Origin of the sequence: Burkholderia sp. 572, from assembly GCF_040545135.1 — a bacterium.
Taxonomy (GTDB): Bacteria; Pseudomonadota; Gammaproteobacteria; order Burkholderiales; family Burkholderiaceae; genus Burkholderia; species Burkholderia cepacia.
The window spans coordinates 224,003-274,579 of record NZ_JBEPLH010000004.1; the positions used below are offsets into that span (position 1 = coordinate 224,003).

General features: G+C 63.5%; 71 protein-coding genes (2 of these 71 only partly in view). 22 read left to right on the forward strand and 49 right to left on the reverse strand.

The annotated features are described in order from the left end of the window. Positions 1 to 207, reverse strand: the beginning of a protein-coding gene (locus ABIC51_RS09550; RefSeq protein WP_081080075.1) for a COX15/CtaA family protein. Its footprint begins 1,116 nt before the window's first position; 207 of the gene's 1,323 nt are visible here — the first part of the coding sequence; the start codon lies at positions 205 to 207; its stop codon lies off the left edge, out of view. Positions 208 to 268: 61 nt separating this feature from the next. Then, entirely contained in the window at positions 269 to 940 is a 672-nt protein-coding gene (locus ABIC51_RS09555) for an SOS response-associated peptidase family protein (protein WP_354006420.1), read from the reverse strand. 81 nt (positions 941 to 1,021) lie between these two features. Here ABIC51_RS09555 and ABIC51_RS09560 point away from each other — a divergent pair, with 81 nt between their 5' ends. Further along, positions 1,022 to 1,486, forward strand: coding sequence for a hypothetical protein (locus tag ABIC51_RS09560; protein ID WP_354006478.1), 465 nt, complete (start codon positions 1,022 to 1,024; stop codon positions 1,484 to 1,486). A gap of 43 nt (positions 1,487 to 1,529) precedes the next feature. On the opposite strand, the gene ABIC51_RS09565 is transcribed toward ABIC51_RS09560, so the two are convergent. From ABIC51_RS09565 to ABIC51_RS09580, 4 genes are read right to left on the reverse strand one after another with little or no spacing between them, the layout of a single operon-like run. After that, a complete protein-coding gene (locus ABIC51_RS09565) occupies positions 1,530 to 2,009 on the reverse strand; it encodes a DUF2514 family protein (protein WP_354006421.1) in 480 nt (159 codons plus the stop codon). Then, on the reverse strand, positions 2,006 to 2,554 hold the full coding sequence (locus ABIC51_RS09570) for a hypothetical protein (RefSeq protein ID WP_226190046.1): 549 nt from the start codon (positions 2,552 to 2,554) through the stop codon (positions 2,006 to 2,008). The genes ABIC51_RS09565 and ABIC51_RS09570 overlap by 4 nt, the downstream gene beginning before the upstream one ends. Further along, positions 2,551 to 3,048, reverse strand: a complete 498-nt coding sequence (locus ABIC51_RS09575; RefSeq protein ID WP_175899895.1) for a lysozyme — start codon at positions 3,046 to 3,048, stop codon at positions 2,551 to 2,553. The genes ABIC51_RS09570 and ABIC51_RS09575 overlap by 4 nt, the downstream gene beginning before the upstream one ends. After that, positions 3,041 to 3,223, reverse strand: coding sequence for a hypothetical protein (locus ABIC51_RS09580; protein WP_027791743.1), 183 nt, complete (start codon positions 3,221 to 3,223; stop codon positions 3,041 to 3,043). Before ABIC51_RS09580 ends, ABIC51_RS09575 begins: the two co-directional genes overlap by 8 nt. A gap of 96 nt (positions 3,224 to 3,319) precedes the next feature. On the opposite strand from ABIC51_RS09580, the gene ABIC51_RS09585 reads away from it, so the two are divergent. Both ABIC51_RS09585 and ABIC51_RS09590 read left to right on the forward strand, forming a co-directional pair. After that, the gene (locus tag ABIC51_RS09585) at positions 3,320 to 4,087 is read left to right on the forward strand and encodes an SGNH/GDSL hydrolase family protein (protein WP_354006422.1); all 768 of its coding nucleotides are present in this window, start codon (positions 3,320 to 3,322) and stop codon (positions 4,085 to 4,087) included. 8 nt (positions 4,088 to 4,095) lie between these two features. Continuing rightward, a complete protein-coding gene (locus ABIC51_RS09590; protein WP_196481668.1) occupies positions 4,096 to 5,109 on the forward strand; it encodes an acyltransferase family protein in 1,014 nt (337 codons plus the stop codon). A 139-nt stretch (positions 5,110 to 5,248) separates the two neighbouring features. Here ABIC51_RS09590 and ABIC51_RS09595 read toward each other — a convergent pair whose 3' ends face one another. The 5 genes from ABIC51_RS09595 to ABIC51_RS09615 are packed head-to-tail and all read right to left on the reverse strand — an operon-like array spanning position 5,249 to position 10,494. Next, positions 5,249 to 7,483 carry a hypothetical protein gene (locus ABIC51_RS09595; RefSeq protein WP_354006423.1) on the reverse strand — a complete coding sequence of 745 codons (2,235 nt, stop codon included), beginning with the start codon at positions 7,481 to 7,483 and terminating at the stop codon, positions 5,249 to 5,251. A gap of 60 nt (positions 7,484 to 7,543) precedes the next feature. Further along, positions 7,544 to 8,206 carry a DUF2612 domain-containing protein gene (locus ABIC51_RS09600; protein WP_136470487.1) on the reverse strand — a complete coding sequence of 221 codons (663 nt, stop codon included), beginning with the start codon at positions 8,204 to 8,206 and terminating at the stop codon, positions 7,544 to 7,546. After that, positions 8,206 to 9,387, reverse strand: coding sequence for a baseplate J/gp47 family protein (locus tag ABIC51_RS09605; RefSeq protein ID WP_334054174.1), 1,182 nt, complete (start codon positions 9,385 to 9,387; stop codon positions 8,206 to 8,208). Before ABIC51_RS09605 ends, ABIC51_RS09600 begins: the two co-directional genes overlap by 1 nt. Further along, a complete protein-coding gene (locus ABIC51_RS09610; RefSeq protein WP_334054175.1) occupies positions 9,384 to 9,737 on the reverse strand; it encodes a contractile injection system sheath initiator in 354 nt (117 codons plus the stop codon). Before ABIC51_RS09610 ends, ABIC51_RS09605 begins: the two co-directional genes overlap by 4 nt. 7 nt (positions 9,738 to 9,744) lie before the next feature. After that, positions 9,745 to 10,494 (reverse strand): Gp138 family membrane-puncturing spike protein, encoded by a 750-nt coding sequence (locus ABIC51_RS09615; RefSeq protein WP_354006424.1) that lies wholly within the window; start codon positions 10,492 to 10,494, stop codon positions 9,745 to 9,747. Positions 10,495 to 10,503: 9 nt separating this feature from the next. Between ABIC51_RS09615 and ABIC51_RS09620 the strand changes: the two genes are divergently transcribed. Continuing rightward, on the forward strand, positions 10,504 to 10,875 hold the full coding sequence (locus ABIC51_RS09620) for a hypothetical protein (protein WP_354006425.1): 372 nt from the start codon (positions 10,504 to 10,506) through the stop codon (positions 10,873 to 10,875). Here ABIC51_RS09620 and ABIC51_RS09625 read toward each other — a convergent pair. Genes ABIC51_RS09625 through ABIC51_RS09640 form a run of 4 tightly spaced genes read right to left on the reverse strand, consistent with a single transcriptional unit; the run spans position 10,872 to position 14,942 of the window. Continuing rightward, on the reverse strand, positions 10,872 to 11,843 hold the full coding sequence (locus ABIC51_RS09625; protein WP_175899914.1) for a phage protein: 972 nt from the start codon (positions 11,841 to 11,843) through the stop codon (positions 10,872 to 10,874). The two genes, ABIC51_RS09620 and ABIC51_RS09625, sit on opposite strands and share 4 nt — an antisense overlap. Continuing rightward, a complete protein-coding gene (locus tag ABIC51_RS09630; protein WP_175899916.1) occupies positions 11,840 to 12,157 on the reverse strand; it encodes a phage baseplate plug family protein in 318 nt (105 codons plus the stop codon). The genes ABIC51_RS09625 and ABIC51_RS09630 overlap by 4 nt, the downstream gene beginning before the upstream one ends. Then, entirely contained in the window at positions 12,157 to 12,732 is a 576-nt protein-coding gene (locus ABIC51_RS09635) for a phage baseplate protein (RefSeq protein ID WP_060276468.1), read from the reverse strand. The genes ABIC51_RS09630 and ABIC51_RS09635 overlap by 1 nt, the downstream gene beginning before the upstream one ends. Then, positions 12,729 to 14,942, reverse strand: a complete 2,214-nt coding sequence (locus ABIC51_RS09640; RefSeq protein WP_354006426.1) for a mannosyl-glycoprotein endo-beta-N-acetylglucosamidase — start codon at positions 14,940 to 14,942, stop codon at positions 12,729 to 12,731. Before ABIC51_RS09640 ends, ABIC51_RS09635 begins: the two co-directional genes overlap by 4 nt. A gap of 224 nt (positions 14,943 to 15,166) precedes the next feature. On the opposite strand from ABIC51_RS09640, the gene ABIC51_RS09645 reads away from it, so the two are divergent. Beyond that, positions 15,167 to 15,529, forward strand: a complete 363-nt coding sequence (locus ABIC51_RS09645) for an HNH endonuclease signature motif containing protein (protein ID WP_354006479.1) — start codon at positions 15,167 to 15,169, stop codon at positions 15,527 to 15,529. Here the strand turns inward: ABIC51_RS09645 and ABIC51_RS40845 are convergent. The 4 genes from ABIC51_RS40845 to ABIC51_RS09660 are packed head-to-tail and all read right to left on the reverse strand — an operon-like array spanning position 15,486 to position 18,156. Further along, positions 15,486 to 15,635 (reverse strand): DUF6889 family protein, encoded by a 150-nt coding sequence (locus ABIC51_RS40845; RefSeq protein WP_416360338.1) that lies wholly within the window; start codon positions 15,633 to 15,635, stop codon positions 15,486 to 15,488. The two genes, ABIC51_RS09645 and ABIC51_RS40845, sit on opposite strands and share 44 nt — an antisense overlap. Before the next feature lie 47 nt (positions 15,636 to 15,682). Beyond that, complete coding sequence (locus ABIC51_RS09650) at positions 15,683 to 16,222, reverse strand: phage tail assembly chaperone (protein WP_175899923.1); 540 nt, start codon at positions 16,220 to 16,222, stop codon at positions 15,683 to 15,685. 2 nt (positions 16,223 to 16,224) lie between these two features. Continuing rightward, positions 16,225 to 16,665, reverse strand: coding sequence for a phage structural protein (locus ABIC51_RS09655; RefSeq protein ID WP_060276460.1), 441 nt, complete (start codon positions 16,663 to 16,665; stop codon positions 16,225 to 16,227). 15 nt (positions 16,666 to 16,680) lie between these two features. Next, a complete protein-coding gene (locus ABIC51_RS09660; RefSeq protein WP_354006427.1) occupies positions 16,681 to 18,156 on the reverse strand; it encodes a DUF3383 domain-containing protein in 1,476 nt (491 codons plus the stop codon). A gap of 94 nt (positions 18,157 to 18,250) precedes the next feature. Between ABIC51_RS09660 and ABIC51_RS09665 the strand changes: the two genes are divergently transcribed. Next, complete coding sequence (locus ABIC51_RS09665) at positions 18,251 to 18,940, forward strand: hypothetical protein (RefSeq protein WP_354006428.1); 690 nt, start codon at positions 18,251 to 18,253, stop codon at positions 18,938 to 18,940. 1 nt (position 18,941) lies between these two features. Here ABIC51_RS09665 and ABIC51_RS09670 read toward each other — a convergent pair whose 3' ends face one another. The 15 genes from ABIC51_RS09670 to ABIC51_RS09740 form a co-directional block, all read right to left on the reverse strand. Then, positions 18,942 to 19,487, reverse strand: coding sequence for a phage neck terminator protein (locus tag ABIC51_RS09670; protein WP_354006429.1), 546 nt, complete (start codon positions 19,485 to 19,487; stop codon positions 18,942 to 18,944). A gap of 4 nt (positions 19,488 to 19,491) precedes the next feature. Then, positions 19,492 to 19,863, reverse strand: coding sequence for a hypothetical protein (locus tag ABIC51_RS09675; protein ID WP_354006430.1), 372 nt, complete (start codon positions 19,861 to 19,863; stop codon positions 19,492 to 19,494). Between the two features lie 61 nt (positions 19,864 to 19,924). Then, complete coding sequence (locus tag ABIC51_RS09680; RefSeq protein ID WP_354006431.1) at positions 19,925 to 20,404, reverse strand: hypothetical protein; 480 nt, start codon at positions 20,402 to 20,404, stop codon at positions 19,925 to 19,927. A gap of 28 nt (positions 20,405 to 20,432) precedes the next feature. After that, on the reverse strand, positions 20,433 to 20,816 hold the full coding sequence (locus ABIC51_RS09685) for a DUF4054 domain-containing protein (protein WP_124838950.1): 384 nt from the start codon (positions 20,814 to 20,816) through the stop codon (positions 20,433 to 20,435). Positions 20,817 to 20,879: 63 nt separating this feature from the next. Next, complete coding sequence (locus ABIC51_RS09690; RefSeq protein WP_354006432.1) at positions 20,880 to 21,347, reverse strand: STY1053 family phage-associated protein; 468 nt, start codon at positions 21,345 to 21,347, stop codon at positions 20,880 to 20,882. Position 21,348: 1 nt separating this feature from the next. Then, a complete protein-coding gene (locus ABIC51_RS09695) occupies positions 21,349 to 22,440 on the reverse strand; it encodes a DUF2184 domain-containing protein (RefSeq protein WP_322073338.1) in 1,092 nt (363 codons plus the stop codon). A gap of 69 nt (positions 22,441 to 22,509) precedes the next feature. Continuing rightward, entirely contained in the window at positions 22,510 to 23,016 is a 507-nt protein-coding gene (locus ABIC51_RS09700) for a structural cement protein Gp24 (RefSeq protein WP_354006433.1), read from the reverse strand. A gap of 10 nt (positions 23,017 to 23,026) precedes the next feature. After that, a complete protein-coding gene (locus ABIC51_RS09705) occupies positions 23,027 to 24,496 on the reverse strand; it encodes a DUF2213 domain-containing protein (protein WP_354006434.1) in 1,470 nt (489 codons plus the stop codon). Between the two features lie 145 nt (positions 24,497 to 24,641). Beyond that, positions 24,642 to 25,163: an LPD3 domain-containing protein gene (locus ABIC51_RS09710; RefSeq protein WP_354006435.1), complete on the reverse strand. Its 522-nt coding sequence runs from the start codon at positions 25,161 to 25,163 to the stop codon at positions 24,642 to 24,644. A 228-nt stretch (positions 25,164 to 25,391) separates the two neighbouring features. Then, on the reverse strand, positions 25,392 to 26,147 hold the full coding sequence (locus ABIC51_RS09715) for a phage head morphogenesis protein (RefSeq protein ID WP_354006436.1): 756 nt from the start codon (positions 26,145 to 26,147) through the stop codon (positions 25,392 to 25,394). Further along, positions 26,144 to 27,610, reverse strand: a complete 1,467-nt coding sequence (locus ABIC51_RS09720) for a DUF1073 domain-containing protein (RefSeq protein ID WP_354006437.1) — start codon at positions 27,608 to 27,610, stop codon at positions 26,144 to 26,146. The genes ABIC51_RS09715 and ABIC51_RS09720 overlap by 4 nt, the downstream gene beginning before the upstream one ends. Positions 27,611 to 27,630: 20 nt before the next feature. After that, positions 27,631 to 29,184 (reverse strand): phage terminase large subunit, encoded by a 1,554-nt coding sequence (gene terL, locus ABIC51_RS09725; protein ID WP_354006438.1) that lies wholly within the window; start codon positions 29,182 to 29,184, stop codon positions 27,631 to 27,633. Further along, positions 29,135 to 29,614, reverse strand: coding sequence for a DUF2280 domain-containing protein (locus ABIC51_RS09730; protein WP_334004304.1), 480 nt, complete (start codon positions 29,612 to 29,614; stop codon positions 29,135 to 29,137). Before ABIC51_RS09730 ends, terL begins: the two co-directional genes overlap by 50 nt. Before the next feature lie 38 nt (positions 29,615 to 29,652). Beyond that, complete coding sequence (locus ABIC51_RS09735; RefSeq protein WP_354006439.1) at positions 29,653 to 30,153, reverse strand: HNH endonuclease; 501 nt, start codon at positions 30,151 to 30,153, stop codon at positions 29,653 to 29,655. Next, on the reverse strand, positions 30,150 to 30,782 hold the full coding sequence (locus ABIC51_RS09740; protein WP_481192965.1) for a putative metallopeptidase: 633 nt from the start codon (positions 30,780 to 30,782) through the stop codon (positions 30,150 to 30,152). Before ABIC51_RS09740 ends, ABIC51_RS09735 begins: the two co-directional genes overlap by 4 nt. A gap of 214 nt (positions 30,783 to 30,996) precedes the next feature. Between ABIC51_RS09740 and ABIC51_RS09745 the strand changes: the two genes are divergently transcribed. Next, entirely contained in the window at positions 30,997 to 31,179 is a 183-nt protein-coding gene (locus ABIC51_RS09745; RefSeq protein ID WP_354006441.1) for a hypothetical protein, read from the forward strand. 289 nt (positions 31,180 to 31,468) lie between these two features. On the opposite strand, the gene ABIC51_RS09750 is transcribed toward ABIC51_RS09745, so the two are convergent. From ABIC51_RS09750 to ABIC51_RS09805, 12 genes are all read right to left on the reverse strand, one after another. Then, positions 31,469 to 32,062 (reverse strand): DNA-binding protein, encoded by a 594-nt coding sequence (locus ABIC51_RS09750; RefSeq protein WP_175899968.1) that lies wholly within the window; start codon positions 32,060 to 32,062, stop codon positions 31,469 to 31,471. Beyond that, entirely contained in the window at positions 32,059 to 32,385 is a 327-nt protein-coding gene (locus ABIC51_RS09755; protein ID WP_175899971.1) for a hypothetical protein, read from the reverse strand. The genes ABIC51_RS09750 and ABIC51_RS09755 overlap by 4 nt, the downstream gene beginning before the upstream one ends. 11 nt (positions 32,386 to 32,396) lie before the next feature. Then, on the reverse strand, positions 32,397 to 32,867 hold the full coding sequence (locus tag ABIC51_RS09760; protein ID WP_354006442.1) for a RusA family crossover junction endodeoxyribonuclease: 471 nt from the start codon (positions 32,865 to 32,867) through the stop codon (positions 32,397 to 32,399). Beyond that, positions 32,864 to 33,124, reverse strand: a complete 261-nt coding sequence (locus ABIC51_RS09765) for a hypothetical protein (protein WP_136470458.1) — start codon at positions 33,122 to 33,124, stop codon at positions 32,864 to 32,866. Before ABIC51_RS09765 ends, ABIC51_RS09760 begins: the two co-directional genes overlap by 4 nt. Beyond that, positions 33,121 to 34,230, reverse strand: coding sequence for a DUF1376 domain-containing protein (locus ABIC51_RS09770; protein ID WP_354006443.1), 1,110 nt, complete (start codon positions 34,228 to 34,230; stop codon positions 33,121 to 33,123). The genes ABIC51_RS09765 and ABIC51_RS09770 overlap by 4 nt, the downstream gene beginning before the upstream one ends. Continuing rightward, complete coding sequence (locus ABIC51_RS09775) at positions 34,230 to 35,090, reverse strand: DNA adenine methylase (protein WP_354006444.1); 861 nt, start codon at positions 35,088 to 35,090, stop codon at positions 34,230 to 34,232. Before ABIC51_RS09775 ends, ABIC51_RS09770 begins: the two co-directional genes overlap by 1 nt. Next, positions 35,087 to 35,956: a hypothetical protein gene (locus ABIC51_RS09780; protein ID WP_354006445.1), complete on the reverse strand. Its 870-nt coding sequence runs from the start codon at positions 35,954 to 35,956 to the stop codon at positions 35,087 to 35,089. Before ABIC51_RS09780 ends, ABIC51_RS09775 begins: the two co-directional genes overlap by 4 nt. Then, positions 35,953 to 36,243 (reverse strand): hypothetical protein, encoded by a 291-nt coding sequence (locus ABIC51_RS09785; RefSeq protein WP_059584255.1) that lies wholly within the window; start codon positions 36,241 to 36,243, stop codon positions 35,953 to 35,955. The genes ABIC51_RS09780 and ABIC51_RS09785 overlap by 4 nt, the downstream gene beginning before the upstream one ends. Continuing rightward, the gene (locus tag ABIC51_RS09790) at positions 36,240 to 36,467 is read right to left on the reverse strand and encodes a hypothetical protein (RefSeq protein WP_354006446.1); all 228 of its coding nucleotides are present in this window, start codon (positions 36,465 to 36,467) and stop codon (positions 36,240 to 36,242) included. The genes ABIC51_RS09785 and ABIC51_RS09790 overlap by 4 nt, the downstream gene beginning before the upstream one ends. Continuing rightward, complete coding sequence (locus ABIC51_RS09795; protein ID WP_175899987.1) at positions 36,461 to 36,682, reverse strand: hypothetical protein; 222 nt, start codon at positions 36,680 to 36,682, stop codon at positions 36,461 to 36,463. Before ABIC51_RS09795 ends, ABIC51_RS09790 begins: the two co-directional genes overlap by 7 nt. Then, a complete protein-coding gene (locus ABIC51_RS09800; protein WP_021161594.1) occupies positions 36,679 to 37,053 on the reverse strand; it encodes a hypothetical protein in 375 nt (124 codons plus the stop codon). The genes ABIC51_RS09795 and ABIC51_RS09800 overlap by 4 nt, the downstream gene beginning before the upstream one ends. A gap of 116 nt (positions 37,054 to 37,169) precedes the next feature. Then, positions 37,170 to 37,481, reverse strand: coding sequence for a transcriptional regulator (locus ABIC51_RS09805; RefSeq protein WP_081080722.1), 312 nt, complete (start codon positions 37,479 to 37,481; stop codon positions 37,170 to 37,172). An 84-nt stretch (positions 37,482 to 37,565) separates the two neighbouring features. Here ABIC51_RS09805 and ABIC51_RS09810 point away from each other — a divergent pair, with 84 nt between their 5' ends. The 13 genes from ABIC51_RS09810 to ABIC51_RS09870 all read left to right on the forward strand — a co-directional run bounded on the left by ABIC51_RS09810 (position 37,566) and on the right by ABIC51_RS09870 (position 46,511). Next, positions 37,566 to 37,910 carry a helix-turn-helix transcriptional regulator gene (locus ABIC51_RS09810; RefSeq protein WP_060318105.1) on the forward strand — a complete coding sequence of 115 codons (345 nt, stop codon included), beginning with the start codon at positions 37,566 to 37,568 and terminating at the stop codon, positions 37,908 to 37,910. An 824-nt stretch (positions 37,911 to 38,734) separates the two neighbouring features. Further along, on the forward strand, positions 38,735 to 39,166 hold the full coding sequence (locus ABIC51_RS09815) for a hypothetical protein (RefSeq protein ID WP_354006447.1): 432 nt from the start codon (positions 38,735 to 38,737) through the stop codon (positions 39,164 to 39,166). A gap of 164 nt (positions 39,167 to 39,330) precedes the next feature. After that, positions 39,331 to 39,678: an XkdD/Y8K6 family phage-associated protein gene (locus ABIC51_RS09820; RefSeq protein WP_230951844.1), complete on the forward strand. Its 348-nt coding sequence runs from the start codon at positions 39,331 to 39,333 to the stop codon at positions 39,676 to 39,678. Further along, the gene (locus ABIC51_RS09825; protein WP_059863083.1) at positions 39,675 to 40,169 is read left to right on the forward strand and encodes an HNH endonuclease; all 495 of its coding nucleotides are present in this window, start codon (positions 39,675 to 39,677) and stop codon (positions 40,167 to 40,169) included. The genes ABIC51_RS09820 and ABIC51_RS09825 overlap by 4 nt, the downstream gene beginning before the upstream one ends. After that, positions 40,166 to 40,345, forward strand: coding sequence for a hypothetical protein (locus ABIC51_RS09830; protein WP_060051569.1), 180 nt, complete (start codon positions 40,166 to 40,168; stop codon positions 40,343 to 40,345). Before ABIC51_RS09825 ends, ABIC51_RS09830 begins: the two co-directional genes overlap by 4 nt. Then, positions 40,342 to 40,509 (forward strand): hypothetical protein, encoded by a 168-nt coding sequence (locus ABIC51_RS09835; RefSeq protein ID WP_354006448.1) that lies wholly within the window; start codon positions 40,342 to 40,344, stop codon positions 40,507 to 40,509. The genes ABIC51_RS09830 and ABIC51_RS09835 overlap by 4 nt, the downstream gene beginning before the upstream one ends. Next, positions 40,506 to 40,649: a hypothetical protein gene (locus tag ABIC51_RS09840; RefSeq protein ID WP_272545674.1), complete on the forward strand. Its 144-nt coding sequence runs from the start codon at positions 40,506 to 40,508 to the stop codon at positions 40,647 to 40,649. Before ABIC51_RS09835 ends, ABIC51_RS09840 begins: the two co-directional genes overlap by 4 nt. 96 nt (positions 40,650 to 40,745) lie before the next feature. Continuing rightward, a complete protein-coding gene (locus tag ABIC51_RS09845; RefSeq protein ID WP_234743029.1) occupies positions 40,746 to 41,045 on the forward strand; it encodes a KTSC domain-containing protein in 300 nt (99 codons plus the stop codon). Next, complete coding sequence (locus ABIC51_RS09850; RefSeq protein ID WP_354006449.1) at positions 41,042 to 41,851, forward strand: RecB family exonuclease; 810 nt, start codon at positions 41,042 to 41,044, stop codon at positions 41,849 to 41,851. Before ABIC51_RS09845 ends, ABIC51_RS09850 begins: the two co-directional genes overlap by 4 nt. 10 nt (positions 41,852 to 41,861) lie before the next feature. Then, the gene (locus tag ABIC51_RS09855) at positions 41,862 to 43,148 is read left to right on the forward strand and encodes a hypothetical protein (RefSeq protein ID WP_301825935.1); all 1,287 of its coding nucleotides are present in this window, start codon (positions 41,862 to 41,864) and stop codon (positions 43,146 to 43,148) included. 29 nt (positions 43,149 to 43,177) lie between these two features. After that, positions 43,178 to 44,059, forward strand: coding sequence for a DNA translocase FtsK (locus tag ABIC51_RS09860; RefSeq protein ID WP_354006450.1), 882 nt, complete (start codon positions 43,178 to 43,180; stop codon positions 44,057 to 44,059). Next, positions 44,056 to 45,828, forward strand: a complete 1,773-nt coding sequence (locus tag ABIC51_RS09865; RefSeq protein ID WP_354006451.1) for an AAA family ATPase — start codon at positions 44,056 to 44,058, stop codon at positions 45,826 to 45,828. The genes ABIC51_RS09860 and ABIC51_RS09865 overlap by 4 nt, the downstream gene beginning before the upstream one ends. Further along, positions 45,825 to 46,511: a 1-pyrroline-5-carboxylate dehydrogenase gene (locus ABIC51_RS09870; protein WP_354006452.1), complete on the forward strand. Its 687-nt coding sequence runs from the start codon at positions 45,825 to 45,827 to the stop codon at positions 46,509 to 46,511. Before ABIC51_RS09865 ends, ABIC51_RS09870 begins: the two co-directional genes overlap by 4 nt. An 89-nt stretch (positions 46,512 to 46,600) precedes the next feature. Here the strand turns inward: ABIC51_RS09870 and ABIC51_RS09875 are convergent, their stop codons facing one another. The 3 genes from ABIC51_RS09875 to ABIC51_RS09885 form a co-directional block, all read right to left on the reverse strand. Further along, positions 46,601 to 47,089, reverse strand: a complete 489-nt coding sequence (locus ABIC51_RS09875) for a hypothetical protein (RefSeq protein WP_354006453.1) — start codon at positions 47,087 to 47,089, stop codon at positions 46,601 to 46,603. 67 nt (positions 47,090 to 47,156) lie between these two features. Beyond that, positions 47,157 to 47,426, reverse strand: coding sequence for a hypothetical protein (locus ABIC51_RS09880; RefSeq protein ID WP_354006454.1), 270 nt, complete (start codon positions 47,424 to 47,426; stop codon positions 47,157 to 47,159). A 174-nt stretch (positions 47,427 to 47,600) separates the two neighbouring features. Further along, positions 47,601 to 48,233 (reverse strand): hypothetical protein, encoded by a 633-nt coding sequence (locus ABIC51_RS09885; RefSeq protein ID WP_354006455.1) that lies wholly within the window; start codon positions 48,231 to 48,233, stop codon positions 47,601 to 47,603. Between the two features lie 133 nt (positions 48,234 to 48,366). On the opposite strand from ABIC51_RS09885, the gene ABIC51_RS09890 reads away from it, so the two are divergent. Next, complete coding sequence (locus ABIC51_RS09890) at positions 48,367 to 50,163, forward strand: DNA cytosine methyltransferase (RefSeq protein WP_354006456.1); 1,797 nt, start codon at positions 48,367 to 48,369, stop codon at positions 50,161 to 50,163. 292 nt (positions 50,164 to 50,455) lie between these two features. Continuing rightward, on the forward strand, positions 50,456 to 50,577 hold the 5' portion of the coding sequence (locus tag ABIC51_RS09895) for a hypothetical protein (protein WP_354006457.1). 427 nt of this gene lie beyond the right edge of the window; only the first 122 of its 549 coding nucleotides appear in the window; the start codon lies at positions 50,456 to 50,458; its stop codon lies off the right edge, out of view.

Consider the following 50,577-nt stretch of genomic DNA (forward strand, 5'->3'; position numbering starts at 1 on the left):
TGCTTCCTCAAGCGGAACCTGGTCACCCCGCTCGTTAATTAAGGAAATAATACTATCAACCTCTTCTTTAAGCTCAATCCGAGTAAGCCCGGGAAAACTCCAGTTTGATGCTGCAATGCTAAATGGTTCGTCGTTTGGAATCCTAGTCTGAAGTTCACTCGCAATTTGGTTCAGTTCAGTCTTTATACTTTCCAGCGTTGGATGCATCGCGTTCCCCCGATCGATATTTTTACTATGGATCGAATGCTACCAAACTCGACCTCCATGGTCACTTCGGCAAAACTACCATCTCGCCAGCAGGATAAAGCTGTAGCATCGCTCGTGCGGCCTCGACGTTCGACGTCGTCAGCCATTCCTCCCAGTCGTCCGGCCGCAGGATCACGACCGCGCGCTTCTCGTCCTCCGGCTTGTGCATGCGGGAGAAGATCGGGTGCCCCTCGCCGCTCACCGTGATCATCGACATCGTGTGATGCTCAGTCCCGTCCGGGCTCATCAGCGTCCGCCAGATCCCAGCGACGCACATCGTTCGCCAGTCGATCAACCCGATCCGGTGCCACACGTTCTTCCCCGTCTCGTAGCACGGCTCGTAGATCCAGTCGGCCGGGATCAGGCAGCGGCGCCCGGCGCGCCAGGCCGGCCCGTACAACGGCGACTTCCCGAGGTTGTCGTCACGCACGTTCATGGTGCTGCGCATGATCGGCGGTTTCCGGCCCTGCTCCTTCGCTTTTTCGATGTTGGCCTTCTGCAGCGCGCGCGGCCAGAAGCCAAAGCCGGCCGCCAATGGTCTGAGCTTTCCGTCGACATTCGCGACGATCGGCGCGAGGTAGTCCTGGTAGATCTCCGGCTTCCACGGGAAGTCGCGGTACAGGTCGCTGAACGGCTCGATCCGCAGTTCGCGGATCTCGTAGTCCTCGTGCGGCGCTCGGTAGTTTGTACACATCGCCCGTCCCCATTTTTCCGGCCTTGACTAGGGTAGCTTATCGCGAAATATACTGTGTTTTTATACAGTGGTGGCGACGTGATCAAGCCAGAGTGGGCTTACATCTGGGAGTACGGGTTCCAAGGCGACAAGACGCGCCGGAGGACGCCTATCGAGCTCACGAAGCTGGAATTTGAACTGTGGATCGACCAGGACGAGAGGTCGACGTTCCTGAGCTCGTGCACGCCGATCGAGGCCACCCGAATTGATCGCAACCGCGTGCCGCTCACGGATCCGCGCTTCAAGTTGAAGCCCAAGATGCCGGAATTTGATGCGCCGACCGATGCCGAGTTGCGAGCCCTATGGCGCGAGTACACCGACCTTCAGGTGCGCTGGCTCATCCTCGAGATTCTTGCTCTTCGAAAATCGCTGGACAGGGTTCAGGAGTGGTTCGACTACGTCGACAAGAACATCCCCGACCGCGGGGAGCTGAGTGGTGGGAATGGAAAATTTCAGGAGCTGCGCCACCTTCTCCGGAAGGAAAAGGGGCGCGCTGGGATGATGTGACGCGCAGCAGCCATGACTGCGAGCCCGTCAAATGTGGAAGGTTTCAGCGCGCGGCCGCCGTCAAGGCGTCGTAGTCGCGCTCACACTGCTGGCCGGCGATGCGGGCGCGGTCAGCGTACTCTGCCAAGTCGCCCGCGCGCTGGTCAGCGCGGCCGAGCACGTCGGCAAGCAGATCGAGGGCGTCGCCGGCTGCCGGGCCTCCGGTGGTAGCGGCGGAATGGCGGGCGGCTGCGACGAGCTGGTCGACACGCTGCTGCAGGCTGCCAGCGGCAGCACGAGCAGCAAAAGCATCCGCCAGCGCGGCCGTGCGTTGTTGGTTCGCATCGTTTGCGATCTCCTGTTGTGCCGCGGTGCGGCGTTGTTCCTCGGCTCGCGCGGCCGCGGCGGCGTCGAGCTGCGCCTTCTGCGCGGCCACGACCGTCGCGCGCGCGCCGTCGACGTGCCCCTTGAAGTAGCCGCCGGCGAGGCCGACGACAGCCGCCACAATGATGGCCAGCCAAACACGTGGATCGAACCAGGTCATTTCGGCTCCTTCGCGTGCAGTTGCTTCAGCTCGTCCGGCGAGTAGACGAAGCCCGGCAGCAGGAACGCCTGCACGCTCCAGACGGGATCGCTTTCCTCGTGCCGGCCGTGATCCTTGCCCCGGTGATGGAGCGCACACAGCAGCAGTTGGTTGTAGGTCGAGTCGACGAACGCCTCCGGCCGCGCCGGATCGAACGCCTCCCAGTCAAAGCCCTGCGTCAGCCGGATCACGTCCCAGACCGGATGCTGGCGCGGGATGGGCACGATGCGCTGCAGCTTGTGGCTGAACATCGTGTCGACCTGGTTCAGCGCGACGCCGCGGATCCACTTCCAGTCGATCGCATGCGAGAACGCCCACTCGAAGAAACGGTGGTGCGACTCGACGGCCTGGTCGTCACCGCAGACTGCGCAAACGTAGCCGCCGGCCGCCTTCATCGCGCGCTTGCTCGCGCGGAACGTCGGCGACTCGGCGCGCGGCTCGTGATCGGGATAGAAGACGTCCTCGGCAAGCGTGCGCCGCGTCTCGTGGGATTTCGTGGTCGTCATAGATCGCGCTCGCACAGTGCACGCTCTTCAGCGCGCCGTTTCACCAGACCCGGGAGTACGCGGCCGCCGGCCGTCACCCACTGCGGCCGCCCGTTGTCCGCCTCGTTCATCGCGCGGCACGCGCCCTTCCAGTCACCGGCGTTGAACCGCTTCGCTGTCGTGCTGCCGCAGTACGCAGTCGCGCCGACGTTGTAGGCAAAACTCACAGCTGCCGCGAGCTGGTTCGTGTGCCCCTTCAGACCCGGCGTGCACTTCAGCACCGGCTCGGCATGCTCGATGAGCCGCTGCTCCAGGCGCGCGTGGCACTCCTCCGGCGTGAATCGCTGCCCGGCGTGCACATCCTTCGTGTCGCCGTTGCACGCCGTGATGATCCCGATCGGATCGGGCCGCGCGACGAGCTCGAGCCCCTCGAATTTCGGGACCATGGAAAAAAGAAGGGCTGCCGCAGCAGCCCCTACAACGCTGGCAAGCGTCTTCTTCGGAACGTTAACCATCGAGCAATGCCCTCTTCCCTTTGTTCTTGACCAGGTAGTACGCCTGCAGCCCTATGTACGCGATGGTCGCGACGGCTACCCACCAGTTGATGTCGTGGCTCGTAAGCCATAACCAGAGATTGCCGCCAACCGCCGGCACAGCCTTTGCTGCGCTCGCAACGACCTCGCTCTTCATCGAGCCCCCGTAATGAAAAAGCCGCCCCGAAGGCGGCTGGTTACAAACCTTGATCTTGTCTCGCCCGTTCTGGGCATCTACCACTCGAGGTAAAACATGAAAATGAACTTGGCCGCGCTCGCCGCGGGGATCGCGCTCGCCTGTGCATTGTCAGCATGCGGCCGCGGCGATGGGGACGCGAGTAGCCCCATTCCGCATGCGAAGGCCGACACCATCCCGGCGTTGATCGACGTCTTCGGCGACAGCACATCGAAGGGCGTACAAACTATCGGTGGTCGACTATTCAACACTGCGGACAGCGAACCTGCGATCCTGCAGAACATGCTTCAGGCGCGATTCGGGGCCGGCGCAATCGTCAACAACCAAGGCGTCGGCGGAACGGAAGCCGCGCAATTGCTCAATGGCACCGATGGAGTTCACCCGCCGTTCGACCAGGTGATGGCTGCAAGCAAGGCGAAGATCGTCGTCTTCAATTTCGCACTCAATGCCAGCTACTACGCATCGAAGCCAACGGAAGGCATCCCCATAGAAACAGTCGATACTTACTGGGCCAACATGTCGCAGCTCTGCCAGATCGCGCGCAAGTACGGCAAGATCTGCGTTTTCGAAGAGCCCAATCCGGTCAACGGCGTTCAAAATCCGAACGCGCCGATCTACGGATATGTCTCCGTGCTCCGGCAACTCGCAGCGCAACTGAATGCACCACTCATCGCGCAATTCGATCAATTCCAGACGCTTCCGAATTGGATGGCGTGGCTAAGCGAAGACCAGACGCATCCGACGGATGCGGGATATGCATACAAGGCGGCAAATACGGAGGCGGTGTTGCGGCCGATTGTGGCGGGTCTACTGGGAGCCCGCTAAAGCCTTGTGTGAGAGAATCCCGAATCCCAAAGAAAGAGCGCATTGTGCGGATACTCTCACTACAGGCCCTGCGCGCAGTCGGCGCCATCGCGGTCGTTCTCTATCATGCCGGAACGCTTGGCGCAGGGATCAATCTGCGTGTGGGCGCTACCGGCGTCGATCTGTTCTTCATCATCAGCGGAGCGGTAATGTACCTTTCCGTCAATGACCAGACCAGTATGCCCAGTTTCCTCTGGGCGAGATTTACACGAGTTGTCCCGCTGTACTGGATCGGAACCATCGGAGCGGTGGGAGTCTATATCGCCAAATCAGGGCATTTCCCACCGATCCTCGATATTGTTACGTCCGCCCTCTTTCTGCCGTCCGAGCACTTTGGTGACTTCCCGATTCTCTATCCGGGCTGGTCGCTTAATTACGAAATCTTCTTCTACGCGCTAATTGCGGTCCTGCTTATGTTCGGCTCAAGCGCCATGGGCCTTGCGGCAACTACCACGCTGGCGCTCGGCACATTGCATGAGTCGGTGCAAGCTCCTTATGCTGAATACTACTGTCAACCAGTAATGATCGAGTTCGCAGCGGGCATCCTGATCGGCATGGCAATACGTGCCAGGCTCACCCCAAGCCGTGGCGTATCGCTAATGCTGATCTGCGTCGGGATCGCGCTACTTACTCTTCACTCGCCTGAGTCGAAAATCAACGCAGCTATCGGCTGGGGTGTTCCGTGGGCCATGATTCTTGTCGGCTCCACTGCCTTCGATTCATCCCTCCTTGTTCGATCGAAAGTCACCCAATTGCTCGGGGCAGCGAGCTATTCGATATATCTCGCGCACCCGTTCGTCATTTGGGGAATCGAGGCGTTCACGGGGGATAGGAACAATCTCGTCTTCGCTGCCGCAGCGGCCCTGTCCATTCTCTCTGGCCTGATAGTGCATCTCGCCATCGAGAAGCCGTTGCTATCTGGCCTGCGGAAGTTTCAGCCGTTCAGCAAATTGAACGTTCCGGAAGGAAAGAGCGCGGCGTAGGATGTCCACCGCTCATCGGCGCTATCCACGGTCCCTTGGTTCGGCCACACATCGGGGTCTTGAGGACACGAAAACGATGCGACGATCTTGTCCTCGGTGGCATCTGAGAATGAGACATAAATTTCCATTTTTCACCTGTTCAGAACGTGTATTCGTATAGGCCGACCGTGAATGTCAGCGTTCCGCTTGATGCGGCCGCGATGTAATACAAGGTCTGCGGCGTGACGAGCGGGACGTGGGGGAATGACGTTGTTACCGATGATGCGTTCGTCGGCATCGTACCGCCTTGACCGACCGCACCAACCCCTCCCGACGAACCGGCAATGTTTGAAGAAAGACCCGCTGACGCAGTATTGCCAGAAATTGCCTGATAGCCTCGGCACGTCTTCGCGTTCGGCGGCACTGCGCCGGCAACGGAGAATGAGATATAGCTCGCAGCGGACACCGTGGTGTTAAGTACAGTGAAGCCCGGCGTCGAAATCGTGCGGCCGAACTGGCTACCCACGTTGAGCAGACCGCCCGAAGTCGTCTGCCACACCGAAACGAGCGCCGATGCCGTATAGCCGGACGGCATGTTCGCGCCCCCGTACACGTTGGGGGCCGTTGACGATGTTGCGTTCGTGGCCAGCAGCGCAGTCGCCTGCGTAGCCGGATTGTAGATCGCGTAGAGCGCCACAAAGCCCGGCGCCGGCGCCGAACCGGTGTCCATGCCCCCCGCGCCAGTGGTTGCGAGGTTGATCGTCTTGTTGAAGTTGGCGATCCGGAATGCGGCGCCACCGAGCGCTGTTTCGACGACAACCTCGTCGGCGGTGAACGTCGCCGATGCGCTTGCCGATGTGACCGACATTGCGGCGTTGCGCATCGAGCCGACGACGGCGGCAGTAGATCGCTGCACAAACGCCGTCGTCGCCAGTCTCGTGCTGTTGTCGAACTGCGCGGCCGTAACGCCTCGGACTTGGGCGAACTGAATAGCCGCAGTCCCCCCCGCGACATCCCACTCGGTACTCCCGCGCGCAACCAGAAGCAGTGAATCACCGACCTGGAGTGTCACAGGCTGGACGTTACCATTCGACCAGATGAAATCCGCACCCTGCGTTGCGATGGCAAGGGGGCCGCTTCCGAAATTGAAAAACAGGATTGCTCCGCCGCTCGGCATCGACGATCCAGATGGAAGCGTGAGAGTGCCACCGGACGCGCCATACCACTGGATTGCTTGGCCTGCGTAGAAGGCAGAGAGAGTAGTGTTTACGTTGAACGCAGTAAAACTGCCGAAATTCCCGAGTGCACGCTGAACAAACGCGGTCGTCGCAAGCTTGTTCGAATTATCGAATTGCGGCGACGTCGTTCCGAGAACCGTCGTGTAGCTTGACAGGTACCAAGCGCCAGTATTGCTGACGAACTGAGCTTGCTCGCCCGCGTTCAGAGCGAACGTGTTCGACAAGCCTCCGACCTGGCTGTTGATGTTCTCGGTTCCGCTCCCCTTAACGGTCATGCCGACCGGAGTGCCGATCGTGATTGTTGCCCCATTGGGAACGCCAGCGACAGGCGGCAACGTCAAAGTTATACCTGTGCCGTATGCCCAAATGAATGCTCCGACGTGGCCGCCGTTCAACGATGCCGTGGCATTGATACCCTGAATACCCGAAAACGCCGCACCGGATTGCTTCACGAACGCTGTCGTAGCAATGCGCGAGCTGTTGTCGTACTGCGCCGGTGTTTGCGCAATGGGGCTGCGCGTATAGTGGCTGACGATGGTCCAGTTCGATCCATCGGAAACGAGTTCAACCGTCGCTCCGACGTCAATTAAAAACGTCGATGCTCCCATCGCTTGGTTGTAGATGTTCGCCGAGGGCGTCGCGATGGTGACCGACGTGCTGTTATTTGTGACGTTTGTGATCGTGTACGTGAGATTGATAGTCGTCGGCGCAGGCAACGTGATTGTGGATGGCCCGCTTCCACCAGCCTGTATCCACGATCCCGTGTCGGAAGCCGCAAGGGTGCCGGACCCTACGACGTACTTTCGAGTTTGAAAATTCCCGCCGGCCCGCTGAACAAATGCAGTAGTCGCAAGTTTCGCGGTGTTGTCGAACTGCGGAGCCGTGATCCCAGCCGCGTTGATCGCTGCTTGCAAGTTCGCCAGGAGCGTCGCAATCGTGCCGTCGTCGACCGAATTCTGGCCGGAAAAGTTAGCGGTGAACTGCGCGAGCACCGCCGCCATGATCGAGCTCTGGCGCCACACCTTGTTGAGCTGCGCCGACAGCGCGGTGCCGGACTGAAATCCCGACAGACGGGCCGCCAGCGCCGCGTACGTCACCTGGTCGATAACGTTCGGGGAGCTGCCCCCACCGAACACGAGAAAGTCGTTCGTTGCCATCAATGCTCCGAGCATAAAAAAAGCCACCCGAAGGTGGCTTGCAGACAATGCGATAGGCGGTTAAACGGGCCTGCTCCAGGCTCCGACGTCGAACCCGGCCACAAGCTGATTGCTCATGTCGAATCCGAACAGGGGTGATCCGTCGACGGACGTGACGACCGTGTAGTTGACCCGAACACCTTCGGGCTTCAGGGGGATGTATCCGCCGGAAAGCAGCGCGAGGAACGTCGCCGGCGGGACCTTCCCGGCAATGCCGATCGTCATCGACATGTCCTGGTGGTCCTCGATGAACACGTGCGTGTCCGCGTCGAAGATGCTGTTCAGGATCGCCGCGCTCTGCTCGAGCGTCCCATCCCAGTGGTTCGCGCCGATCTTCGCGCGGATGACCAGCCGGTACGTGTCGTCGTCCAGTACGGTCAGCCCCGAATCTGGATCGAACGGTCCCTTCCAGGTGCCCTGGTCGAAGCCGAGGCCTGCGATGTCGAACGAGAAATAGACACCTGTCAGCGGTGTACGGATCTTCCGCGACACTCCAACCCAGAGCCCGACGTCGTCCAGCTGGACGCCTACCGCGTTATCGAGGTCGAACCTGCCGGGCATGCTCTGCAGCACGCCCATCTGGTCTACGAGCGGCTGTACGAGCGCTTCGACGGTCGCCATGAACCGCGGCTTGTCGCTGTGCTCTGACGTGATCAGCGCGGTGTATTCGGTCAGGTCAGCCATCAGGTCACCACCAGCGTCACGTTCGCCGGCGTGCACGACGCCGCTTCGTTGAACAGCAGCGCAACATCCGGCATGCCGGCGCCACGCGGCCCAGTGAGCGTCAGCCCAGACAGCTTGAACGTCACCCCACCGCCGACGCTGTTCGCCGCGGTCAGGGCGTCACCCCATTCGACGCTCCCGGACAGGCCGCCGCCGATCTGCACGCCGTTGATGTAGTCCGACACCGCCTGCTGTATCTGCTGACCCGCCTGCGTCGTATATCCGCCGAGCGCCTTGATCGTCACGGTCGCCCCGATCGGTGCGCCTGTCGGTCGGAAGAAGCTGATCGTGATCGGCCGGCCATAGATGTCCGCGACGACGATCGACGTCGTGCCGAACGTGCCAGCGCCCGGCGTCTTCTTCGCCGCGATCGCATTCGCGATCGCCGTCGCGTCGCCACCCTCGACGACGAGCGAAATCGAGTGCGACGGGATGCCGTTGGCGTCGGTCGAGCTCGTGTCGTTTTCGTAGGCGACGTACCGCGTGACGCCGGGCACGTTCGCCACTGCACCGATGATGCCGTCGAGAACCGTGAGCGATGGCAGCGCGGTCGACACCGTCTGCCGCTGCCGCAGCACCGGGTCCTTTTCGACTGGGGCGCCCTCGGCAGCATCCGCCGGGTTCGTCACCGACTGCCAGCCGAGCGCTGGCGTCGCGATCTGGTTGATCGTGCCGGCACGCGCGGACACGTCGCCGATCGACGCACACGTGGCCGTCACCGTGATCGTGCCGCTCGGCGGGATCGTCACCGTCGCCGGCAGCAACCACTGCACGCCGTTGGTGTCCTTCGCCGCGCCGTTCGTGATCGTCTTGCCAGCTTGGCCGATCAGCACGAGGTCCGCGCTCGAGTACGACGCGATCTTCCGCGCTATGCCGTTGATTTTGACGTTGCTCGACAGCGCATCGCCCTGCGCGGTGGCGGGGCTGAACGACCGGTAGATCGCGATCGAGACCGAGTTGACGTCGCTGATCGCCTTCGCGAACACACCGAGTAGTTGACCGTCCTGGCTGTCCGGCTCCAGGTACGTGTCGGCGCCGTAGATCGATCTGTACTGGTCCTGCAGAAACGCGAGCACGTCCGCGTACGTCGGCGCGGTGATACCGTTCGCGTCGATGGTGGGTGCGAGGGTCGTGAGAGTCACAATGTCGCCTGTACCGTGGTGGTTCCGTAGATGGTGTTGATCGTCGCGGTAACCGTCAGCACGCGCGTCTCGGGATCAGCCGTACTCGAGTAGTTCGTGAGTTCGGTCACACCGTGTGTGGCGAGGATGCACTTGCGGATCGCCGCGTCGTACTTGCCGCTGGTGTACTTCCCGAGTACGTCGGTGTCCCATGGCATGCCGGCCGTCGTGTCGAGGAACCATTCGCCGCGCAGCAGACGCAGGCGTGTCAGCACGGCCTGCGCGACCGCCTCGGGCGTGTTCACGAGGAAGTCGGCCGGGCCTCCGCCGAAGACGTAGTCGCCGTCTGCGTCAAGTTTTCGGTATCGCATGGGAGTCTCAGTTGACCGGGCCGGTGTTGCCGCCCTGCGGATCGGAGTGCGTGTGCGTGTCGTCGACACGCTTGCCGTTCGCCGTGATCTGGCCGATCACGTTGAGGATGCCGTTGAACACCGCGGCGGCACCGCTCGCGGCGCTGCCGACCATGCCGCCGACGAACGTCAGCAGCCCGGTGATCGTCACGGCCGCCGAGAATGTCGACAGCGGCGCCACCACATCGAAACCGCCCGGCGCAACGATCTTCACCTTCTGCAGCGCCGGGTTCAGGTCGATATACGTCGCGCCGTCGTCGCTGCGCAGCTGCGTCGAGGTGCCGCTGACGCCGACGAGAGCGCGCGGTCGCGAACGAAAGCCGAGCAGCGCGAACCCGTCCGACAGGTCATGCATGCGGAGCTCGGCTTGCTCCTGCACCCCGCCCGACTGCCACCACGCGTCGATGCACCGCGAGGCGAACACGACAAGGCACTCATCACCCTGCTTGACTGGGAACGTCAGCGTACAATTTCCGCCAGCTGGAAACTGGACCGGGCAGTCGACCAACAGCGGCAGTGCAACGCTCTGGATCGTGCCGTCGATGCCGCGCACCTGTGCCTTGATCGCCGGCTGCACGCTGCATGTCGGCGGCCGGTCGGCAGCGCTTTCGAACGACTGGATGACGCCGGGCAATGCAGTCCAGATGCCCGCGCGCACGCCGTCGAACGCTTCACGCAGTGCGACCTCCGGGTCGCCTACCCTTTCACGTCGATCCATGGGATGAAAATGAAAAAACTGCTGTTGATCGCCGCGCTGCTCGCGCCGCTCGCCGCCATCGCTGACGACGCCTACGTCTACCCGTTCGCCGGCATGAAGGTCGGCGTGACGGTGGACAATCAGTTCCCGACGATCCTGTACACCGCGCAGAAGTGCGACCTGCCGCTGGCGAACGCGCAGAACATGCGACGCTACGAGTCCTACCGCGGCGTCTGGGACATCGGTTGCTGGGGCGAGACGATTGACGGTGACGCCGTGATCATCGTTCCGAAGATGCCGACGAAATCCATCCCGCTCAATACTCTGGCGCGGGCCGACGTCAGCAGCTACATAAACTGGGCAAAAATGACCATCAAGGCGCTTCCGACGTACGGCCGCTAGCCGAACCTCTTGATCACGTCGGCGGATGGCACCGCCGCCTTGTCTTTGAACGAGTCAGGTAGCACCGTGACGTCGGCCGCGAGGCATACCACGCTCGTGTACCACTCTTCGCCGCGCGTATCGCCGCTCACCTCTGCGAGCATCACGTAGTAGAAACCGTCGTCCTGCAGCTTCGCCTGCATCTCGATCCGCTCGTTCTCGGCCTGCTGGCCCACATTCAAGCTGTACTCGTACTGCTGGATGCTCGCGTTGTCGAGCCAGATCAGACGGCCGATCTTTACGCTCGGATTCAGCAGCATCTTCACCTCGATGCCGTTCGCCGTCTGCTGCGGCAGGCCGACCATGCCAGTCGCGGAAGTGATCACCGGGATCTCGCCAGGCATGTATGCCGTCTCGGGCACCATCACCACCTTGCCGTCTTGGATGCTCCAGACGGTCTGCGTGGTGCGCGCGGTCCATCGCATGAAGTCCCGCGCCATGCCAAACATCACCTTGCCTCTCGGCAGCGGGTTCGACGGCAATTCCGGTAGATAGCCCTGCTGCACGCCATACTGGCCCATCGCAGTGCATACGGCCGCCACATGGTCGGCCGGCGTCGACCCGGCCGCGAGCGTCGTGTTCACCACGGCGAAGTTGTACGCCGAGTCGCCGTCCGCCGCAGTGATATCGATGAATGTATCCGTCTGGCTCTCGCGCCCGCGCCGTACCTGCTTGATCTGTCCATCGAAGATGATCCCGTAGTTGCCCTCGTAGCCGGCCTGCAGCACGACGCGCGTGAATTCCTTACTTTGGGCTCGTCGTGCCGTATTCGCGGACACGTTGTAGACGCGGATCCGCGCCGAGTTCGGCGTCTGCAGGTCGCCGCGCTGTACGCGGAACACGATCCGCAGCTCGGACAGGTCGAGTGCTTCTCCGCTGTCGAAGCCGATGATCAGCGATACCTTCCGGCCGAACTGCTGAACGCTCATTGATCCGTCACCCAGAAAACATGCGATCCGATGCCGAGATCCTCGTACGTCGGAACGTCGTCCGGATCAGCAGCGCCCTGCACCCACAGCCGTCCTTGGAACCCAAGGTGCTTGTACTGGCCGAGCAGGTCCATACCGGTAACCAGCGGTATGCCCGATACCAGGGGATTGTCCGATGCGTCAGCGATGTCGAGCACCCACCCCGCGCCGCCGGCCTTGCGGTACTGGACGGTCAGGCGATAGTCAGTCCCGCTCAGCGTCACGGTGAAGCGCTCCGGGCGCGGAGAAAACGGAATCTCGAAGAAGCTCGGCATCACATACTCCCCGGCGGTACCGCGCCGCCCGGCGCTGGCGTCGCGGGCATGGCGGCCTTCGTGCCGCCGTTTCCGGTCTCGGCCGTCGACGCCGGGTCGGCCTGGTTCTCTTTCGGAGGCAGTTTCGTAACCTGCGTCGACACGATCCGGATCTGCTTGAGCGTCGCCGTCAGGATCAGCGCGCTCGACGTCTTGGCGTCAGTCGTGAGCCGCAGCCCCTGCAGAAGCATGTTCTGGTAGAAGCGGCGGCTCGTCGTTACATCGAACGGCGTGCGTGCCTGCTGTAACGCAAGCAGCTGCGAGTAGATCGCATTCACGTACTGCGCCGATGGCAGGCCACCGCCATCGAACGTCGCTTCCGCGGCGCCGAGCAGTGCCTCGTAATCGGCATTGCTCCAGCCGCAACGTATCGCAACATCCGGCTGCCGCTTGAAGGCGTGATCGGTGATCTGCGCCCCTTGCTCGACCGGATGTTCCGTGATCGTGAGCTCGTCGTTGTAAACCTCCTCGATCGCGACCTGCACCGTAATGCTGCCGATCTTCTTCGGCGAGATCATGATCATGTCGAGAATCATGCGACTACCCCCTGAAGGTTTCGAACCAAGTCGGAATTCACCGCACGCTGCTCACGCTCAACTGCCCGGCCCGCTGCGGCTGGATCACCAGCGCCGCTCACGTGAATCTGCGTGGTCTGGTTCACCTCGACCTTCGTCGCAGCCGCCGACGTGGCCGCGGCTTGCGCCATCGCGGCAACCGGCTGCTGATAGGTCGCGCGCGTATTGCGCAGCGCCGCCTCCATCTCGGCAGCCGAGATGCTCGCGCGGTTGTTTCCCTTGCCAGCGTAGTAGCTGCGACCGGTATCCGGATCTGCCACGCTCGCCCACTCGCGCGATGCTGCCCGCAATGCCGCGCGCAGGTCACCGCTTCGCCCTTCCACGTAGTCGGCGATCGCGCGCCGCTTGTTGCGCACCAGGTACTGCTCGAAGATCCGATCCTGAAGCCGTCGATCGAACATCTCATTGCCTTTCAGCTTCAACCCACGCGCAGCTTCGGCCAGCGTGCTGCCGATGATCTGATAGCGGCCGGCCGCGTTGAACTGCCCGGCACGCTGCGCGGCCATGACCTGCGCCAGCGTCATGCCTTCGAGGTTCTCAGTGCCGGCACGGTAACCGCCGCGCGCGCCGCGATTCACGCTGTTGTAATCGCCTTCACCGCGTGCGATCAGCTTGCCGAACGCCGTGTCCGCGAGCTGGCCGAGACGGCCAGCGAGACCGCTGTCGTCGGGAATGGAAACACGCTCGATCTGCGGCGCCGGCAGCTGCGGCGGTTGAGTCAGATTTTCCTGACCGGACGTTACCGAACTCGGTACTGATGCCCTTTCGCCAGCCTGCGCCGGCGCTGAAGCCGGAACAGACGCACCTGATGGAGCCGGCGCCGCCGCCGGTGCCGCTGCCGTGGCAGGAGCCGGTGTCCCCGACGACTCGCGAACGGGAGTCGGTTCCGGCGCACTGGATGGCGCCTGAGTCGTTGGCTGATCCGAGCGCGGCGGAGTCAGCTTCGCGCCGCCTCCATCCTTCACGCTGTCGATTTCCTCCTGCGTGTAGCCGCCGGTCGCGTCGAGGCCGCGGCGATCTTTCAGCGTGAGGATGTCCCACAACGAGCGGAAGCGGCCGCCCGACAGCTGAGCGATCAGCCCGTCGACTTTATCGCGCAGCGCATCGCCGATCTTCCAACCTGCGAACGCAGCACCGACGGCAGCCACTGCCGTCGCGAGACTGCCGAGCACCGAAAGCAGACCGCCACTCGCGGCAGTAGCACTTGTCGTCGCCGCACCCGCTGCGCGCAAGGCCCCTGCCATCTTCAGGATGCCGCCAGCGATCCGAAACACACCCAGCGCCTTCAATGCCACGCCGAGTAGCAGAATCTTCGTCGACCACCCGTCGGTGCCACGATCGAGCTCTACAAACTTGTCGGCCAGCCAGGCTAGCGGCGGCCCCATTGCTGCGGCCGCCTTCACGACAGCGTTCGCGACATCGGTAATCCGATTCGCGATCTCATCGCCGTGCTCGTCCATCCACCGTTGAAAGCGATCGAGGCTCGGCCCGATCTTCTGCAGCATCGCGCCCTCGACACGGATGCCGAGATTCTCGAACGACGTGCCGAGGCCGCGCAGCTGCGTCATGAACCGGTGCGAGTCGTCCGCAGCCTTGTCCAGACCCGTCGTCTGCGACATCTCGCGATACTGCTTCAGGAGCTTCTCGAAGTCCCCGTTGCGCATCGCGAGCATCAGGTTCTCGTCAATGCCGAGAATATTGCCGTATTGGCTGGCAAGCCAGGTCGGCTTGTTCGCCAGCGACTTCCCGAGGTCCGACATGATGTCGACCGTGTCGCGCAGCTCGCCGTTTGCGTTGCGCGTCTGCACGCCCAGCGTCGCGAGGTATCCCTCGCCCGCCGGGTTGTTGCGCAGGAAGCGCGCAAGGTTCTCGATCGTGCCGGTGGCCGCCTCGGCGGAGACGCCCATGTTGCGCGCGGCGAACTCGAAGCCGCGCAGGTTGGTTGCCGATGCGTCCGTGCGCTGCGACACGAAATACAGGCGCTCGAGCTTCGACGCGAATGCCGCGACGCCGGCGCTCACCGTGAGCGCGGCGCCGGATACGGTGGCGATCAGCTGCTTGACGCCCTTCGTCGTGCCTTCGACGCCTTCCTTGAAGTTCTTCAGGCCCTTCTCGTCGACCTTGAAGCCCAAAGCCACGAGAAATTCACGGATGACTACGCTATCGGCCATTTTTTAATCCGATGATGGGTACCATTTCAGGTCGATACCGTCTGACATCTAAACCGCGTATGTCACGAACAAAAGCACTCACGCAGGATCGTCTCAAACAGCTACTTCACTATGATCCTGGAACTGGCGAATTCAAGTGGCGCGTATCTCGCGGAACCGTGAAAGCTGGATCGAAGGCCGGCAGCAACAACCAAGGGTACGTTGACATTAGCATCGACGGAGTAATGCACAAGGCGCATCGCCTCGCGTGGCTGTACATTCACGGGAGATGGCCGGACGACGAACTCGACCATCGAGTCGGTCGCCGATCTGACAATCGAATCACTCAGATCCGCGAAGCTACGCATGCCGAAAACATGCGCAACCGAGGCGCATACGCGTGCAACAAGTCTGGCTATGCCGGAGTCGACTGGCGACCCAGTAGAGGGGTATGGCGCGCTCGCATTGGTCTCGACGGGAAGCAAATCCATGTCGGGAACTTCGCCACAGCGGAGGAAGCGCACAAAGCGAGAATTGCACGGCTGAAGGAGATGCAGGACGAGTTTAGGCGCCTGCCTCTTGAATCCTACTCAGATGCTCCTGAATAAGCGCTTGATTCTCGCCCTGAACCGCTAGCATGTCATTCATCAGCGCAATGTCGGCGAGGTCCAACGTGCCATCCTTCAAGCTCTCGTAGCTACACATGCCGCGCATGACCGGATACAACAGCCAGTCCTCTCCTCCCGGAAGGCTCCGTAACTCTAACGAGCTGAGGTCTCGCTCGCCCCGGGGCTGGAAAGGAGACCTTGAATAAAATTGCCCAGGTTCGCCACCACAACGCGCACGACGAGCGGCAGCATCACGTCGATTCCGATGTCGTCGAACATCGACGTCTTGTGAGCGATGTTCCAGACCTTCGCCCAACCGGCGCCCTGCCAGCGTTCGACGACAGACAGGCACGTACCGAAGACGTATTCAGCGTCCTCGTCCTTCAGGCTGGCCAGCGCATCAGCGAACGGCTGCAGCACCGGCGCGATTGCGTCGACGAGCGTCAGCAGCTCGCGCGGCTGGTCGACTACAGGCGCCGCCTCCTCGCCGCTGGTGAGCGCCGCAAGCGCGGCGTTCGCGCGGGCCTGCTCGCGCGCGACATCGGCCTGCTCGAGTTCGGCGTAGAACTTCATCAGCACCGGAATCATCGGCGGGATGATCGGCGCGATGCGCCGCGACACGTGGAACTGCTGCATCGCGCTCAGCTTGCCGATCGCGTATCGCACGCTGTTCAGTTGGACTTCGGTCGTCATGCTCAGTACGTCCCGAGGATGTTGTCGATCTTGATCGAGTCGAAGACCCATTCGACGATGTCGCCGTCCTTCGCGTATTTCAGATCCGGCGCCTTCTTGAACGCGCAGCTGCGCGCGGTCATCACGTCGCCGGCCGCCGTCTGCCGAACCTCGATCAGGTTCTTGCCCCACAGGCGACTGTCGAGCGACTGTGCGTCGTACAGCGCCATCAGCTTCGCGTTAATCGGCGCGGTCTTCAGGTAGCGCAGCGTGACCTGACCAGACTTGTCGGCATGCAAGCTGTGCATGCCCTCGCCATCCGAGCCGATCGTCATCGTGTTCTTGTCGCCCGCGCGCACGATCGTGATGCCTTCTTCCGCGGTTGCTTCGCCGTAGCCGAGCGAGAACGCCCCGCCCGGGCCCACGATCGTCGCCGCGACGTCCTGAAAGCTGTAAGTCGTCATGTTGAGATGCCCTTGTTAGCGGTTGACGTTGACGAGGATGTCGACGCTGTGGATCGCGCCGGCTTCCTTCGCCGCGACCTGGAACGTGACGGACTTGCGCGCCTCGCGATCGGCCTGTGACTGCGTGGCGATCGGCGGTGCATAGACGTAGTAGCCCTGCGCCAGCGTGTCGCCCTGACTCAGCGCGCCGAAACCGGCCGAATTCCAGACGCCCGGCGCGAGATACCCGTTGTTCACCCCCGCCTCGCCGGCCGCGGAGATCGTGGCCGCGATCGTGGCGTTGCCGCCGTCGGTCTGCGGGATCTTCGTCGGGCTCTGGTACAGAAGGTTGTAGACGTCCGTCTCGATCCGGTTACGGAACCAGATCGCGTTGTATACCGAGTCGATGAACAGGCCGCTCGGTGTCACGCCATACTGGATGATCGACGTGTCGTTGCTGTAGTTCACGAACACGTTGCAGTTCTTCGCCTGCAGGGTGTTCGCCTGCGTGCTGGTCAGTTGTTCGGCAGCGACGCTCGGCTCCTGCTTTAACATCACCGTGATCGTCGTGTTGTTCCCGTCGAAGTTCACCGTCAGCAGCCGGCCAAGCAGCGACGACACCGCGTACGGCGTCGCGCTCGAGTACTGCACGACCGTGTACTGGAGATTCAGCGCCTTCAGCTTGCTTGCGATGTCGGTCGACACAGTCGAGTCGAGCACCTGCGGGTTCTGCGTCGTGATGCCATAAATATGGCGCTGGTCGGCCTCGATGAGCGTTGCGACCGCGATGTGCTGCGCGTCGGTGATCGACGCGTCAGCGAAGTCGAGACCGAGGAATTGGTTCGCAAAGCGGTCAAGGAACACCGCAGCAGCGTCCACCGGCTGTTCCGGTGCAATGCCGGCCGCCGGCGTACCGGCGAGGCTGCTGGTCAGTCCGAGCATGGACGACACGTCCGTGCCACTGCCTGGCGCGGTCGCGAACCCAACGGTCGAGCTGGTACCGGACGTGCTCGACGTCACCACGAACCGCGAGCCGTTCCACGCGATCGTCGCGCCGGTCAGCTTCGCGTTGATCACCGTCGCGACCCCATTCAGGTTCGTCTGCGCCGAGAAATCGAGAGCGGTGACAGTCTTCGCGGTGCCATCGATCGTGATGTTGAACGCGCCGGTTGTGATCGCCTTCCAGGCGGTCATGTCCTGCTGCGCCGTCGACAACACACCGCCACGCAGCGATCCGGAGGTGGCGGTCTTCGCCCAACGGCCGATCATGATCTGTTGCGGCTGCGGCACCTGGTTGAACGCGAGAGCCGCCGCGTAGTACTCCGGCGTGTTGGTGCCGTAGTCGGCCGTCACCTCGTCGATGCCACCGTACGAGCGCGCTCGCTCGTTGGTATCGATGACGGCCGACGGGCCGAGAATCAACGCAGTGTTCAAATTCGCGCCCTGCGCCGCCAGCGCGGCAAGGTTGATCATCACATTGATCAGACGCGATACCGGCAATCCCGTGGTCATATATCCCTCACATGTAATCTGCAAGAAAGAAAATTCCTGTAGGATATTTCTCGCAATACGTAAATAAACACCAATCCACCTACGGGGAATTCACATGGAACTTTGGAAAATCGTTATAGCCGCAGTCGGCGGACCAACAATATTGATTGGCGCAGTCGCGTATCTAGCAAAATCGCTAATCGGACAATGGCTATCCAAAGAACTTAAGAAATTTGACAGCGAGCTCACATTTAAACTAAAAGCGTACGAAATAGACAGCCAGTACGCGAATCAAATAAAATCAGAAAATTTAAAATCAGAACTGCAACTCAAATCGTATGACTACCAGCTCAGATTTTCTAATCTTTACGAAAAGCGAGCGGCCGCGATATCCGAATCGAATCGCTTGCTCGTCGATGCAATTATCAAGATCGACTCCGCACTCGCACCACTTCAATTGGCCGGCGACACTCCAGTGAGTGAAAAATACAGCGACGCCAGCGAAAGTCTCAGACAATTCATGATTCATTTCGAGCACAATCGGCTCTATGTTCCAGAAGATGTGTGCGATAAAGTCGACGAGCTTTCGAAGACGATTCGAGAAGTCCTCCTTAAATTTGGGGCATGGATAAACATCCCGGACGGGTCATTAACCGCACAGAATCAGCAAGCGAAAATCGAACAGCACATGAAGGCATGGGGTGCTCTAAAACATGAGATTCCGTCTGCAAGAAGAGCGCTCGAGGCGGCATTTCGCAACTTACTCGACCCGAACCATAGCGCAGGCGGCCCCAGCACCATATAGTTCACTCGATTACCCAGAGAGCACCGACCAGATTGAGTACGCTGTACCGCCTCGTTACCTTGCGGCGTAGCGTCACGGTCATGTCGTAGCGCCGCACCCATTGCTGGTTGACGAGGTCCGGTGCCGCGCGGATCGGGCCGACGCCGACGAATGCCATGTCCTGCAGTTGGAGCTGCTCGCGGTTCTGCGGGATCGCGAGCCCGTCGGCGAGCCGCTGCGCATAACCCTTCGCACGCGGCCCGTAGAACGTGCACATCACATCGACGTCCTGGTGCCGGATATACGTGTCGTGCCCGTCACCCGTGCCGTCGTGATGAATCGCCGGGCCCGCGTCCGGCTCCTGCTCCTGCACGCCGAACGCGCACCAGTCGACGGACGGCTCAGGCTGCTTCGGCACGGTCGGCTGCCAGCGCGGCCGCACGAGGTCAGGCGGCAGCGCCGTGACGCCCGCAATCAGGTCGTGCACCAGATCGTCAAGGGCATCGTCCTCGGCCGGCGGCGCATCGACGGCTGGCGCCAGGTATCCGCCGGTCGAGCTGTCGTTCATGGGGTCATCCCGAAAGAGGCTTCAGGTCGCACGTCGCGCAGACGAAGCCGCGGCCGAAGTGCGAATAGTCGTTCACGTTCACGACGGTGTAGGTGCGCCCCGCCCACACGACTTCGTCGGCGTCATGGCCGGCACTCCCGTCCATCAGCCGGAACATCGTGTGCAGGGTAATCGAGCCGATGATCCGGCTGCCGTCGGCGTTGCGGTGCAGGATGTCGCCCTTGTCGCTCGTCACGACGGCGGCGAACGGCGTCGATGTCGCGGTGTTCTGTGCGCGGCCATGGCCGTCGACCGTCTGCGTCATGCGATTGCAGATCAGGCCCGTATCCATGAAATCGGGATCGAGCAGGACCTCGGTTACGTCGAGGAAGGCCATAGCGCGGGCACCAACGAAAAAGGGCAGCTCGTTGCCGCTCTTGGATCGGAGAGACTGGGAACTACTTCTTGCGGACCACGTATGTGATCGCGTTGCGATATTGGGCCGTGTCGACCAGCGTGTTCTCACGCGTGACGCCGCGGCGCCGACGCGCGGCCAGCGTCGATTCGGCCAGTTCGGGGGCGACGTTACTGTTGACCTTCGCGCGCACGGAATTCTGGCCCGCGAGGCCCGCCAACTTGAGCCGACGCTCAACCTGTTCGAGGTCGCCGTCGAGCGCCGCCTCGACGCCCTTCTGAAGCTGCGGCTCGAACTTCGGCCGCGCGTCCTGCACGCCGGGCACCAGATGCGGGCGTGCCGGGATGTTGTTCGCGGGCGAGCCGTTTTCCATGATGTAGCCGATCTCGGCGTTGCTGAGCGGCTCGCCCTCATCCTTCCGGCCAGCGGTGCTGTCCGGCACGCCGACCAGCACCTCCTTCTGCACGAGCCCGCTGATCGACTTCAGCACCTCGTCGAGGCGATCGATTTTCATGCTGCCCATGGGATTCTCCCGATGGGCAGCTGCGGCATTACAGCTGAATGCCGCCCGAGCCCATCATCTGCGCCAGGCTGAGATAACGAACGCCGTACATCGTGGCGTTCCAGAAGCCGCCGTCCTTGATGGCGACGGCCTCGGTGTTGTAGCTGGCGCTGACCTTGTCGACGGCCTTCGACGACTGCGGCCCGGTCACCTGCCCGGGCACGCCGCCGACTGCCGCCGTCTTCCGATCCTTCAACGCCAGCGCGAGATGATGCGCAGTGACCAGCGCGACGCCCAGATCAGTCAGCTCGCCCCAGCGATCGGCATTGACGAGCGAGACCGCGACCGTCATCCAGAATTGGACGAGCGAGTCGGGGTATGTCGTCGTGTCGTTGAACTCGGGAAACGACTGTCGGAACTGGGCGATATCCACGTGTCACCTTGCCAATATGCGGATGCCCGGCGCGCGCCAGCATGGCGCAGCGCCGGGAGGCCATTATGCCTTCTTCCCGCTGCCGGACTTCTGCGCCGCGCCGTCGGCTGCGCCATCCTTCGCGACCGCCGCGGAGTCCTTCTGGGCTGCGTCGAAGGCGGCAACCCGCGCGGCGAGATCCTGCTCGCTCGCCGCAACCGCAGCTTCGCGCGTGTCGAGCGCCGCCGCGCGGTCGTCCAGGCCCTTGCCGAACGTATCGAGCTCGGCGCGCAGCTTGTCGAGACGATCGGACTCGGCTTGGAGGCTCGCCTTCGCCGCTGCGGCTGCCGCCGCCTGATCGGTCGCGTCGCTCTGCGATCCAGCCGAATCGCCGGAAGTCTCCGGCAGCGGGCCGGTGTGTGCCTTCGCGTACCAGTGCTCGGCGATGAAGTCCTCGACCTCCTGCACACCAGCCTCGACGCGGCGAATGACTTCCTCGCCCTCGCGTGCCAGCCGGATCGTGAACGCCGTCAGAACGTTGATCTTTGTCATGTCAGATACCGTCCCGGTAAGCGGCCGTCGTGCCGTAGCGCCATTCGACGCGGCCGATACGCGACCAGTAGGTCGTGATCTGGAACAGCGAGCGATACTCGAGCGGCGTGCGCTGCAGGTCCGTCATCGGGAACTGGACGTACTTCTTGTCGCTGTTGTACGCGACCATCCGATCGACGGTGCCGAGCTGGCCCTGCGTGCCACCGGCGCCGGCGCCGATCAGCCACTTGAGCTCGAGGATTTCGAGCGGCGTGCCCTGCTGCGTGCAGATGTTGTTCTCGAGCAGGTACGTCAGGATCGACTTGTTGCCGGCGTCGCTGACGATCTGCGATGCAACCCAACCGAGTTTCGCGGGCGGCAGCATGAGGCGGTTCGGCTTCACCTTCCAGCCGGACGCCTGCCATGCCGAGGTCAGAATCTCGTTGACGTCTTTGAGGATCTCCTTCGGAGTCTTCGTCTCCCACTGCGGGGTACCGGCCGCGCCGTTCGCGACGTTCGAAACGCTCCCGACAGCACCGATCGAGTTCACCAGGCCGGTGAAGCTCATCTGCGGATCGCCGTAGTACACGATCTGGTCGAGGTCCATGTTGCGCTTCATGTTCATCGCCTCGACCTTCTGCGAGTCGATGGGCATGCCGAGCTGCTGCGACTTCACGAGCTCGGGCACCGTGTACTTGACCTCGGCACCCCAGAGCAGCATCGGCTGAGCGGTCTTTCCGATGTCGACCGACGGGCCCGCGAGCGCGTTGCCCTCGTTCGAGATCCAGTTCAGGCCGTTCGGGTTGATACCGCCGCTCATCCCGAACGCCGAGTTCGTGAACGACGCGACTTCGTCGGCCGCCGACACGTCACTGCGGATGTAGATGTCGCGCGACCAGGTGTACTCGACGAGCGGCTCGTTCAGCGTCTGGTCGAGGCGTTCCAGTTGGCCGACGAGGAACGCGCCGGTCGAGTCGATCGTCTGGCGATCGTAGGTGTACTGCTGGTCCTGCGTACGCGCGCGGATCAGCCGGCGCGTCGCGTCCGCGACGGCCGCCGACATCGGGATCGAGGCCCCGGCCCGGCGCAGGTGCTTCAGTTCGGACATGTCCATGTAATGGCTCCAGAAATGCAAAAGCCCCGCGATTGCGGGGCTTCGGGTGAAGCGCTGTTCAGCGCCGGATCAGATGTTGACGGCGATTTCGACGATGCCGTATGCGTCGGCCGGGCCGGTGAAGTACCAGTTCGCCGGCATCGCGACGGTGTTGGTGCCGTCGGATGCCGCTTCGAAACCACCGAGCGGCTTGCCGGCGGCGGCCGCCGCGACGCGCACGTACACCGTACCGTTCTTCGTGGCCGGCGCGGTTCCGCCCAGCGCGGCATTGAAATAGCCGCGCTTCAGGATGTCGGTCGGGCCGCTGGTCGGCGGCGTCGACGTGCCGAGCGGATCGTTGCCGTTGCCCTGGATCGGGTACGCGCGCAGGTTCACGCCGTAGACGAGCGCGGCGGTGTCGGCCGCGTTGTTGATCGGCTGGATCTTGCCGTTCACCATCTTCACCGGCACACCGAAAGCCGTCGGCGGCACCGCCGGATCGATCAGTTGCGTCTCGATCGTGGCGACTTCGGCGCGCTGAAGGTCACCGGCAAAGCCTGCCGGCATGCGATATTGATAAGCTTGCAACGAGGGCATGTCGGCTCCTTTACTTGCGGACCTTCCAGAATTCCGCGTGGATTGCGTTGATGTCTTTCCGCTCGGCCTGAGTGGAATCGTTCGTCCGGCGCTGCGTCATGCCGGAGTTCTTGCCGCGCACGACCTCCGACGCTGCATTGAAGAACGCCGTCACGGAATCGCAGGTCATGCTGGCCACGTTCGCGCCGCCGACCACCGGCTTGACCAGTTCGGCGTTCTCGTTTTCCAGCGCGGCGCGCAGCGCACGGCGGCGCAGCACGCAGATGGCATCGACCGTCTTCTTGCGTGCAACCTTCGCGTCGAAGGTCGGCAGCCGCACGCCCGGCGCGAGGATCTCGGCGCGCGAGAGCGCGTCCTGGAACTGGTCGCGCAGCGCGGTGCTGTCGCCAGTACGCGTGCCGGTCTTGTCGTCGTCGCCTTCGCCGGCACCGTCGCTGTCCATCGTGCCGGTACCGTCCAGATCGTCGTCATCGCCGTCACCGTCGCCGGTCTGCGTGCCCCCGCCTTCGAGCTTCGTCACGCGATCGGCGAGCGCGTCGATCTTGCCGTTGGTGGCTTGGATCGCGTCGAGCACTTGCTTGAGCGGATCGCCTTCGCCACCGCCCACACCATCGTCGCCCGTCGCGGATACCGCCGCCTTCGGATCGGCGCCGGTACCGGGCATGTGGATGTGAATCTGGGGTTGGCCGTCGCCACCCTCGCCGCCTTCGTCGCCGGTCATCTCGCTCGCGACCTTCTCGAACGCTTCGGAATCGCGCGTCATGAACGCCTTTCGCAACGCGTCGACGAACTTGGAGCCTTTCTTGGTTGCCATGCTTGCATCTCCTGTCGGGAGTAGGTTGGAACTGCTATCCCCGATCGAACACACGGGGCCACAGCGGGCGCTTTTCACGAGGGCGACGTGGTTGCCCACGATCACCACCTGTCGCGCCCGCCCAGGCGCAATCTGTTCGTAGTCGGCGTCGTAGCCGTTGCTGACCTGCGTGAGCGCGTCCGCACCCTTGCTCTGGACACGTCGGATCGCCTCGGCGTCGGTGATCAGTAGGTCGGCGAGCATCAGCTCGGCCTGGTCACCCTCACCTTGCCGTACGTTGCGGACCGTGCCGCGCGCCACCGACATGTAGTTCGCCGGCGTCACGAAATCCGGCGGGTGGTCGATCGTGATCGGCTTCCCTTCGAAGCTGGCGAGCGTCTCGGGGCTGAACAGCACGTCGGCCGTGCGCTCGGCGACGATGACGCCATCCTTCGCCTCGATCTCGGGCAGCTCGAAATAGGCGTAGTCCTGCGCGCCTACGCGCGCGATCGGCACGGCCTCGCAGAGCAGGAAACCTTCCGGCGTGATCGACTGCCGCTCGCCGAGTTGCTCGGTCGCATACACGCCCGACGCGGTGATGCCGTCGCGCGTATGCGCGCGTGCGCGCGCGCCGCCGGCGCCGCAACCACAAGCGTGGTCCGCCGTTGGAATTCGAATGGTCCGCATCTGGATCGAAATTGGAGGTACGTCGTTGATTCAGCAGGGAATCTGCAAGTCGCGAGGACTTGGCTATAATGCGAACTGGGACGGTCGCCGGAGGTGAGCCGACTGCCGAAAGGCAGGGGGTGCCTTATTTAAACGACGGCCGGCCCTATTCCCCTTCCCGCACCAGGCCCTGGTTGTAGTACCGATGGCCGTCGTAGAACACCTTCACCGTGATCACCGCCCGATAGTTCTTGCCGTCCAGCTTGAGCGGAGCTGAGTACGTCTCGACCGCCTTGACGTTCGGATCGCCGCGCTTGTCGGTCTGCGAGTCGATCAACCGAGCCTTCGTCAACAGGTCCGGCAATGCCGGGATGGAACGCAGCACCTCATCGTGACCGGTCGCCACGGTGTGTCGGATCCCACCGTTCGTCACCTCGATCTGGTTGCCCGTCGCCACGTTCTTGAACTTCTTCCCAGCGAACTGCTTGCCGTAGGCGATCGCCTTCTGGCGTAGTTCCTTCATGCTGGTGAAGTCGCCAAGCTCATTGCCCTTCAGCGTCGTCGGCGCGGCCGCCGTCGGCCCAGTGGCGCCGCCTGCTCCGAACTGGCCGTTCGCGGCTCGCGGATGCTTCGATTCCTCCCACGACGCGTCATACGTATGGAAGTAGATGTGCAGATGCTTGGGCATTGATCAGTCGGGTCTAACGGGCTTGGCCCGGCTGCTACGGAGTGCGCGCGATTGCTGAACGTTCAGTGTTCGATGCTGGTTCGGACGCCGCGCGCGATGACGCTGCGGACTCGCTCGTAGTTGGGTTCGGTCCGGGTGAGACGACACCAGGCGGCCAGTAGTCGGACATACAGCGGCAGCCACCATGCAGTGCGCACGCATACGCGCAAAGTGATTCGATTCGCCATTTCAGTCCTTCGGAAGCACAACTTCCGCCCAGCACCGGCAGTTGTAGATGCAGCCCGGATGCGCCCGCGCGCCGGACCGCTTATCCGCGACCGGCGGCTTGTCCCACGTGAAAAACTTGCCTTCCAGCTCGCGATGGTCCTCGCGCACGTCCGAGTCTCCCGACGTCCGCCAGAAGTAGCCGGGACTGCCCACGTCGAGCGCGCGCGCCTCGGTGAGGGTCGCGGCCGTGCGGCTAACCTCGGTTCTCGCGATGGTGTCGGCCCGGCTTTTCGCGACCTGCCCGGACTCCTGAATCGCCTTCGAGATCTGCGCGGCGCGCGCGCCGTCGACGATTCCCTCCAGCGTCAGCCGGTGCACGCGCTCCGCAGCGTCCAGAGGAATTGACTTGATCAACCGCACCTGCTCAGACAGGAGCGCACGCATCGTCTCGCCGGTGGCCGCGCCGCGGATCTCTTCGCGCAGCGCGCGCGACATGTCTGCGGCCTGCTTCATCCACATCTGCTCGTCACGCCGGTTCAGGTCGGCGATCATGCGCGCGGCGGTCGCTTCCGCCCACGGCGCGAGCGCCTCGGCGTACCGCCGCAACAGTTCCTCGATCGTCGGCGCATACGACGCGTCATCGGCCGGAAAGCCGTTCACGAGCACGCTGACCTGATGGGCGATCTTTCGCAACTGACTGCCGTACTGACGCTCGGCGCCGCTCAGCCGGACCGGGTTCTTGCGCCGGTCGCGCTTTCGATCGAGGGTGAGGATCATCGACGTCGGAAAAGCCTGCGAAGCAGAGAATCGTTCGTGCGCGCGGCCGCGCCCGGTGCCGGGCCGAGCGGAAGAGTCGGATCGATACCCGGCGGGTCCTCGCCCTCTTCGTCGCGCTCGGCCTGCTCAATTGCTTCGTCCGGGATGTCGCCGAACATGCCGGTGTCGGGCGACGACGCCTTCAGCTCGCGCATGCCTTGGCTGCGGGGAATCAGGTCGGCGTCGACGGCCTTCGTCACCGAGTCGACCGTCTTGTTGCCGATCTCCGCCTTCTCGGCGGCTGACATCTCCTGCAGCGGGTTGAACTCGTACGAGAAGTCCTCGGGGAGCGGCTGCCCGATTTCTGAACGACACATCACGTCGAGCAGCCCGTGCAATGGATTGCGCAGCCGCCGCTCCTGCCGCGTGTGCACCTTCTCGTGATACAGCAGGCGCGATCCTTCGCCGGTGTCGCTCAGGCCGGCCGGCTGCTGGCCGAACAGGCGATCGAGCGGAATACCCGTCGCGCCGCTGAGCTGCATCGCGAACTGCAGCATCACGTCGGACAGCCCGCTGAACGAGTACTGGTGCGTCTCGAACTTGTCGGTCGCGTCGATGAGGGTGATGCCCTCGTTCGACTGCCCGAGCCGGATCATTTCGACCTGCTTCAGCAGGCCGTTGAGCGCCGGGCCGCCGGCCGCGATGATCTCGCGCAGCTTCTCGACGCTCAGCGTGCGCAGATGCGCCTTGTAGACGAGCTGTCCAGCGCCCACCGTCGCACTGTCGAACGCGATGAGCCGGTCCCACATCGGCTCGAGGATCGACAGGCCCCAGCCGTTCTCGCTGATGCGCTGGTAGAACGGCAGTGCTTCGCCGTCCATCCGCAGCACGCGCGAATGGTGAATGCGCCCCTGCGGCAAACCGATCGCCGTCGGCAGCACGTCGTAGAACTTCGGCATGCCGAGATCGGGGCCGAACTCGGTCACGACTTCGCCGACCGGCGGCGCAACCATCCAGCGGTCGAGCACTAGCAGGCCCTTGAACTGACCTTTCCCGATCGTCTCGCGCCGAAGCGGCTGCGACATGTCCTGGCCGTCGATCAGCATCACCGCGATCGCACCGCCGTACAGCTGCGCCCACTTGCCGGTGTCGCAGAGCTGATCCCAGATTGCCTTGCGCGTGAGCGCCGTCTCCATCTTCGACACGTCGGTCGGATCGAGGCCGGACATCTCGATGCCCTTGCGGGTCATGTCCTCCGGGATCGCGTCCACCGCGGCGCGCACGATCCACGAACCGCGATACGCCGCCTCCAACCAGACTCGGTTGCGGCTCTGGTACGACAGCGTGTACTGCGCCGCTGACGCCTGGTTGTCGGCGCCCCATCCGAGCCGCGCTTCGAAGTTGGCGAACGAATCGACCGTGCGATGGCCGTGCGTTGCCGCCGGCGCGCGCGGCGGCCGCGTCTGTTGCTTCCGTTTCGACATTCCGGGAAATCCTGTCGTGCTCAACCGGCAAGCCGCTCCCAGACCGACAGGTCCTTCGCGCCTCCCAGCATGTCGTTGATTGCGTCGACCATCGGGTCAATCTGGTCGTCGTGCATGTGCGTGTCGTCAGCAGTGAACGAGTCGCACTCGGTCAAGAAATCGCTGACCCATGGGGCATCCAGCGGCACGCCGACGTTGCCGGCGTCGATATGGCTCACGACATCCATCACGCGCGTCAGCTTGTCCTTCACGCGCTCGATGCCCTCGATCGGGATGCCGCCCTCGGCCTGAATGTCCTGAATCAGTCCGGTACCGCTGGACTTGTCCTCGACCTTCATCTGGCGCAGCACCGGCGCGCCCGGATCGTCGGCGCCGATGGCCGCATGCTTGTTCCAGAAGTCGATCGCGCGACGCTTCAGCTCGGGCGCCTTCCACTTCCCGCGCACCAGGTCGATCAGGTACAGGCGGTTGTCGTACCCAAGCCCCCAGCACTCGAACACGCTGTAGTCGTTCCGCTCGGCGGTCTTCTGCGCCGTGTCGGCGAAGATCTTCCGGTACTGGAGCTGCGGCAGCGCGCCGTAGCGCAGGAACTTGCCGCTCTGAATGATCCCGCCACCCAGCGGCGACGGCCGCTGCATGTACTGGCCGTTGAAGACGTATGCGTCGGCCTTCTCGAGTGCGAGCAGCTCCTGCAGCGGTTCCTTGTACGGCCAGTAGCTGTACCGACCGTCCTCGTCTCGCTCCTCGCACTCGACGCGGTCGCGGATGTGCGCCGGCAGCTTCGCGACGTACTCGTCGGTGATCAGCGCCGGGATCTCGATGAACTCCCAGTCGCCCGGCAGCTTGCCGGCCTTGATAAAGCCCGTCGGGTCTTCCTCGGCGAGCCGCTGCATGATCACGATGATCGGCGTGTCCGGATTCGCCTTCCGGCTCTTCACGGTCGACAGCAGCTTGCGGTTCGCCTTGTCCCGGTTCGTCTTGCTGTACGCGTCCTCGACCTTCAGGGGGTCGTCGATGATCAGCGCGCCCTGCCAGCCCTCGGCCATGTGGCCGGCCCGGAAGCCGGTGATCTGACCGCCCAGCGACACGGCGTACACGCCGCCGGCTTTCTTCCCATCGACGAGCACATTCCAGCGCTTCTTCGACTTCGCGTCGTCAGCCACCTTCAGCGGCCAGAGCGCCTGGTACTCGTCGGATGCGACGATGTCGCGCGCCGTCTCGCTATTCAGCAGCGCGAGGTCGTCCGAGTAGCTGATGTGCAGGAACCGCGCGCGCGGGTTCAGTGCGAGGCCGCGCGCGATCAGGTTGATCGCGACCAGCTCAGTCTTCGACGAGCCCGGCGGCACGTTGATGACGACGTTCTTCAGCGTGCCGTCGATCACGCGCTGCACCGTGTCGGCGATCAGCACGTGGTGCCAGTTGACGCGGAACTTGATCGCCTGCCGGTGCTTGAAGAAGTACCGGCTGAAAAACAGGTGGTCCCGCTCGCACTTCGCCTTCAGGACGGCCCGCTCGATGGCGGGGTCAATACTCGTTTTCGAGCTTGGCGACGGCGTCTGCGACCTGCTTTTCATCGACGACGACCGTCCTCTGATCGATTGGGGCGCCGTCCTTACCGGTGTGTTCGAGCCGGTGCTTGTTCGTGAATGCGTCCCCTGATTCCTTGGCTGCCTGTTCGAGCAGTTGAGCCATCAGCGGGATGTTGCCGCGCTCCTCGGCGACGCCGACGGCGCGATCAAGCTTGCGCAGGCGCACCGCGCGGTGCGCGACGCCGATGCGCGAGGTGTCGTTCAGGAATTCCTCTCGCGTGCGCTCGAAGATCACGCGGTACTTCTTGCTGAGCGTCTCGCCCGCCCGCTTCGTCGGGTCGTAGCGCTCGCACTGCTGTGGCGACACCTCGACGCCGAACTCCTCCCGCACGGCCTTCGCGGTGCGCGAGATCGTCTCGAAGCACGCCAGCGCCTGCACGATGTACACCTTGATCGCGTCGGAAAGTGCTGCCATAGCGGGAAACGTTCGGATAGGCTACGCGGCGCCGCGCGTCAGATGTGCGTCCAAGTGCGACGCGCTCGGACATCGCGGATAGTACGGATGGAGACGTCGAATTTCTGCGCCAGCCCGATTTCGCTGCGATCGAGCTGGCGGATCTCACGCACCGCGCACTCGGTCAGCTTCGAGTACCCGTTCTGCTCGCCGACAGCCGAAAGACCGCCGGCTCGGTACGCGTGAAGCCGATTGCCGCTCGCGGTTACCCACTCCAGATTCGAGATGTGGTTGTTGGCACGGTCGGCATCGATGTGATTCACCTCCGACGCGCCGGCCGGCCGCTCGAGGAACGCTTCGGCGACGATCCGATGAATACGAACCGACTGGCGCTTTCCAGGACGAGATAGATTCACCGACGGGTAGCCGCAAACCAGGAAGGTCGCGAGCACTCTGCCGGCGATACCGCTGTTCCGGTTCGTGAGCCGCTTGATCCGCCCATGATCGCTGACTGCATAGTTCGGCCACTGGAGAATGACACGCCACTGTTCTTCGTTCATGCCGACCTCAACATACATGTCCCGCATGCGCGCGCGATTGATACCGACGAAACGGTCGGGCCTGCGTTCGCGGCTCTGACCATCTTGGCGATGGATCCGTCGCGATCACCAACGCCGTATCTCTCCACGATCCCGACGAACTCTTCAACGTCATGCGCCCGGATTCCCAGCTTGGGAAACCCATCCTTCGTGAAGGCTGGGGCGCCGAACTCATCCGTCTTCTGAGCGATGTGCATCAATTCGTGCTCGACGAGCGCGCACCACTGCAGGTCACTGCAATCGCGTGCGTAGTGCGCGTCGAGCGTGATCAGGAAGGCCGGCACGCGGCCGAACCATTCGAGGAACTGCTGCTCCTGCCTGGCGCGCTGCCAGCCGCCGGCGCGGATCGTCACCTCTTCGCACTGGCCGACGACGCGGCGCATCTGACGGACGTTCTCGACGGCAGCCCAGAGATAGGCGACGTCAGCGTCGACCAGGTGCGCGTGGTCGGGATTGTGCAGCGACGCGCCCGCTCGCAGGAGCGTCTCGTTCACCCACTCGGCGACGCCGTCGGCCGGCACGATTCTCCGTATCCAGTTCAAGTCGTCAAACAAGCCGTCAGGCGGCGATGGGCGAGATACTGGCAACATATTCGCTTTCACAGCAGATCTGATCATCTTGTGATATCTGCAGTTTGATTCAAATAATTAAACAATCAAGCCAATTCCGCCAATTTTATTAAAAAAAGAAACTATTAAAATAATTCAACAACATTGACTGAAATCACTTAATTAACGCAATATCTCCATGGCCGCGAACGCAGCTGCGGACACCCGTCTAATAAGCGCTAACAGGAGAGCATTAATGACCACAGCACGAGCAACAGAGCAGGCCGTCGAACTCGTCAAAACAGCACTCGCATCCGGTTTAATCGCGCCCGCCACCGGCGACCGATGGTTTATGGACCCAACCAAAAATGGCGAGGAGCTTGGAAAATTTGTAGGTGCATTTGTCGCCAAGATCGCCAAGGAAATAGACGCCCTGTAGCAAATCAGGTGTGACTTATTAAAAGCCGAGAAAGTGACAAAGCCCGCTGGCTTTCGCTCAGCGGGCTCGGAAATTCTGGTGCCAGCAGGGCGGCGGAAACCCGTCTGCACCTTTCGGCGCGCTGGCTGATCACCTCGCTGCGTCTTTCCCGCCGGCACCGCTAAGGCCGGGTTGAGTATAGCGCGGCGCGAAGGCAACAAAAAAGCCCGCTTTCGCGGGCTTGCTTGCTTCGGACGCACCTATGACGTGTATCGAATATGGCGGATTATTGTGTGCGAAACACACATTGTCAAGCAGTCGATCGTTCCTGCAGCAATCCGAGCTCGCTGAACCGTCGCTCGATAACGGACCAAGCGAGCCCCTCGACGCCCGCCTCGCCGGTTTTCTTGTCGCCCTCGATCCACTTCCGCACCGCGGAGTTCTGCTTGCTGACGGTGTTCACGTGCGCTTCGCAGTCGTGCGCGATGTCGACCAGGTCGCACTTCACCCCGAACAGGCGCTCGATGATCGCTCGACGCACGCGGTAGTGCGAGAACCCCGAGCAGTACGCGGCGGACGCCCGAATCAGCCAGCCGATCGCCGCCTGCCATTCGATATTCGGTGTGCGGCCACTGCAGCATACCGCACCGCACGAGCACGGCAGGTCGTGCGGCGCTGCGCGCGCGACGATCACGGACAGGTGTAGCTCCGGCAGTTCCCAGAGATGCCGGCGAATCTCCCCGGCCTGCCCGGCACCGTCGAGCCCAACCAGGCCCATGCCGGTGCCGATCGATTCGCCACGCAACCGCTTCGCCAGCATCGTCTCGCCGTACTGCTGCGACGAGTAGCAGAGCGCGAAGCGGACCGCGTCGAACGCGGACTTGAACTCGACGATGTCGCTCATCGTACACCCCGCGTCGTCATCGCCAGCGCCTGGCGCGTGGTGAGCTCGGACATGTAGCCCGAGAGGTTGCTGGTGAAGTCTGGGCGGATCCGAGTGTCGACGTGCGTGCCCGGCGAGCGGCTCGTGCCCGCGAGCGAGTACATCCGGCCGCGACTCTCCGAATGGCAGTCCAGCCGCGCGAGCGCAACGTCGAGCGCGAGCAACTGGCGCACCGACGAAACGGGATGCTTCATGCGGCGTGCGAGGTCGTGCGCCGAATACCGAACACCGGGCTTCATGGCCGCGATGATGGCGTTGATCGTGAGTTTTCCGTTTGCTTTCAAGGCCCCGCTCCTTATGCTGACTTCAGATTCAATTCGATCGCCTCGATCCGCACGCCCGGCGTGCGCGCGTAGCGCTTCGACACCCAGAGGTCGACGACCTGGCCGTCGTCGACGTACACCACCCCGTTCATGCCGTCCTTCAACGCCTTGACAACGTTGTCGGCGTCCGGCTTCTTCGTCGCGCCGATGGCGCCGGCGGCCGCCTCGCCCTGGCGCTTGTTCGACCAACTCGCCGGGATCGGCAGGCCGATGTGCACGATCAGCCGAATCGGGCCGGCGTACGGTGCGGCGCTGCGCATCGCCGCGCGGGCGGCCATCTTCACGAGGTTCTCGTACCGCTCGGTTTTCTCGGGCGTGTAGGTTGTGACGTGCGCGCCGCGGCGTGCGAACCTCGGCCGCCCCTTCGCGAGAGGCGCACCCGGAACGACGAACTCGACGCGCTGCGCGACCGGCGATGCCGCGATGAGCGACTGCTGGGTCATGCCGTCACCTCGCCGGCCACGTCGTCGGTCACCAGCACGCCGCTGATCGGGCGCAGCCACGCATCCGGAATCCATCCGGTCTTCAGCTCGCATGGCCGAAACGTGAGAACGTCCGTCGCCGGGATAGGCGTCGGTGCCTCGACGAACCAGCAGAAGCCGAGGTGCAGGTAATCGCCGTAAGGCGCCTTCACCTCGACGATGCGGTCGCGGGCTTTGCCACGCGTGATCACGGCCATGTCGCCGACTTTGCAGTTCATCGCCCTTCCCCCATCAAAGCGCCGGCCGCGATGGGCCCGGCAGTGTTGCGAAACGCGCGGTTGTGGTCGTCCCACCACGGGCCGTCGCCGGCCGCTTCGAACACGCGCAGCTTGAAATCGAACGGAGGTTCGTCGCGGCCCTGCTCGACGCCGAGCGTGCTGCCGTGCTCGACGATGCCGGTCCACGATCGCCACCAATCGCCGACGGCGCACGTGCCTGTCGCTGGCGTCGCGGCGCGCGCGGCGAGGAGATCGCCGAGGATCGTGTCGAGGAATCCGACGTTGAGCGGCTGCTCGGAGCGCTCTCGCTCTCGGCGCTTGCGCCCCGTGGCGACGGCCGCACGCAGGTCGTCGACCGTCACGCCGCGCGCGGGCCAACCGGCAAGCCGCGCGTCATCGGCGGCGAAGCCGACGCCCGACGAGCGAAGGATTTCGACGAAAGCGGCGGCGGCGATCGGCGGTTCTTCCCCACCTCCCTGTGCTGTGCCGCCGCCGCTTGCTGTGTTTACATCTCCCTCTCCTTCTCTCTTGCGATCGGGGGGCGAATCGGGGGGCGATTGCGTTGGTGATCGGGGGGCGATCGGGTTGGGATCGCGACTCGAATCGGCCACGATGTCTTTCACCTGCTTTTTCCGCAGCCATTCCGATTGGGGGGCGACGCCCTTCAGCAGGTGCGCTGCCTCGACAACCTGCTTGCGAACGGCAACCGTGTCGATCTCTATCCCCCATCGCTTGGCATTGCCGACTGAGCCCGACAGGCTGCTCGTGAGCTTCGACAACCACGCCTCCAGCACCTTCTCAGCGGCGACCGGGTGATAGAGCCGACCGTCGGCGCACTTCACCCATCCACGCAGTGCGTGATCCTTCACGCGCTTCCAGTTCTTCGCCTGCGACAGATGGCCGAGCATGCGGTCGTCGGCCGGCAGGCTGGCGGCCGGAATCTGATGCCAGCTCTCAAGCCACAACGTGATCGCGGCCGCGCGCTCGTCGCCGGTGCCGAGGATCCACGTTTCGGACGTCAACAGGCGCTTCACCTCGAGCGGCATAAACGGAAAATCGCGGAGGTTGCAGTCCGCTGGGGTGAGAGGATTCGGGAGGTCGTTCATTAAATCAGCCTCGCCTGCGCGCGCTCTTGCTCGAGCGCTGCAGTACATGCGGAATTCAGCCAGACGACTTCCGTACGCACGCGCCCGCCGTCGGCCTGGTGTCGACGCTCGAAGCGCTCCCAATCCGAGTAGAGCTCGTCGTCGTACAGAGCGCTGGGATAGCCCGACAGCACCACCATGCCGCGCACGCCGCGGAGCGCCGCCGCGAGTGCGCGATGATCGTCGTCGGTCATTTCATGGCGGTAGCCGTGAGTGCTCGAGCTGCGACCGGCAAGCGACGAACGCGTGCTGTGCGCATACGGCGGGTCGACATAGAACAAGGTGGACTCGGCGTCGAGCCGCGCCACTACCTCGAGCGCGTTACGGTTTTCGATGACGACGCCCTGCAGGCGACGCGCGAACACCGGGATCGCGTCAGACCATGTGGCCCATTCGTAGGCCGGCAGGACGCGCCCGTCCGTCAGTTTCGAGCGGAAGCCGGTGCGGCAACTGCGCGTGGCACTGTCGCTGCCATGGCCCATGAACGAACGCACGATGAGCTTGTGAGCGGCGTCCATTTCGTCGGTCGCCGGCTCGTAGGACCAGTCGAACTCGTCGCGTGCGAACGGCGTCAGCGCGCAGCGCCGCTGCAGTTCAAGCGCGCGATCGACATCGCGCAGGATGCGAAAGATATTGACGATGTTGCCGTCGAGGTCGTTGTAGCATTCGGCGCCGACGCGATCCTTCAGAAGCAGCACGGATCCCGCGCCTCCGAACGGCTCGACGTAGCAGGAATGCGCCGGGAAGAAAGACATGATCCACGGCGCGAGGCGGAACTTGCCACCGTGATATCTCAGGACGGGGCGCGTGACTCCTGTCATGCACCCTCCCGCGCGATGTGCGGCAGCGGTTCGGCAGCCGACTCAATCGCAACCTGAATGCGCTCCAGCTGCTGACGGAGTCGCTTGACCTCTGGATCAACGCTGATCCGCCGTGCGGCCTGCTTGCAGGCGCTGGCGATTTCCCATGCCCCTGCGCTCGCCGGCAGCCCGAGCGCACGCGCGAGCTCGATCCGTGCGGCGTCGACTTGCGCCGCGTCGCGCTCCGCATGCTCCTTCGCTCGATCGAGGATCAGCCGCCGTTCGTTTTCCGCCTCCTCGGCCAGGTTCTCGAGCCGCTCGGTGGCCGTCTTCAGTCGGCGCTCCGCATGCAGCTGGTCCCGCACGGCATCCGCGACAACGTCGCCGAGGCGCGCGCGAAGCTTCTTTTCGAGCGTCCATTCGTTGCACAGACCTGCACGCAGCTGCTCGTGGTTTTGATCCGCGAGCCGCGCCATGCCGTCGATGATCAGCTTGATCCACGCGTCGCGCGGCAGGTTCTCCATGTTCTTCAGCGTCGGGCCCTTCAGCGAGCGCCAGCCGTCCGGGCCACGCACGATCAAGCCGCAGCCGGCGGGGATGTCTTCTTTCTTCAGCAGCCCGGCGGGCGCGGCGAAGATCACGCCGGCGGCGAAGCGCAGGTACGACGTCCACTTGCCGGCCGTCACGTCTCGCCGGAAGTCGGCGACGCTGATCTTGCATTCGTACGCGACCGGCTGGAACCGCGCGAACGAGCACGGCACGGTGTAAACGTCCGGTCGCGGCGAGCCGGCCGGCCCGAGTTGCATGTCGGTCCATACGAGGCGATCGGAGGCGCCGTGAAGATGCGCAGCGAGATCTTTGGCGAGGTCGTCGTGCGCCCACGTCATGCCGTCACCTCGGCCAGCCATTCGCGGTACCGCGCGATCTGTCGGAGCAGTCTGGCGCGGGCCCGCGTGCGTTTCTTCGCCGACAGCGCGTATTGCTCTTCGCACTCGTGCGGCGTGTCGTCGCTACGCTCGGGGTCTTCGCTCCAGAGCTTGCGGGCGGCAATCAGCGACTTGCGCTCAGCATTCGCGTCGACACGTGCATGGTCATACTCGAGCGCGGCGAGGCCGATCGACGCCAGCCGGCTGACGTTTTCGCGAGCGATCGCGGCTTTCGATGGGCGCTTCACGCTGCCTCCCGATACGGCTCAGGTGACGCCGCGCAGATGCCCTGCTCCCAGTCGTAGAAGCTGTACGGACGCGGGCAGTCGTTCGCCGCGGCCCAGCCGCGCCCCCACTGCTTCGCGAACTGCGCGAGCGCGCCGCGCAGCGGATTCTCGTGCAACGGGACGCCGGCGCGCGCGGCGCGCCAGCCTGCGCGGAACGCCGCGCGCTCGAACAGTTGGGTCAGCACGAGCCGCCCTCCTTTGTGCCGTCGATCGGCGCCGCCTCGGGACGCACACGCTCGAGCATCCAGAGCTGGTCGGCCCGGAACGCGAGGTAGTCCTGCGGGGGATCGCGGAAGATGAAAAGGTGCTTTTCCTCAATGAGGCCGAGGTAGGTCATGGGGCGCCCGAGCTTGCGGGCAAAGTGCTTGCCGACGTCGCGGTGGCTGAGCGTCAAGGTCATGCCGCCGCCTGCCGCTGGCCGAACGCCTGCTGAACGAACTCGCCGATCGCCTGCTGGCTGAGCCGACGGTATTCCTCGATCGCCTTGCGCTCCTGGATGGCGAGCCACTGCCGCGGGTAGTCACAGCCCGTGAACATGCAGAACAGGTGCAGCTTCGTCGCCGGGAACGGACGGCGGCCGGCGACCAAGTCGGCGAAGTGCGGATAGTGAATCCCGCAGTTCAGCGCGAGGGTCTTCCGGTCGAAGCGGCGCAAGCCCAGCTCGAGCGCGCGCGTCAGGCAGTCCTCGAAGCTCATCGCCTCGACTTCTCCGTCCGGCAGCGTCGCGGCTTGGACCCACGGCGCGAACATCCTGAATTCGGTCTGGTTCATACGAAAAATCAATCGTTACCCAGTTGATTACCCACTTGCTTACCCAGTTGGCGCCGGGGCGAAATAAAGGCCAGGAAAACACCTGGCCAGCTTTCAGCTAATGCGAACCATCGCCATCACTCGACGCCTGTACGGAGCGCGTCGCGCTGCCCCCCTTCTGCAGTGCACGCGCCCAAACGTCCCAGCTCAGTTGCTACGGCGGGATCAGGCCAGATCAGGTGCCAGTCGGTGGGACGAAAGTCCCTGTATGGGATGCCGACGGCATTCCCCACGAGAACGCAGTTCTCAGGTCTCATTGCATTTGGGGAATGCAGCCACTTGTGAATGTGTGGCTGCTTTTTGCCGATCAGGCGGGCAAGTGCGGACTGCGACCCAGCTTTCTGGATCGCTGCAAGCAGAGCCGGCACGGAGCAATTGGTCGGTTTCATGCGGCAATACTATAACCAAAGTTATTTATCCGCAAGAACTTTGGTTATTTGCCGGCTTACAACCAAGGTTATAGGATGCCCGCTATGGAAAATCCTGAATTCGGGCGCCGGGCGAAGGAACGTCGCGAGGCACTGGGCCTATCCCAGAAGCACGTCGCGGAACTTGTCGGCGTATCGCAGCCGGCAATCGCCAAGGTTGAAAGAGGCGGCAGCACTACGACCACGAACGGGTTCGCACTCGCGCGCGCGCTTCAAACCACATTGGAGTGGCTCGAATTCGGCGATGAAGCCGAGCCGGTTCCGCCAGGCTACGATCGGCTCGACGAGATTGGCCGCGCCAAAGTCGAGGCGTACATCAGTGGGCTGTTAGCACAGTCAGCTCCGCACCGTTCGTCTGCTCAGGACGAAGACAGGCCAGTCGGCGACTGATCCTCCACGCTTCTTGTGGAAGCGGCTCCAGCGATGCATCCCAGAATGAAAACTCCCGCGTAACGACAGGCCGCTTCATTCTTCCCGTGAAACCGAACGCGGGCTTCTCGAGCAGCACATCCCATCGACCATCTGACCGCAGCCGCTGAATCGCCACGATCGTGCCGACCAGCGCAGGGTTCCTGCTCGTCACCACCCTAGCCAAGTCCCCGGGCCTGCAGCGCAGACGCGTCTTCGATTCTTCTTCCACAGGACGCCCTCGTCTTCGGTTTGTCACAATACTGTATGCATGTACAGTAGTTTATCCCCAGTTCCCGAAATCTTTCAACTGTTGTCAGCAGGCGCTTACCAGTCTGCTCGTCGTCGCGTTGTTACAAATTTCCGCACCACATGATAACTTTGGTTGTTGACACGTCGATAACCTTAGTTATAATTCCCATCAACGCGGCACCGACGCCGCGCCACCGCCTCCAGTGGATCGCTCTCTAACAATCGAAGGTATGCCGGGACCGCACACGCGGAGCAACCGGCCGGCGCGATCAGCGTCGTGAGTCAGGACAGGCGCAGCGCGCTAGGCCGATGTTTGGCTACCGCTTGCAGGCTTGAACGAACCTGATGCAAGACAGCCAGCACCACGTGACCGATGGCTTCGTAATCGGCACAAACCTCGCGCGGCCCGGAGCCGGCTCGGCCGGGAGTAGTCGGGCGCGCGAGTGATGCAGTTCTGACCGGTGGCGGTTCTTCTTCTGAGGCGTCACCAGTGAGGGCTGCGCACGCAGCGTTTCAGTTCAAGACAGAAATTACATTAGTAATCCTACTTTTATTTGGAGGATGCGATGCATAGTCCTCGACCCCATCAGCACAATCTCCGCGTTCTCCCGGTCCGCGCCGAGCAGCACGCCGACCAACTGCAAGCCGCGGCAGACGATGCCGCGCTGGCGCGCGACGAGCGCAATGAAGCGATCGCCGATGCCGTCACGTTCGACGTGCTTCCGTTCTCGACCGAGCAGATCGCCGTGCTCGACGCCGCGCTGCGCCGCGGCTACATCGAGGACGTGTACGAGGTCTGGAACCTCTGCAAGGACGTGCTCAAGGCCGAAATCGCAAGTCGCATCGCGACCGCCGACCTCGCAGCCGTCTCACCGCGGCACGCAATGACGTACTGCTCGTCGTGCGGCGCGGAACTCGGGCCCGGAAACGCAGGCGTTAGCCACTGCAGCGACCACCGCACGCTTCGCCTCGTTCGCGGGGCCTGACATGGCGCGACTCCTCGTCGGCGCGGCGGCGCTGGCAATCCTCGCGCTCGTCGTTTTTCTGCGTGAACTGAAGCGCGGAATCGACCACATCAACGCCGACGAGCACCACCTGCACTGACCACCGCGTCCGCACTGCGGGCAATCACACCACACCGAGGGACCACATGAACGAGATCAAGCACACGCCGGGGCCATGGATCTGGGCGCCCGACTACAAGGGCCTGTATGGCGCCGGACCGAGCAACGCAGTTCTCGATCACGAGTTCTGTGAAGGGATGTGGCTGGCCCACGTCGAGCAGCGAGAAGCGAATGCGAAGTTGATCGAGACCGCGCCCGACATGGCCGCCGCCCTCGAAATGATCGCCGCAGAGGACGACGCAGCGCGGCACAACGGCACGCCCCTGCTCACGTCCGGCGTTCGTATGACGCTCGACGCCGCCCTGATCAAAGCCGGCCGCAAGGCTGCACCGGAGCCGGTGCGGATCGTGACGATCGCAGGGGTGGATCGATGAAATCGCTCGCGCAATTCACTAGCAGGCGCGCGAAGTTCGAGGCTTTTCTCGTCGAGCGTGGCGCGCAAATCTTGCAGCCGACGAACGAGTGGGAAGTTCTTCGGTTCAAGACGTCGCACGGTACGTCTGTCGTGTACTGCAACGCGCGTGGCGGTATCACGCCGACGGGCGAATCGCTCAAGGCATGGGATGCGTTCGAGAAGTGCAAGCCTTGGCGCGCTTCGCCAGCGCCCAAGAAGCGCGTTAAGGGGCGTGACCGCACGCTGCCGATGTTCAACGCATTGCTGCGCCGTGATGGGGATGCGTGCTTCTACTGCGGAGCACCGACAAGCGAAGAAGATCGTTCGCTCGAACACCTTGTGGCCCGCGCACATGGCGGTCCCGACCATCTGAGCAACTTGGTGCTCGCGCACCGGGAATGCAATGCGTCGGCCGGTCATCTCAGTGTGATGGAAAAAATCCGCATCCGCGAACAGCGGCGGGAGGCATGATGCGCGCCCCTGTCAACAGCCTATTGCCTGTATTGCGCGATTACAAGCGATCGCCTGTATCGCGCCTGCGCTACGTGATCGAAGGCGCGGCATGGGCATTCGCGTACGGCGTCGCGATCGGCGCGCTCTGGTTCGGCGCTGATCTGGCCGGCCCCTACCTGCGGAGTCTCGGATGACGCCCTTCGACCTCCTCGGCGCGCTGCTCGACCGGGTATTCGAATGGAATCCCATAGCCGGTTACCTTGTCGCACTCGCGATAGCCGCCGTGTGCACGTTCGTGCTTGCCCGGCTCAACGCAGACGGCACGGCCATCACCGCCCTCGTCACGAGGCACGCATGAGCCGCTTCACCGATCACGCTGACCTCTTCGAGCGCCGGCACCCGCGTGCTGCGCGCGCGCTCGTTCTCGCGACCTTCATCGCGGTTGCAGCTATCGCGATCGCAATCGACTACTTCAGCAAACGCTCGGGGATCCTCTAAGCGCCACCGTCGCTCCCCATCGACGTCACGTTGTCCACCACATCCAGCGCGCTGTTCGATGCGCGTCTCTCGTCGTTCAATCTGGAGTCCCAAGACATGAAAACCATCGACACCCTGCCAGTCGAGTCGTCGCAGATCCACAGCATCGGCTACGACGCCGAATCCGAGACGCTTGCGGTCCGTTTCAAGGATCGCAAGACGAATGCGCCGACGTCGCTGTACCACTACACCGGCTTCACGCAGGCGAACTTCGACGCGCTCAAGGGCGCCGACTCGCTGGGCTCGCATTTCTACAAGCACATCAAGCCGTTCCCCGAGCGCTTCCCGTACGTGTGCATCGAAAAGATGCCGGCGCCGGCCGCGGAGGCCACCGCCGAAACTGCAGGTGCGGCATGACTCCCTCGGTCTACACCGTGCGCGCGTCGAGCTGGGCCGGCCTGTTCGATTGCGCGTATCGCTGGGAAGGCATCCACCTCCTAAAGATGCGCAACGTCGTCGGCCTGCGCGCGGCGCTCGGCACCGCGATCCACGCCGGCACGGCCGTCTTCGACCAGGCACGCCTCGACGGCTCCGGTCTGACGGTCGACGACGCGGCAGGTGCCTTCGTCGACAAGCTGCGTGATCCGGAGAACGAATTCGACCCGGCGCGCGACGACTTGAGCTTGTCGGAAGCCGAACGCATCGGCCTCTCGCTCACCACGAAATACTGCCTCGAGGTCGCGCCGCGCTACGACTTCATCGCCGTCGAAATGGAGACGAAGCCGCTCGACATTGAATGCGGCGGCGGCATCACGATTCGCCTGACCGGCACGATGGACCGGGCACGCGTGCGCCGCACAGCGCTCGGCCCGGGCATCGCCGACCTGAAGAGCGGCTCAGCCGCGGTGCAGAAAGGTGTGGCGGTCACGAAGGGACACGGCCCGCAGATCGGCACCTACGAGATGCTCTACGAGCACACGACCGGCGAACTGATCGCCGACACCGCCGAGATCATCGGCCTGAAGACCAAGGGCACGCCCGAGGTGGCCACCGCATCGGTGAAGGACGCCAAGCGCGTGATGATCGGCACCGAGGACGAGCCCGGCCTCATCGAATTCGCGGCCGACATGTTCCGCACCGGCCGTTTCTTCCCCAACCCGAAATCGCTGCTCTGCGACGCGAAGTACTGCCCGCGGCACGGCATCTGCAAATTCCACGAGTAACGAGGCACCCATGAATGCACCCGCACAACTGAGCGAAGTGAAGGCAGCCGGCGGCGTGCCGGCGCTGATGCCGGACCAAGCCGTCGACATGTTCACCGAGCGCGGCTTTGTCCTGGCCAACCGCATCGCCAAGGCTTACGCGAGCAGCGATGCTGTTCCGGCACAGTTCCGGTCACACAACCTGAAGAAGGCGAACGGCGAGGAAATCTGGGTCGAGAACCCGTCTGCGATCGGCAACTGTCTCGTCGCGATCGAGGTCGCGCGCGCCGTCCGCATGTCGATTACCGCAGTGATGCAGAACGCCGACATGATCGAAGGCAAGCTGCGGTGGTCGGGCAAGTTCGTGATCGCCGCCATCAACGCGTCGGGCCGCTTCACGCCGCTGCGCTTCCAGATGATCAGCCGCGGCAAGATCACGGCCAAGTACAAGGAAAAGACCGGCTGGAATCAGCAGGCTCGGAAGCCGATCTTCGAAGAGCGCGAGGTCGAGGTCGATGACATCGAGTGCATCGCCTGGGCACTTCCGCGGGGCACACCGGAACCGCGTCTCGCGCCCGAACAGGTTCGCCAATACGCGGGCCGCATGCTCGACCTTTACCGTGACATCGGCATGCCCGTGATCGAATCGGCGCCGGTCAGCATGCGAATGGTCGTCGAGGAAGGCTGGTACGGGAAGGCCGGATCGAAGTGGCAGACCGGCCTCCGCACGCTGATGTTCCAGTACCGCGCCGGCAGTTTCTTCGGCAACATCCACGCGCCCGACATCGTCATGGGCATGGGTCGCACTTCCGAGGAAGAAGCCGACATCGTGGACGTCTACCCCGACGGCTCCTTCACCGTGCAGACCACGACGCTCGACACCCTGCGAGCGGGCCCGGCACATCCGGCCGAAGAGGTACGCCGCACCACCGTAGCGGCCCCCTCCACGCCGACCGACGAGCAACCTCCTGAAGACGAAGGCGACAACGCAGGCCAGAGGGAAGCCCGGGCGTCGGATGAGGTACCGGGCGACGCTGATCACGCACCGCAAGGCGGCTTCGACTTCGACGTGAGCGGCCTGGTGCTCGGCATCCGCGAGGACATCGAGTCGGCCAAAACCCCCGAGGATCTCGACCTCGCGCGCAGCGCGATCAGCGGCGTGCCTGACGAAACCGCCAAGGCCGAACTGAACGCCCTTGCCTCGGCGCGCATGCGCGCCATCACGGCGGCGGCTGATCAGGCGGCCACCGGCAAAGCGTCGTCTCAAACGACCGCACCGGCCGGCCGCCGGGCACGCGGCCCGATCAGCGCCGATTAACCCCCTCTATCGCCGCCAAGGATTTCGACATGACCGACAAGAACGTTCTCCAGATGACCGCCGACAGCATCGGCAAAGACCTGCTTTCAGCGTTGGTGACCGAAATGAAGCTGATGCCCGACATCTGGGTAAAGCTCTCCGAGAAAAAGCAGAACGACGTCATCGACAGGCTGAAGGCACGCGTCGACCACAACGTGAAGATGGCGACGCACCTCATCGCCAGCAACGGTCGCATCGTCGTGCAGGGTGACCTCGACCAGATCACGATCAAGGACGGCGTCAAGGCGGTCGTGAAATTCGGCGGCTCTCAGCCGAACCTGCATGAGCTCTACGAAGCGAGCGGCAAAGCCGTCCTGGTCGTTGTTGCGAACCCCGACGAGCACACCGGCGGCATGGACGAGATCCGCGGCGAATCGGATCAGCGCGGTTTGGACCTCGGCCGCGAGTACACCGACCAGGACGGCGACGGCATGGACGGCGACAAGCCCGATAGCGACGTCGTCGATGCCGATTTCCGCGAGGTGCCGAAGCTCGGCGACGGCCCGACCCAAGCGCAGCTCGACGAGCAGCATCAGGCCGGCCGGCAAGCGGCCGCCGAAGGCAAGCCCGAGAGCGAATGCCCCGTGATGGCCGGCGAGCTGTGCATCGCATGGGTGAAGGGCTGGAAGGAGTGGCACGAGGAACAAGCCGCATCCGGTAACGAAGATCCGCTGTACGCCCAAGTCGAAGCGTTCGTGATCGAGCAGCAGAAGGTGACGATTTCGAGCGTGCAGCGCCAGTTCAAAATCGGCTACAACCGCGCCGCGCGGCTGATCGAGCTGCTCGAAGCCAAGGGCGTCGTCAGTGCGATGGATTCGGACGGCGGCCGCACGGTGCTGCGGCCGCGCGAAACGCAGGGAGAGGAATCGTGAAAATCACCGACATCTACGTAGCGAACGTGCTCGGGATTCGCACCGCCGATATCCGGCTCGCGAAACCGGTCACCCTCTTCACCGGCCCGAACGGTGCCGGCAAGAGCAGCCTGCAGGAAGCCGTGCGCATGGCGCTCACCGGCGACACCGTGCGCGTCGCGCTGAAGAAGGAATACGGTTCGCTGGTCACCGAGGGGGCGGACGGTGGCCAGATCGTGGTCACGTGCGGCGAGCAGGCGAATAGCGTCACGCTGCCGTCCGGCAAGCTCAAGCGCGAGCTCGCCGAGGATCCTCGCCTTCCGCTGGTGCTCGACGCGCAGCGGTTCGCGCACCTCGGCGCGGCTGAGCGCCGGACGTTCCTGTACGACCTGATGGGCGTGAAGATCGGCGTCGACGAAATGCGCGCCCGGCTGCTCGACAAGCTCGGGTTTCGCACCGACGCGGTACCGGCTCCGGCCGCCGCGCGGCTCGCGGCCATCACGCCGATGCTGCGCGCCGGCTTCGACGCGGCGCAGAAGGAAGCGGCCGACCGCGCGCGCGGCGCGAAGCAGTCGTGGCGCAACGCGACCGGCGAGACGTACGGCAGCCAGAAGGGAGCGACCTGGCGCCCGGCACCGGTCGAGTTCGACGAGGCAGCATTGCGGAAGCTCACGGGCGACCGGGCGACGCTTGACGATCGGATCGGCGAACTGCAGCAGCAGATCGGCGCTGCCGACGCGGCGGACACTGCGGCACGTGCGCGTGCATCGAAAATCGCCGATCTGCGCACGCGCGCCGCCGGTTACGCGAAGGCGGTCGAGCTCGCGCAGCTCGCCGACGAACAGGTCACCGAATTCCTGCCCAAGGTCGAAGCGCTTCGTGTGCGCGCCGGCGCGGCACCGGCCGGCACCGAATGTTCGTGCCCCGAGTGCGGCGCGCTTCTGCGCTACCTCAACGGCGTGCTGTCGGCGGCGGCCGCAGCCGGCGCGCGCGACGCCGACGCGGCTGCGAAGCTACCCGAGTACGAGCAGGGCCTGAAGACGCTGCAAAACGCAGCCGCAAACCGCAAACGCGATCTCGAAGCCGCAGACGCGGCCGCGACGCAGTTGCGCGCGCTCGAAGACGATGCGGCGGACAGTGGCGCGGCCGCCGCACGCGAGAGCGGAGACGCCGCGCGCTCGGAGCTGGCCGACCTCCAGCGCCGCCGCAAGCAGCTCGACACCGACATCGCGACGCTTCGCGAGATCGAACGTCGCGCCGCCGGCGCCACCGACCTGGCAAAGCAGGCTGCGGCGCTGCACGAAGATGTCGCAGCGTACGAAGCGATCGCCGACGCGCTCGCACCGAATGGGATCCCGGCCGATCTGCTCAAAGAGGCGCTCACGCCGATGAACGAGCGCCTGACGGACCTCGCCGAGATGTCCGAATGGGAATGGGCCGACGTGACGATCACGCCGGAGATGGAGATCTTCGCCGACGGGCGCGCTTACGCCCTGCTGTCCGAATCGGAGCGCTGGCGCGTTGACGCGCACATCGCCGCGGCGATCAGCCACTTCTCGGGCCTGAAGCTGCTCGTGCTCGATCGCGCCGATGTCCTGGTCGGGCCGGAGCGCGACCGGCTTCTCTACTGGCTCGACGATCTCGCCTATGGAAACCAGATCGACACGGCGCTCGTGTTCATGAGCCTGAAAGCGCCGCCCGGTGGGCTGCCTGAAGCCATCGAGGCATTCTGGGTTGAAGGCGGTCAGGTCGCGCCGGCCGCACAGCATGCAATTCGGGAGGCAGCATGAGAGAGGACCTTGAGCGCTATCTCAGCACCAAAACGGAAGCAACAGCGAATGCTATCGCGACCGGAACCGGGCTCCCCCACCTCGACGTCAAGAAAGAACTGAACCGCATGCTCGGCGAGGCGATCGTCGAGCGTGCGAAGCGCGCGGGCGGCGGCAACGAGTACGTGTACTGGCTCGCTAGGCGCTCGCCAGTGCAGACCGCTCCGGCCGCCGAAGCCGAATCCGAGATCACTTACTCGCTCGAGCAACGGCCGCTCGACGTGGCTCAGGCTGCACTTCTGTACCCACCGGTCCCAGCCAGCCTCCCATGCGTCACACGTCCGGTCGTGCCGGACGGCGGTACCGACGATGTAGTCGACGCCGAGATTCGAGTGTCAGACCTGCTGGAGGTTATCAAGACGTTGACGGCCGAGCGCGACGCCGCGGTGGCCAAGGCCGATACCTGGCGCGCGAATACCGCGGCGCTCGAGGCGCGCATCGACGAGCTGACACTCGGCCCGGTCGGCGCACGCGCGCCGCTGTTCGTGACGGTCGGCAGGTATTGCAAGCCGAAACGTCACACGTCGCTCGAAAAAGCCCAGCGGCGCGGCAGCGCGCTCGTGCGCAGCGAGAAGGAATCCGAGGTGCTCGTGCTTGAACCGGTCGGCCGAATCGTGCGCGGCACCGAGTGGCGTCCGAAGTAGCCGATCGCTTTACCGCCGCGCATACCCCGTAGTCTCGCGCGACGTCTCGATGAGCGCGCTTCGGACAGCCCACTTGTCACAAAGCCAGGCTACTTTTCATCGATCCAGCGCTTCGCTTCACGCTCTCCTAGACTGGCCATTTCAGCTTTCGAGCCACGATGCCCGAGGTCGCCGCTTTCCACTAAATCGCCTGGCGCATTCGGGTGATTATTTCGTGCGGACCACCGGGCTCCAAACTCCCCGTCGCCGCAGTCCATTGGTGTGAAGTCGACGCTGTAGTCGTTGTACTCGATCTCGTAGGCGTGTTGCGAGATCAACTTCCGTGCCAGCATGAGCGCGTCCCCGGCGGCCTGTCGCTCCTTAGCCTGCTGATCGGCGTTTGGATTGAACTCAGTCACCGACTGCATCGCGTTTGACCTCGTCCGCGTTGTTCGTGGTGGAACCGGGCTCGCCTGCCAACTCTCGATTTCGCTGTCGAGCGACCGGCACGCAGCTTTCAGGTACTCGGACGGCAAGTGCTCAAAGACATGTTTGATCGCAATCTCCAATGCGGCCAGTCGTTTTTCAGTGTCGCTCACGGAAGTGTCCAATTTGAGTGATGTTCGACGAGCGTGCCACGCGCTCGTCATGCCGAAAGTCTTACGGTCAAAGCCCGTCTGTCGTGAGGTCCGGATGCGTTCGATCGATTATCGACCGCCCTTCTTTGAAAGCAGCCTGAACTGCCGTCGCTTCGTCGGGAAAATCGGCAGACGAGTGAGTGAAACGACGAACGCTCGCCTCCACCCTAATGACTGCGCCAGGTCGATTCACGTAGCCCGTATAGCTATATGGAACCTGTTGCCCGGGCGATGGATTGTGCTTCAACACAGGGAGAACGTGGATTTCAAAGCCCTTGTACGTTTCATTGCGCCACATCACGGCTCTCCTTTGGAAGGTTCGTTAAATCCTTTAGCACGGTGCTCTCGAACGTCCACAGTTTCCGGCAACTGAGCAGCAGCGCGCGGCTTACCTCGGTCCGCGCGTTTTTCTGAGGGCGCCGATTCTCGGCGCCCTTCTTTTTCTGATCAGCCATGTGATCGTGATGCGGGGCTAGATCAGATTTCTGTGCCGTACATAGGTAACGATTTGATCCCTCGCGTTGTCGACGTATCCAGCCTGTTCGACGAGAACCTTATGTTCAAGCGTGTTCACTCGCTCCGGATAGTGCTGACCAAGGTACTGCACTTTCATCTCGGATAGTGCGCGAGAAGCATCGGAGATGCGTTCGCAGGCTGATCGAAGCATGATCACCGGCAACACGAGTTCAGTCGACGGCAACTCAAGAACAGGGATCTCGCGCAATGCGAGCCCAATGACTTCAATACGATTTGGATCGTGCTCCCCCTTCAGGAACCGATCCGCATCTTCGTCGCTGGAGAAGCTCGATACCATGAGATTGACAGTCGTCAGCGCCTCGTTGGCGATGGCTATCAAATGCATCGCGCGAATACGAAGACTCTCTTGCTGGTCAGCGATTTGAAGCGCCCGCTGCTTGTCGAATTGCCATTTCACGAGCCAGCCAGACGCGAGAATCGCACCAATGGCCCCTGTTGCCTGAACCCAAGCAGCCATAAGTTCGGGGCTGTACGAGCGTGTGCCGGCGGATGTCGCGCCGAATCCAGAAATGATGATCGTGGCAGCGATCCCACCAAGCACCGCCAATACCGCTTTCCAATTTTTCATCGCACCCTCGTTTGTTTTGGTTCAAATCGTAGCACGACCAACCTATCCCAAAGCCGCGCAAATTCCGTTGCCACGGATGCGCGGCTTCTTTTATGGGCGGCCTGCAAGGCGCCCGCTTTATATTCCGACATCTATGAACGTTCAGCGCGTGTACAACAGCTTCGGATTCTGCTGCGGCCTCGGCGGCGGTGCGAAGGGATTCATCAAGGCCACCTCTCGCGTCGGCAACATGACCGCGACATGGCGCTGCATTGGCGGGATCGACAACGATCCGGCGGCCGCGCGCGACTTCGAAACGCTGGTCGGCACGCCGTGCACGGTCTTGGACCTGTTCACGCGCGAGCAGTACACCGCGTTTCACGACGTCGAGCCGCCGGCCGGCTGGCGCGAGGCTACCCCGGAAGACGTGCGCCGCGCCGCCGGCTACCAGCATCCGCACTGCGTGTTCATCTCCTCTCCATGCAAGGGCGCGTCCGGCCTGCTGTCGGAAACACTCAGCCGCACGCCGAAGTACCAGGCGCTCAACGAGCTGACGCTGCGCTGCGTCTGGCTGATGTGCGAGGCATGGAAGGACGACCCGGTCGAGCTCATCGTGTTCGAGAACGTGCCCCGGCTCGCGACGCGCGGCCGCCACCTGCTTGACCAGATCGGGCAGTTGTTCCAGCACTACGGCTATGCCAAGAACGAGACGACGCACGACTGCGGCGTGATCGCCGGCCTCGCGCAGAGCCGCAAGCGATTCCTGCTCGTCGCGCGGCACATGGAAAAGGTGCCGGCGTGCCTGTACGAGCCGCCGGTCAAACGCCTGCAGGGCGTCGGGACTCTGCTCGGCCGCATGCCGCTGCCCGGCGACGTCGAGGCCGCCGGCCCGATGCACCGCGTGCCGTCGTTGCAGTGGAAAACGTGGGTGCGCCTCGCGTTCGTCGAAGCCGGCAGCGACTGGCGCAGCCTGAACAAGCTCGCGATCGAGAACGGTCACCTGCGCGACTACCTGATCGTGCCGGACATGCACAACGGTGTGCTCGGTGTGAATCGCTGGGACGAGCCGAGTGGAGTCGTCGCCGGCGCGAGCCGCCCCGGCAACGGCTCATTCTCGGTCGCAGACCCGCGATTTGCGCAGAGCGCGAAGTGGAACGACGGCCACGCCTATGGCGTGCTGCCGTGGGATGACCACTGCGGCACGATCGCGGGGCAGCAGACACCGGGACAGGGCTACTACACCGTCGCCGACCCGCGTCACGGCGGCCCGGCGAAGCACAACAACGAATTTCGGATCGTGCCGTGGGATGACGCTGCAGGCGCGGTCACCAGCGCTCACGGCACCGGCCAGTGTGTGCAGGATCCGCGTTCGTCAACCGGGTTCGAAGGCGCCGGCAAGTACCGCGTCACGGGCTTCGACGAACCGGCGGGCACGGTCATCGCGCGCAGCGACAGTGGTCAAGGCGCATTCGCGGTTGCCGACCCGCGCCCGGGCATGCGCCGCGAGCGCGGCGACGCGTACCTGACTGGCGGCCACTACGGAGTCGTCGGCTGGGACCAGCCCAGCGGCGCAGTGTCGGCCGCCGCCGGCCACGACAACGGCCGCTGGTCCGTCGCCGACCCGCGCATGCCCGCGGCGAACAAGAAGACTGTCGCCGTCATACGCGCGCTCGACGGCACGTGGCACCGACCGTTCACCACGCTCGAGCTGGCAGTCCTGCAATCGCTCGTGGAACCGGAGGAGCAGCTCGAGCTCGACGGCCTTTCCGACCAGGCGTGGCGCGAGCGGATTGGCAACGCGGTGCCGCCGGACGCCGCGCAGGCGATCGCCGAAGCGATGGGCACGACGTTGCTACTTGCGGAGTCCGGGGAAACGTTCCTGCTTTCGTCGACGCCGGTCTGGGTTCGGCCGATCGCGATCGCGCTGACCGTCGCCCCGCAGACCTTCTAAGTCAGAGGTCCCTTATGCCCTGTACCCCGTTCCGCCTTCCCGGTGGCATCTCCGGAATCATCTGCACACGGGGTCGTAAGCGTGCGCACCACTGCTCGGTCGACGGCTGCACCGCGCCAAGCGGCTTCCAGTGCGATTTCCAGACGAAGCCGGGAAAGACATGCGACCGGCACTTGTGCGCGGCGCATGCGCACCTGGTCGGCGCAGATACCCACTTCTGCCCTACGCACCTCGCGGAGTCGAGCGGCAAAAAGCAGGGCGACCTATTCGCATGACCATCGAGGCTCACACCATGACCACCAACACCTACGGCGGCTATACCGTCGACCAGCTGCGCGAGTTCATCCGCCATCACTACGACGCGGAGCATGGTGGCGACAACATCGACGAACTCACGAACGACAGTTCGGCGAG

Excerpts from the sequence above, each read along its gene's own strand:
- ABIC51_RS09555 (WP_354006420.1), bottom strand. The coding sequence starts at position 940 with ATGTGTACAAACTACCGAGCGCCGCACGAGGACTACGAGATCCGCGAA.
- ABIC51_RS09565 (WP_354006421.1), bottom strand. The coding sequence starts at position 2,009 with ATGACCTGGTTCGATCCACGTGTTTGGCTGGCCATCATTGTGGCGGCT.
- ABIC51_RS09570 (WP_226190046.1), bottom strand. The coding sequence starts at position 2,554 with ATGACGACCACGAAATCCCACGAGACGCGGCGCACGCTTGCCGAGGAC.
- ABIC51_RS09575 (WP_175899895.1), bottom strand. The coding sequence starts at position 3,048 with ATGGTTAACGTTCCGAAGAAGACGCTTGCCAGCGTTGTAGGGGCTGCT.
- ABIC51_RS09580 (WP_027791743.1), bottom strand. The coding sequence starts at position 3,223 with ATGAAGAGCGAGGTCGTTGCGAGCGCAGCAAAGGCTGTGCCGGCGGTT.
- ABIC51_RS09585 (WP_354006422.1), top strand. The coding sequence starts at position 3,320 with ATGAAAATGAACTTGGCCGCGCTCGCCGCGGGGATCGCGCTCGCCTGT.
- ABIC51_RS09595 (WP_354006423.1), bottom strand. The coding sequence starts at position 7,483 with ATGGCAACGAACGACTTTCTCGTGTTCGGTGGGGGCAGCTCCCCGAAC.
- ABIC51_RS09600 (WP_136470487.1), bottom strand. The coding sequence starts at position 8,206 with ATGGCTGACCTGACCGAATACACCGCGCTGATCACGTCAGAGCACAGC.
- ABIC51_RS09610 (WP_334054175.1), bottom strand. The coding sequence starts at position 9,737 with ATGCGATACCGAAAACTTGACGCAGACGGCGACTACGTCTTCGGCGGA.
- ABIC51_RS09615 (WP_354006424.1), bottom strand. The coding sequence starts at position 10,494 with ATGGATCGACGTGAAAGGGTAGGCGACCCGGAGGTCGCACTGCGTGAA.
- ABIC51_RS09620 (WP_354006425.1), top strand. The coding sequence starts at position 10,504 with ATGAAAAAACTGCTGTTGATCGCCGCGCTGCTCGCGCCGCTCGCCGCC.
- ABIC51_RS09625 (WP_175899914.1), bottom strand. The coding sequence starts at position 11,843 with ATGAGCGTTCAGCAGTTCGGCCGGAAGGTATCGCTGATCATCGGCTTC.
- ABIC51_RS09630 (WP_175899916.1), bottom strand. The coding sequence starts at position 12,157 with ATGCCGAGCTTCTTCGAGATTCCGTTTTCTCCGCGCCCGGAGCGCTTC.
- ABIC51_RS09635 (WP_060276468.1), bottom strand. The coding sequence starts at position 12,732 with ATGATTCTCGACATGATCATGATCTCGCCGAAGAAGATCGGCAGCATT.
- ABIC51_RS09640 (WP_354006426.1), bottom strand. The coding sequence starts at position 14,942 with ATGGCCGATAGCGTAGTCATCCGTGAATTTCTCGTGGCTTTGGGCTTC.
- ABIC51_RS09645 (WP_354006479.1), top strand. The coding sequence starts at position 15,167 with ATGCACAAGGCGCATCGCCTCGCGTGGCTGTACATTCACGGGAGATGG.
- ABIC51_RS40845 (WP_416360338.1), bottom strand. The coding sequence starts at position 15,635 with ATGCGCGGCATGTGTAGCTACGAGAGCTTGAAGGATGGCACGTTGGAC.
- ABIC51_RS09650 (WP_175899923.1), bottom strand. The coding sequence starts at position 16,222 with ATGACGACCGAAGTCCAACTGAACAGCGTGCGATACGCGATCGGCAAG.
- ABIC51_RS09655 (WP_060276460.1), bottom strand. The coding sequence starts at position 16,665 with ATGACGACTTACAGCTTTCAGGACGTCGCGGCGACGATCGTGGGCCCG.
- ABIC51_RS09660 (WP_354006427.1), bottom strand. The coding sequence starts at position 18,156 with ATGACCACGGGATTGCCGGTATCGCGTCTGATCAATGTGATGATCAAC.
- ABIC51_RS09665 (WP_354006428.1), top strand. The coding sequence starts at position 18,251 with ATGGAACTTTGGAAAATCGTTATAGCCGCAGTCGGCGGACCAACAATA.
- ABIC51_RS09670 (WP_354006429.1), bottom strand. The coding sequence starts at position 19,487 with ATGAACGACAGCTCGACCGGCGGATACCTGGCGCCAGCCGTCGATGCG.
- ABIC51_RS09675 (WP_354006430.1), bottom strand. The coding sequence starts at position 19,863 with ATGGCCTTCCTCGACGTAACCGAGGTCCTGCTCGATCCCGATTTCATG.
- ABIC51_RS09680 (WP_354006431.1), bottom strand. The coding sequence starts at position 20,404 with ATGGGCAGCATGAAAATCGATCGCCTCGACGAGGTGCTGAAGTCGATC.
- ABIC51_RS09690 (WP_354006432.1), bottom strand. The coding sequence starts at position 21,347 with ATGACAAAGATCAACGTTCTGACGGCGTTCACGATCCGGCTGGCACGC.
- ABIC51_RS09695 (WP_322073338.1), bottom strand. The coding sequence starts at position 22,440 with ATGGACATGTCCGAACTGAAGCACCTGCGCCGGGCCGGGGCCTCGATC.
- ABIC51_RS09700 (WP_354006433.1), bottom strand. The coding sequence starts at position 23,016 with ATGCCCTCGTTGCAAGCTTATCAATATCGCATGCCGGCAGGCTTTGCC.
- ABIC51_RS09705 (WP_354006434.1), bottom strand. The coding sequence starts at position 24,496 with ATGCGGACCATTCGAATTCCAACGGCGGACCACGCTTGTGGTTGCGGC.
- ABIC51_RS09710 (WP_354006435.1), bottom strand. The coding sequence starts at position 25,163 with ATGCCCAAGCATCTGCACATCTACTTCCATACGTATGACGCGTCGTGG.
- ABIC51_RS09715 (WP_354006436.1), bottom strand. The coding sequence starts at position 26,147 with ATGATCCTCACCCTCGATCGAAAGCGCGACCGGCGCAAGAACCCGGTC.
- ABIC51_RS09720 (WP_354006437.1), bottom strand. The coding sequence starts at position 27,610 with ATGTCGAAACGGAAGCAACAGACGCGGCCGCCGCGCGCGCCGGCGGCA.
- terL (WP_354006438.1), bottom strand. The coding sequence starts at position 29,184 with ATGAAAAGCAGGTCGCAGACGCCGTCGCCAAGCTCGAAAACGAGTATT.
- ABIC51_RS09730 (WP_334004304.1), bottom strand. The coding sequence starts at position 29,614 with ATGGCAGCACTTTCCGACGCGATCAAGGTGTACATCGTGCAGGCGCTG.
- ABIC51_RS09735 (WP_354006439.1), bottom strand. The coding sequence starts at position 30,153 with ATGAACGAAGAACAGTGGCGTGTCATTCTCCAGTGGCCGAACTATGCA.
- ABIC51_RS09740 (WP_481192965.1), bottom strand. The coding sequence starts at position 30,782 with ATGTTGCCAGTATCTCGCCCATCGCCGCCTGACGGCTTGTTTGACGAC.
- ABIC51_RS09745 (WP_354006441.1), top strand. The coding sequence starts at position 30,997 with ATGACCACAGCACGAGCAACAGAGCAGGCCGTCGAACTCGTCAAAACA.
- ABIC51_RS09750 (WP_175899968.1), bottom strand. The coding sequence starts at position 32,062 with ATGAGCGACATCGTCGAGTTCAAGTCCGCGTTCGACGCGGTCCGCTTC.
- ABIC51_RS09760 (WP_354006442.1), bottom strand. The coding sequence starts at position 32,867 with ATGACCCAGCAGTCGCTCATCGCGGCATCGCCGGTCGCGCAGCGCGTC.
- ABIC51_RS09765 (WP_136470458.1), bottom strand. The coding sequence starts at position 33,124 with ATGAACTGCAAAGTCGGCGACATGGCCGTGATCACGCGTGGCAAAGCC.
- ABIC51_RS09770 (WP_354006443.1), bottom strand. The coding sequence starts at position 34,230 with ATGAACGACCTCCCGAATCCTCTCACCCCAGCGGACTGCAACCTCCGC.
- ABIC51_RS09775 (WP_354006444.1), bottom strand. The coding sequence starts at position 35,090 with ATGACAGGAGTCACGCGCCCCGTCCTGAGATATCACGGTGGCAAGTTC.
- ABIC51_RS09780 (WP_354006445.1), bottom strand. The coding sequence starts at position 35,956 with ATGACGTGGGCGCACGACGACCTCGCCAAAGATCTCGCTGCGCATCTT.
- ABIC51_RS09795 (WP_175899987.1), bottom strand. The coding sequence starts at position 36,682 with ATGACCTTGACGCTCAGCCACCGCGACGTCGGCAAGCACTTTGCCCGC.
- ABIC51_RS09800 (WP_021161594.1), bottom strand. The coding sequence starts at position 37,053 with ATGAACCAGACCGAATTCAGGATGTTCGCGCCGTGGGTCCAAGCCGCG.
- ABIC51_RS09805 (WP_081080722.1), bottom strand. The coding sequence starts at position 37,481 with ATGAAACCGACCAATTGCTCCGTGCCGGCTCTGCTTGCAGCGATCCAG.
- ABIC51_RS09810 (WP_060318105.1), top strand. The coding sequence starts at position 37,566 with ATGGAAAATCCTGAATTCGGGCGCCGGGCGAAGGAACGTCGCGAGGCA.
- ABIC51_RS09820 (WP_230951844.1), top strand. The coding sequence starts at position 39,331 with ATGAACGAGATCAAGCACACGCCGGGGCCATGGATCTGGGCGCCCGAC.
- ABIC51_RS09825 (WP_059863083.1), top strand. The coding sequence starts at position 39,675 with ATGAAATCGCTCGCGCAATTCACTAGCAGGCGCGCGAAGTTCGAGGCT.
- ABIC51_RS09830 (WP_060051569.1), top strand. The coding sequence starts at position 40,166 with ATGATGCGCGCCCCTGTCAACAGCCTATTGCCTGTATTGCGCGATTAC.
- ABIC51_RS09835 (WP_354006448.1), top strand. The coding sequence starts at position 40,342 with ATGACGCCCTTCGACCTCCTCGGCGCGCTGCTCGACCGGGTATTCGAA.
- ABIC51_RS09840 (WP_272545674.1), top strand. The coding sequence starts at position 40,506 with ATGAGCCGCTTCACCGATCACGCTGACCTCTTCGAGCGCCGGCACCCG.
- ABIC51_RS09845 (WP_234743029.1), top strand. The coding sequence starts at position 40,746 with ATGAAAACCATCGACACCCTGCCAGTCGAGTCGTCGCAGATCCACAGC.
- ABIC51_RS09850 (WP_354006449.1), top strand. The coding sequence starts at position 41,042 with ATGACTCCCTCGGTCTACACCGTGCGCGCGTCGAGCTGGGCCGGCCTG.
- ABIC51_RS09855 (WP_301825935.1), top strand. The coding sequence starts at position 41,862 with ATGAATGCACCCGCACAACTGAGCGAAGTGAAGGCAGCCGGCGGCGTG.
- ABIC51_RS09860 (WP_354006450.1), top strand. The coding sequence starts at position 43,178 with ATGACCGACAAGAACGTTCTCCAGATGACCGCCGACAGCATCGGCAAA.
- ABIC51_RS09870 (WP_354006452.1), top strand. The coding sequence starts at position 45,825 with ATGAGAGAGGACCTTGAGCGCTATCTCAGCACCAAAACGGAAGCAACA.
- ABIC51_RS09880 (WP_354006454.1), bottom strand. The coding sequence starts at position 47,426 with ATGTGGCGCAATGAAACGTACAAGGGCTTTGAAATCCACGTTCTCCCT.
- ABIC51_RS09885 (WP_354006455.1), bottom strand. The coding sequence starts at position 48,233 with ATGAAAAATTGGAAAGCGGTATTGGCGGTGCTTGGTGGGATCGCTGCC.
- ABIC51_RS09890 (WP_354006456.1), top strand. The coding sequence starts at position 48,367 with ATGAACGTTCAGCGCGTGTACAACAGCTTCGGATTCTGCTGCGGCCTC.